The organism is Streptomyces sp. NBC_00344, assembly GCF_036088315.1.
Taxonomy (GTDB): Bacteria; Actinomycetota; Actinomycetes; order Streptomycetales; family Streptomycetaceae; genus Streptomyces.
This window is the reverse complement of sequence record NZ_CP107996.1, coordinates 5489252-5544376: the sequence shown is the minus strand read 5'-3', so window position 1 is coordinate 5544376 and position 55125 is coordinate 5489252. Positions and strand designations below refer to the sequence as shown.

Sequence of the window (55125 nt, the reverse complement as noted above, 5' to 3'; positions counted from 1 at the left end):
AGTGCGCTTCGAATCCGGTGAGCGACTTGACCTCCAGTTCTGCGTACTTGCCCCGGTCGGGCTCCTCCTTGGAGAGCAGCGAGCCGAGCCAGCCGAGCAGGAAGCCCAGCGGAATCGAGATCAGACCCGGGTTCTCCAGCGGGAACCAGTGGAAGTCGACGCCCTTGAACATGGAGGTGGGCTTTCCGGACACGACCGGTGAGAAGAGCACCAGGACCACGGACGAGACGAGTCCGCCGTAGATGGACCACAGGGCTCCACGGGTGGTGAACCGCTTCCAGAAGAGGCTGTACAGAAGCGTCGGCAGGTTGGCGGATGCCGCGACGGCGAAGGCCAGCGCCACCAGACCCGCGACGTTCAGATCGCGGGCGAAGGCACCGAGGACGATGGCGACGGCGCCGATCGCCACGGTCGCCCAGCGGGCCGCCCGCATCTCCTCCTTCTCGGTGGCCTTGCCCTTGCGGATGACGTTGGCGTAGATGTCGTGCGCGAAGGACGAGGACGAGGCCAGGGTCAGCCCCGCGACCACCGCGAGGATGGTGGCGAAGGCGACGGCCGAGATCACCGCGAGCAGGATCGAGCCCCCGGTGGACTCCCCGCCTCCGCCGATCTCCAGGGCGGCCAGCGGAGCCGCCGTGTTGCCCGCCGGGTTGGAAGCGATGATGTCGGCGGGCTTGAGCAGTGCCGCGGCGCCGAAGCCGAGCACGATCGTCATCAGGTAGAAGGCGCCGATGATTCCGATCGCCCAGTTGACCGACTTACGGGCCGCCTTCGCCGTGGGGACCGTGTAGAAGCGGATCAGGATGTGCGGCAGTCCCGCGGTGCCGAGCACCAGCGCGATGCCGAGCGAGATGAAGTCCAGCTTGGTGGTCCCCGACGCGCCGTACTTCAGCCCGGGCTCCAGGAAGGCCTTCCCCTTGCCGCTGTTGGTGGCGGCGGTGCCGAGCAGGTCGGAGATGTTGAAGTGGTACTTCAGCAGGATCAGGAAGGTGATCAGTACGGTGCCCGCGATCAGCAGTACCGCCTTGACCATCTGCACCCAGGTGGTGCCCTTCATCCCGCCGATGGTGACGTACACGATCATCAGCACGCCGACCAGCGCCACGATCGCGATCTTTCCCGTGTCGCTGGTGATGCCGAGCAGCAGGGAGACGAGGACCCCGGCGCCCGCCATCTGGGCCAGCAGATAGAAGATCGAGACGACGATGGTCGATGTGCCCGCCGCGGTACGGACGGGGCGCTGGTGCATCCGGTACGCCAGCACGTCGCCCATCGTGTAGCGCCCGGAGTTGCGCAGCGGCTCCGCGACCAGCAGCAGGGCCACCAGCCACGCGACCAGGAAGCCGATCGAGTAGAGGAAGCCGTCGTACCCGAAGAGGGCGATGGCTCCCGCGATCCCCAGGAAGGAGGCGGCGGACATGTAGTCGCCTGAGACGGCGAGACCGTTCTGGAAGGCGGAGAACTGCCGGCCGCCCGCATAGAAGTCCGACGCGCTGCGGGTCTGGCGTCCTGCCCAGACGGTGATCACCAGTGTCGCCACCACGAACACCGCGAACAGGGTGATGATCAGCGGCCGGTGCTCCGATGTGGCGGACGCGGCGAGCTGGACGGCGGAGCTCATACGTCGGCCTCCATGCGGGACTTGATCGCGGCGCCCTTCGGGTCCAGCGTTGCCGCGGCATGCCGGGCGTAGAGCCAGGCGATGAGGAAGGTGGTGAGGAACTGGGCGAGGCCGAACACCAGGGCCACGTTGATGTGGCCGAAGACCTTGGTACCCATGAGGCCGCCCGCGTAGTTCGAGAGCAGGACGTACAGCAGGTACCAGATGATGAAGCCCGCGGTCAGCGGAAAGGCGAAGGAGCGGTGGGCGCGGCGCAGTTCACCGAACTCCGCACTCTCCTGCACCTCGATGAACTTCTCTGTCGTGGACGGCGCCGGGCTGGTGCCCGTCCCGTCCGGGGGCTGCAGTGCACCGGTGGCCACGGATTCTCCTCACGACGCGGGGACAGGGGATGTGTCGTGGGACCAGGAGGTCCCCGACAACGGCACGGGGCGCACAGCGAATCGGTTCAACATCCCGGCATTCCCGCCGGCCTTTCCACGGTTCCCGTCGGACCGTTCTCGGCGAACCGATTGATGACCCCGAACGTCCGGCGCTACCTTCACTCGTCATGTACCCGCCCAACTGCGACCCCCGGTGGGGCGGTTGACGCGATGATGTGGAGAACCCATGGCGCATCTGGCATCCGGTCGGCGGCGGGCTCTGGCCCTGCCGGCCGGACTGGCACTTCTCGCCTCACTCGGCTTCCTGCCGGGTTCGGCCACCGCGGAGCCGCCCGGCGCCCCGGCACAGGCCGCCGGCCCCGATCTCTCGTACGTCGTCAACACCCGCACGGACCACCGGACGCTCGAATCGGTCCGGCACGCGATATCCCGGGCCGGCGGTTCGGTGGTGATCAGCTACGACAAGGTGGGTGTGATCGTCGCGCATTCGGACGACCCGGACTTCGCGAGAACCGTCCGCAGGGCCAGGGGGGTGGACTCGGCCGGCGCCACCCGCACCGCGCCGCTGCCGGCCCAGTCCACAACGGATGTGGGCACCCCGCTGAAGCTCTCGGCCCAGCAGCAGAAGGCACTGGCCGCACAGGCTTCTCCCGGCGAGGACCCGTACGAGCCGCTCCAGTGGGATCTGAAGGCAATCAAGGCCGACAAGGCGCACCACAAGACCCTCGGCAGCCCGGCCGTCACCGTCGCCGTGATCGACACCGGGGTCGACGACACCCATCCGGACATCGCACCCAACTTCGACCGCCGCGCGTCGGTCAACTGCGTCGCGGGCAAGCCGGACACGACGGACGGCGCCTGGCGTCCGACCGCGGAGGAGAGCCCGCACGGTACGCATGTGGCGGGGGAGATCGCCGGTGCGAAGAACGGCATCGGGATCACCGGCGTCGCTCCCGGGGTGAAGGTGGCCGGCATCAAGGTGGGCACGACGGCCGGCTTCTTCTACACCGAGGCCGTCGTCTGCGGCTTCATGTGGGCCGCCGACCACGGCGTCGACGTGACCAACAACAGCTATTACACCGATCCGTGGTACTTCAACTGCAAGGACGACCCGGACCAGAAGGCCCTGGTCGAAGCGGTCACCCGGGCCTCGCGGTACGCGGAACGCCGGGGGACGGTCAATGTCGCGGCCGCGGGCAACGAGAACTACGACCTCACCTCGCACTCGATCACCGACTCGTCGAGCCCCGACGACGGCGCGCCGGGTACCCGCACGGTCGATCCGTCCAAGTGCCTCGATATCCCCACCCAGTTGCCCGGGGTGGTGACGGTTGCCGCGACGGGTGCCAGGAACCTGAAGTCCTCGTTCTCCAACTACGGTCTCGGCATTGTCGATATCGCGGCCCCGGGCGGCGACTCCACCGCCTACCAGCCACCGGAGGCTCCTGCCACCAGCGGGCTGATCCTCGGACCGGTACCGGGCGGAGGCTGGGCGTACATGGCGGGGACCTCCATGGCATCGCCCCATGTCGCGGGTGTCGCGGCCCTGATCAAGTCCAGGCACCCGCATGCCTCCCCCGGCGTGGTCAAGGCGCTGCTGGCCGCCGAAGCGGACCGGCTCGCCTGCCCGGTGCCGTACGACATCGACGGTGACGGCGTCGTGGACGCGGTCTGCAAGGGCGGCAGGGTCCACAACGGGTTCTACGGGCCGGGCCTGGTCGACGCGCTGCACGCGGTGACCAGGTAGGGAACCGGCGGGGCCGGGGGCGGAACCGTCGTCCGGCCCCACCGGGACATGCGGCACAGTGTCGGCATGACACCCGTATCCCCCACAGGAACACCGGCAGAGCAGCGGGCCTGGGAGGCACTCGGCGGCGATCCTTCGCTGCTCGCGTCCATCACGCACACCGGGCCCTGTGGGCTGCTGCCGGCCCGGCTGCCGGTCATGGACCTGGCCCGGGGCACGGTGGCGGTGTGTTCGCTCGCCGCTGCGGAGCTCGCAGCGGCACGCACCGGAGGGCCGCTCCCCCGGGTCCGGATCGACGCCGGCGCGGTGGCGACCGCCTTCGTCAGTGAACGCCATCTGCTGGTGGACGGGCGCGCACCGGTGTCCTTCGCCCCGCTCTCCGGGTTCTGGCGCGCGGCCGACGGCTGGGTGCGCACCCACGCCAACTACCCGCACCACAGAAAACGGTTGCTCGGCGCACTGGGGCTGCCGGCGGACGCGGGTGCCGCCGCGGTGGCCGGTGCACTGGCGGACCGTGCGGCGCAGGAGACCGAGGAGACGGTGTACACCGCAGGAGGGCTCGCCGTCGCCCTGCGCACCCCCGAGGTCTGGGCGGCCCACCCGCAGGGCGCCGCGGTCGCCGCGCGCCCGTTGCTGACGTTCGAGCGCACCGGCGGCGGGCCCCGGCGGCTTCCGGCTCCGGCCTCCGCAGGTCTGCCCGCCTCGGGGGTGAGGGTCCTCGACCTGACCCGGGTCATCGCCGGGCCCGTCGCCACTCGTACGCTCGCGCTTCTCGGCGCCGACGTGCTGCGCATCGACGCACCTCAGCTGCCGGAAAGTCAGGACGCGCACAGTGACACCGGGTTCGGGAAGCGGTCCGCGGTGCTCGACCTCGCCGGCCGCTCGGGCCGGAGAACGTTCGACCACCTGCTCGCGGACGCCGATGTGGTGGTCACCGGATACCGTCCCGGAGCACTGGAACGGTTCGGTCTCGGTCCGCAGGATCTCGCGGCACGGCGCCCTGGTGTGATCGTCGCCGAGGTGTCGGCCTGGGGCCGGTACGGGCCCTGGGCAGGCCGGCGGGGCTTCGACAGCCTGGTCCAGGTGGCCTCCGGGATCGCCTCCGTCGAGGGCGGCCCGGACGGTCCGGGGGTTCTTCCCGCCCAGGCGCTCGACCACGGGACCGGCTATCTGCTCGCCGCCGCCGTACTGCGCGCCCTCACCGAAGGCGGCGGTCATCTGGCGGGTCTGGCGCTGGCCGGTACGGCCGCCTGGCTGCTGGACTCCCCCCGCTACGACCCGCGGGACTGGCTGACGGAGACCGGGAGCCCGGTGGGGCGGCTGCGCCATGCGCTGCCGCCCGTCGGCTTCGACGGCGGCCCGGCGAACTGGTCACGTCCGCCGGGAACCTGGGGCTCCGACGCCCCGGTCTGGGCCGGCTGACCCGTCGCCTACTTGACGATCACCTTGAGGGCGGTGCGCTCGTCCATCGCCCGGTAGCCCTCGGGCACCCCGTCGAGACCGACGACCCGATCGAAGACGGGCGACGGGTCGACCGATCCGTTCAGGATGTCGGGGAGCAGCTCGGGGATGTAGGCACGGACCGGGGCGACGCCGCCGCGCAAGGCGATGTTGCGGTCGAACATGTCACTGAGGTCGAGACCGGTGCCGCTGCCGTGCGGGACGCCGACATAGCCGACGGCGCCACCGTCGCGGGTGATCGCGACGGCTGTGCGCATCGACTGCTCGGTGCCGACGGCCTCGATCACCGAGTGCGCTCCCTGGCCACCGGTCAGTTCGCGTACCGCCGCTATGGCCTCCTCGCCACGGACCGCGACCACATCGGTGGCTCCGAACGTCTTCGCGATATCCGTGCGGGCCTGATGGCGGCCCAGCGCGATGATGCGCTCGGCGCCGAGCCGCCTGGCGGCCAGTACACCGCAGAGTCCGACGGCGCCGTCCCCGACCACCGCGACCGTGGACCCGGGGCGCACACCCGCGCCGAGAGCGGCGTGGTGGCCGGTACCCAGGACGTCGGAGAGCGCCAGCAGTCCGGTGAGGAGACGGTCGTCGGACGCCGCATCGGCCGGCAGCCCGACGAGTGTGCCGTCGGCGAACGGCACCCGCACCGCCTCGCCCTGACCGCCGTCGGAGCCGACCGAGCCCCAGAAGCCGCCCTGCGGGCAGGAGGTGTGCAGGCCGTCCGCGCAGTACTCGCAGGTTCCGTCGGACCAGACGAAGGGGGCGACGACCAGGTCACCCACCGCGAAGCCGTTCACTTCGGAACCGGCCTCCTCGACGATGCCGAGGAACTCGTGGCCGATGCGCTGACCCGGCACCCGCGCTGCCGTGCCGCGGTAGGCCCACAGGTCGCTGCCGCAGATGCAGGCGCGCAGCACCCGCACCACCGCATCGGTGGGCTGCTGGATCACGGGATCCGGCACCTCTTCGACCCGGATGTCATGAGGGGCGTGGATGACGGTGGCACGCATGGGGTGGATCCTTGCTGATCGGACGAATGAACGAATGTCACCGTACGCCGGATACCGTGCCGTCGCGTAGCGCGGGCGCCGGGGACTGCCCTGCCGCGTACCGCAGGGCCCCGGAAGCGAGCAGATACTGGGCCGCCAGATAGGTCCCCATGACCCAGAGACCGGGACAGGGCAGCTGCGGACGATGGGCGACGCCGGTGGCGATCAGGGTGTCCGAGATCAGGAAGAGCGCACCGCCGACGGCGGCTGTGGTCCCGAGCCTGCTCGCGCGGTACGCCATCGCCGTGAGCAGCAGCGAGTAGCAGACGACCGGGATGCGCAGCCCGGCGGGCAGGCCGGGCCAGAGGGCGGCCACGGTGGCGACGAGCGCGATGCCGTATCCGGCGCCGAGCAGCGGATGGGTGCGTCCGCGGCCGAAGAGCATCAGATAGCAGACATGTCCCGCCGCGAAGGAGGCCATTCCCGCGAGGAAGGCCGCGTCCGTGTCGAGGAGAAGCAAGGTGTCGCCGCCCCAGCCGAAGAGCAGAGCGGCGATGAGCAGCCGGGGACCACCGCGGGCATACACATGGGCTGCCAGGAGGGGCATCAGCAGGGGCTTGGCGACGACATGGACGATGTGCGGGCCGGCCGGAAGGACCGCGAGGTCGGCCAGCGCCACGAGCCCGAAGGCGAGCAGCAGGGACCGCGCGGCCCGCTCCCGGCCGTACGGCAGGGTCACGCGACGTGCTCCGCCACTGTCTCCGGGGCGGCGGCGGGTACACCGGCCGGCCGCGGGCCCGGCTGCCACCCGGGCCCGCGGAAGACCCGTCCCGCACGCTCCCGCCAGCTCCCGGCGGCGCGTACGTCCCGGGCTATCGCGGCGTACTCGTGGGTCGCCACACGCAGCGGGTTGTAGGTGTCGATGTTCTTGGTCAACCCGAAGACCGGTCGCACGGTCTCCACCGTGAAGGATCGGAACAGCCGGTCCCACACGATCAGGATGCCGCCGAAGTTGCGGTCCAGATATCCGCCCTGCGAGGCGTGGTGCACCCGGTGGTGCGAGGGAGTGTTGAGCAGGAACTCGAAAGGCCGCGGCAGCTTGTCGATGCGCTCGGTGTGCACCCAGAACTGGTAGACGAGATTCGCCGACGAGCAGAAGGCCAGCGCCGCGGGGTGGACGCCGAGGGCGATCATCGGCACGTAGAAGGGCCATACGGTCAGTGACGTCCACGGCTGGCGCAGCGCCGTGGAGAGGTTGAACCTGCGGCTGGAGTGGTGCACGACGTGGCAGGCCCACAGGATCCGGATGACGTGGTGGCCCCGGTGGGACCAGTAGTAGAAGAAGTCCTGCCCGAGCAACATGAGCGGCACGGTCCACCACAGGACCGGGATGCGCAGCGGGGTCAGTTCGTAGACCGCGGTGTAGATCGCGACGATCGGGATCTTCCAGGCGAAGTCGAAGACCAGGCTGCCGAGACCCATCCCGATACTGGTCGCGGCGTCCTTCGTCTCGTATCCGGCGGCATCCTCATCGGGATGGAACCGGTAGCTCACCACCTCCACAACGGTGAGCAGGACAAAGGCCGGTATGGACCACAGCACGACATCGGGCAGGTTCGGCATGCAAGCACCGTAGGGGTGTCCCGTCGGCCACCGCTAGATGTTGTTACCCACAAGTATGTGAGACTTTCTGTCAGCGTCCTTTGGTGACTTCTGCCAACGTCCGCTCCGCCGTCAGGCACCCGCGGCGCCGAGGAGTGCCCCCGCCGCGTAGGTGACCGCCATTGCCAGCGCCCCGCCCGCCATGTTCCGCCACACCGCGACGGCGACCGGGGCCGCACCGAGGCGGGCACTCCCCCAGCCGGTCATCGCGAGTGCCACCAGTACGGACAGGACGGTCACATGGAGACGGGCCGGAGCGGGCGGCAGCACGATCGCCAGCAGTGGCAGGAGGGCCCCGACGGTGAAGGCCAGGAAACTGGCGCCCGCCGCATGCCAGGGATCGGTCAGGTCGTCGGGGTCGATACCGAGTTCCACCTCGGCGTGGGCGCGCAGCGCATCGCGCTCGGTGAGCTGCTCGGCGGCCTCTCTCGCCAGGTCGGGCCGGAGGCCCTTTTCCTCCAGCAGACCTGCCAGTTCCTCGAGTTCGGCCTGTGGTTCGTCGCGCAGCTCACGCTTCTCGGTGGCCAGCGCCGCCTTCTGCGAGTCGCGCTGGGTGGACACCGAGACGTACTCGCCCGCCGCCATCGACATCGATCCTGCCAGCAGTCCTGCGAGCCCCGCGGTGAGCAGTGCGGAACGCGAGTCCGTGGCGCCCGCGACACCGACGACCAGACCTGCTGTGGAGACGATGCCGTCATTGGCCCCGAGCACCGCGGCCCGGAGCCAGTTGAGGCGTGCTCCGAGGCCGTTCCGGTGGGGTTCGTCATGGCCCGTCCCGCGCTCTGTCCCCTGTGCCGCGTTCTGCGTCGTGTCCTGCGCCGGCTCTTCATTCACTCGGGAAGGATCCCACCGGCCGGGCCCCGGACGGAGCCCAATTCCACCGTGGTTCGGGTGTTGTCACCACGGGCCCGTATTCTCTGTGACCATGCTCGACGACCCTCAGACAGCAGCGACAGTGTGGCCGGCCGCGTATCCGCAGGGGTACGCGGTCGTCGACGTGGAGACCACCGGGCTCGCCCGTGACGACCGGATAATCTCCGCCGCCGTGTACCGGCTGGACGGCCGGGGGAACGTCGAGGACCACTGGTACACACTGGTCAATCCCGAGCGGGACCCCGGCCCCGTCTGGATCCACGGTCTGACCAGCGATGTACTCGAGGGCGCCCCGCTCTTCCCGGAGGTGGCCGCGGAGTTCGCCACACGGCTCGACGGACGGGTGCTGGTCGCGCACAACGCCATCTTCGACTGGCAGATGATCGCCAGGGAGTACGCCCGTGCCGAACGCGTCGCGCCGGTCCGTCAGCGGCTGTGCACCATCGCACTCTCCAAGGAACTGGCGCTGCCGCTGCCCAACCACAAACTGGAGTCGCTCGCCGCGCACTTCGGCGTCGTACAGCAGCGGGCCCACCACGCCCTGGACGACGCACGGGTGCTCGCCGAGGCGTTCCGGCCGAGCCTGCACGCCGCGGCCCGGGACGGGGTGCGGCTGCCGCTCCTGGAGTGCCGGCCGCTCACCGAGTGGTCGGACGCACCGGCGACGCCTCGGGTCGGCTACCAGGCCTCCTACCGCCAGACCAGCTGGCGCCCGTCCCGGAAACGGCCGGCCTGCCCCTACCCGAACCCGGGACGGTACGAGCCGGGCAAACCGCTCGCCCAGGGCATGCGGGTCGCCTTTTCGGGTGACACATCGGTGGACCGTGAACTGCTGGAGGACCGCGCCGCCGATGCCGGGCTGCATGTGGCGACCAGCCTCTCCCGGCTGACCAGCCTGCTCGTCACCAACGACCCCGACTCGGCGACCTCCAAGACCGTGAAGGCCAAGTCCTTCGGTACCCCGGTCGTCGACGAGGCCGCGTTCACCCAGTTGCTGCGGGACGTCGTACCGGTCCCGCAGACGGGTGATTGAGGGACGACTCGCCCATCACTCCCTCGCCCTCGCCGTCCCCGGGTTCCACCCTGTGGCGCATGGCACGTTGCGAGGTATGCGGAAACGACTACGGCATGTCCTTCGAGGTGCACGCGCAGGGCGCTGTGCATGTCTTCGACTGCTTCTCCTGCGCCATTCACCGGATGGCGCCCATCTGCGAGCACTGCCGTGTCCGGGTGATCGGGCAGGGCGTGGAGGTCGACGGGCAGTGGTTCTGCGGCGGCCACTGCGCCCGCGCGGAGGGGAAGGTGGGCATCGTCGACAAGGTCTGACAGGCCGCAGGGTCCGCGTTCAAGGCCCGCCCCCGGGAGGACCCCCCGTCCGGGGGCCATTTCATGCCAGGTACCGTCAAAGGCGTGTACCGCTTCCTGTTGACCCGGCAGTGGGTGATTCTCACCCTTGTCGCACTCGTCCTGATGCCGACGATGATCAAGCTGGGCTTCTGGCAGCTGCACCGCCACGAGCACAAGGTCGCGCAGAACGCGCTGATCGCCGAGAACCTCAGGGCCAAGCCGGTTCCGGTCGACGAGCTGACCTCCCCCGGGCACACGGTTCCGCACTCCCAGTACTGGCGTCAGGTCACCGCCACCGGCACCTTCGACACCGCCGACCAGGTCGTCGTGCGGCGCAGGACCTCGGCGGACGGCACGGTCGGTTACCACGTCCTGACCCCCTTCGTCCTGGACAACGGCAAGCGGGTGCTGATCAACCGCGGCTGGATCCCGGACAACGGCAGCCAGATCACTCTGCCCAGAATCCCGGCAGCACCGAGGGGCAGGCTGACGGTGACCGGACGGCTGATGGCCGATCAGACGACGGCGGACAGCGGCATCAAGGACGTGAGCGGGCTGCCGCCCCACCAGGTGATGCTGATCAACAGCGCCCAGCAGGCGAAGGCACTGGGCAAGCCGGTGCTCGGCGGCTACATCGAGCAGACCGCGCCCGAGCCGAAGGGCGACACCCCCGAACTCATCCCGACACCGGAGCACAGCGATATCGGCCCGCATATGGCCTACGCCGTGCAGTGGTGGCTCTTCACCGCCGGAGTGCCCGTCGGATGGGTGGTGCTGGTACGCCGCGAGAAGCGCGACCGGACAGCATCGGCATCGGCGGCCGTACCGGAGCACACCCCCGTGGCTGCTTAACACGGCCCGCTCAAGGGAAGACGCCAGAGCGTGACGCAACGCATCGAGGACTACGCCCTCATCGGCGACCTGCAGACAGCGGCCCTGGTGGGCAAGGACGGCTCCATAGACTGGCTGTGCCTGCCCCGCTTCGACTCCGGAGCCTGCTTCGCCGCCCTGCTCGGGGACGACGACAACGGCCACTGGATCCTCGGGCCGGCGGAGGGCGGCGACTGCACCCGGCGCGGCTACGTCGGGGACTCCCTGGTCCTGGAGTCCGTCTGGGAGACCCCGAGCGGCACGGTCAAGGTCACCGACTTCATGCCGCAGCGGGACACGGCTCCGGACATCGTGCGGATCGTGGAGGGCGTCTCGGGCGAGGTGGCCATGGCCGGCACGCTCCGGCTGCGGTTCGACTACGGATCCGTGGTGCCGTGGATGCGCCGCACGAACGGCCATCGTGTCGCAGTGGCGGGCCCCGACTCGGTGTGGCTGCGCAGCGAGCCGCAGGTGAAGACCTGGGGTCAGCATTTCTCCACCTGTTCCACCTTCACGGTCGCCGAGGGCGAGAAGGTGGCGTTCGTGATGACCTGGCACCCCTCGCACGAGCCGCGGCCCGACCTCGTCGATCCGTACGAGGCGCTGGAGAACTCGCTGACCGACTGGCACGAGTGGTCGGCACGCTGCCAGTACGAAGGACCCCACCGCGACGCCGTGATCCGTTCGCTGATCACCCTCAAGGCGCTCACCTACCGGCCGACCGGCGGAATCGTTGCCGCACCGACCACCTCGCTCCCCGAGGAGATCGGCGGCGTGCGCAACTGGGACTACCGGTTCTGCTGGCTGCGCGACTCCACACTGACCCTGGGTGCGCTGCTCGCCTGCGGCTATGTGGACGAAGCGGCGGCCTGGCGGGACTGGCTGCTGCGTGCGGTGGCGGGCAACCCGGGCGATCTGCAGATCATGTACGGACTGGCGGGCGAGCGAAGACTGCCCGAGGCCGAACTGGTCTGGCTGCGCGGCCATGAGGACTCCGCACCGGTACGGATCGGCAACGGCGCTGTCGACCAGCTCCAGCTCGATGTGTACGGCGAGGTCATGGACTCGCTGCACCTCGCCGCGACAGCAGGGCTGGCCGGCGAGGCGCACGCCTGGAACCTCCAGCTCAGTCTCCTCGGCTTCCTCGAGTCGCGCTGGCGCGAGCCGGACGAGGGGCTCTGGGAGGTGCGCGGACCCCGCCGCCACTTCGTGCACTCCAAGGTGATGGCCTGGGTGGCCGCCGACCGGGCCGTGCGCACGCTGGAGAGCGACCCGAAGCTCCGCGGAGACGTGGAGCGGTGGCGCAGGATGCGCGACGAGGTGCACCGCGAGGTGTGCGAGAAGGGATACGACCCGGAGCGCAACACGTTCACCCAGTCCTACGGCTCCACGGAGCTTGACGCCGCGACACTGCTCATCCCCCAGGTCGGCTTTCTCCCTCCGGACGATCCCCGGGTCGCGGGCACGGTCGACGCGGTACGTGCGGAGCTCAGCCGTGACGGTCTGGTACGCCGTTACAGCACCGGGGGCCCCGCGGTCGACGGCCTGCCCGGCGACGAGGGCACCTTCATCGTCTGCTCGTTCTGGCTGGCCGACTCCTTGCGGCTGATCGGCCGTGTCGAGGAGGCGGAGGCCCTCTTCGAGCGGCTGCTGACGCTCCGCAACGACGTGGGGCTGCTGTCGGAGGAGTACGACCCGGTGGCAGGACGGCAACTGGGCAACTTCCCGCAGGCCTTCAGCCACATCGGACTGGTGAACACCGCTCTCGCGCTGGCCCGCGGGACGGGACCGAGGCAGCAGGATGCAGGATAGGACCCATGGATCTTGGACTGAAGGACCGCGTCTACATCGTCACCGGAGCCACCAGGGGGCTGGGCCACGCCTCCGCGCGTGAACTGGCATCCGACGGAGCGAAGATCGTCATCACCGGACGGGACGCGAAGACCGCCGAGGCGGCCGCGGCGGAGCTCGGCTCCGATGTGCTCGGTGTCGCCGCCGACAACGCCGACCCCGGCACGGCCGCCCGGCTCATCGCCACCGCACGCGAACACTTCGGGCGGTTCGACGGCATCCTCATCAGCGTCGGCGGCCCGGCCCCCGGCTCCGCGGCCTCCGCCACCGACGACCAGTGGCAGACGGCTTTCGAATCGGTCTTCCTCGGCGCGGTGCGGCTGGCCCGGGCGGCGGCGGCCGAACTCTCCGACGGCGGTGTCATCGGTTTTGTGCTCTCCGGTTCGGTCCATGAGCCCATCCCCGGCTTGACGATCTCCAACGGCCTCCGCCCCGGCCTGGCCGGCTTCGCGAAGTCGCTCGCCAACGAGGTCGCCCCGCGCGGTATCCGGGTGGTCGGCCTGCTGCCCGGCCGTATCGACACGGATCGGGTGAGGCAACTCGACGCCCTGGGCGGCGACCCCGAGGCCGCACGCTCGAAGAGCGAGGCACGGGTGCCGCTGGGACGGTACGGCACACCCGATGAGTTCGGCCGGGCCGCAGCGTTTCTGATGTCACCCGGCGCGTCCTACGTGACGGGTGTGATGCTGCCGGTGGACGGCGGTTTCCGGCACGGCTTCTGAGCCGAGGAGCGCACGGGCGGAACGCCCCGGGCCCGTCAGGGGGCGGGCTCAGGGGAGCTCCACCGTGGTGACCAGCACCCCAACCGACGACTCCCCCTGGGCCGCCCCGGCCACCGCGGCCCGCACCGCCAGTGCCACGCTCAGCGCCCGGTGGCCCGCCGCCACCGCGATCTCCACCCGCACATGGCCCGCGGCCGTGTGCACGGGTGCCCCCAGCACACCGGTGAGTGAGGCGACCCCGGGCACCGCGGCCGCCGCCTCCGCAGCGGGCCCCCGCACCGCGGTGGTTCCCCTGTCCGGCGCAACCGGCCGGGGCCGATACGGCACCGCTTCGAGCAGCCCTGTCACCCGTACGTCCATCCCAGTGACCAGGAGGCCGATCCGGTCCGCGCAGAACGGCACCAGCACGCCGCGCAGCCGCTCCGCGGCGGCCGGGATGGAATCCGCGCCCGCCAGGCCTGCCGCCTCCGCCTCGATGCGCAGCGGACCCGGCGGCAGCGCGCCCGGTGGTGACGGAACCAGTGGCTCGGCGTGGAATTCGGGGTCGGCAGGGGCCAGCCGCACCTGATGCAGCACCAGTCCCGGAACATTCTCCGCCGCCCGCATCAGCACAGCCGCCGCCGCTTTTTCGGCGATCCATGAACCGTCCGCCGCGCCGCCCAGGGGCAGCAGCCTGCCGAGACCGAGCCGGCTGCGTACCGCGCGTGCCCACCCGTCGTTCGCGTCGCCCGTCATGCACCCACCCTGCCGTATCCCCGGCGCGGAACGGGGCAAGCACACATAACGTGGGCGATGAAATCCGCTTTCGCTCGAAAGGGACATATGGCGATGAGTGACATGACGCAGCAGAACCCGCCCGACGACTCGGGAAGCCGTCCGGCCGGCCAGGAGCCGCGAAGGTCCGATATCAGCAAGCGCGGCGGCGGGAGCCCCGCTTCACGCGGGCGCACCACCATCGCCGACGGAGTGGTGGAGAAGATCGCCGGCCTCGCTGCCCGCGATGTCGTCGGCGTCCACGCGATGGGCAGCGGGATCTCCCGCACCTTCGGCGCGATGCGGGACCGGGTGCCCGGCAGCGGCAAATCCGTCTCGCGCGGGGTGAAGGCCGAGGTCGGCGAGGTCCAGACCGCGCTCGATCTGGAGATCGTCGTGGACTACGGGGTCTCCATCGCGGATGTCGCACGCGATGTGCGCGAGAACGTCATCTCGGCGGTGGAACGTATGACGGGTCTGGAGGTCGTCGAGGTCAACATCGCCGTCAGCGATGTGAAGCTGCCCGACGAGGAGGACGACGAGGAGCCGGAGTCCCGCCTTCAGTAGACCGGTACCTTCCGCTTAGGAGCTCTCAATGAGTATGGCTGTGGTCGGCCTGTTGGCCGGTATGGCGCTTGGCTTCGCCGGCTACTTCGGCGGCTTCGGAGCATTTCTGCTGGTGGCCGCCCTCGGAGCGGTCGGCTTCATCGGAGGCAAGTTCCTCGACGGTGACCTCGAAGCCGGAGACGTGTTCCGCGGCCGCGACCACCGCGGCGGGCGGCGATGACCGCTCACGTGGCGCCTTCGGAGCGCGGGTCGACCCGGATCGCCGACCGGGTGGTGTCCAAGATCGCCGCGCAGGCGGCACGGGAAGCGATCGGTGCAGTGCCCGGTGACGGCTCCGCCCCGCACGCCGCCGTCACGGTGCACGAGTCGCGGGCGCGGGTGCGCATCAGTGTGGAGCTCGGCTATCCGTCCGACATCGGAGCCCAGTGCGCCGCCGTACGCCGACAGGTCAAGCGCCGGGTCCAGACGCTCGCGGGCATGGAGGTGCCCGAGGTGGCGGTTCAGGTCGAACGGCTGCACTCCGCGCACACCGCCCGCGCCGACCGGGGAAGGGCCCGATGAACGAACCCGAGAACACTCAGGGCCCGCCGGTCGCCGAGCGGGCGCCCGATGCGCAGTCCGGCAGGTCCGGGTCCGCGCCGGGCCACCGTCCGGCGGCCCCCGCCGGACGCGCGAAGCGTTTCTGGTCGGCGCGCCGCACCCCGGCCACGCTGCTCGCACTGGTGGTGGTCGGGGCTTCGGGCCTGCTGCTCTACGACGTCGCGTCGGTACGTGCCGGGCGCCCCGCGATGCACTGGCGCCGGGTGCTCGCCGACGAGCTCGCGACCCGTCCGCTGGACAACATCTGGATCGAGGTGGGCGCGGCAGCCGCGATGGCCGTCGGGCTGTGGCTGATCGTTCTCGCCGTCACCCCGGGGCTGCGCTCGGTGCTGCCGATGCGACGGGAGAACCCACAGGTCAGGGCCGGACTCGAAAGGGACGCCGCCGCTCTGGTGCTGCGCGACCGGGCCATGGAGGTACCAGGCGTGCAGTCCGTGCAGGTCCGGATGAAGCGCTCCAGGGTCGCCGCGCGGGCCCGCTCGCATTTCCGTGAACTCGACGACGTACGGACCGATCTGGACACCGCGCTGCGCGCGGGGATCACCGAGCTGGGACTGGCGACGGCGCCCCGGCTCTCGGTGCATGTCCGCCGTCCTGCCAGGAAGGGGTGAAGGGCTCGATGCTGAAGTCGGTCAACCGGGTACTGCTGGGCGCGGCGGGTCTGGTGCTGCTCGCCATCGGCGGTGCCGTGCTGGCGTCGGGGCTCGGTCTCCCGGTCCCCTCGTGGTGGCCCTTCGACGGCCGGCACGACGTCCTGCTGAGCGTGCGGGGCCGGGACAGATGGCGGGACGAGGGGTGGTGGTGGCCCGTGGTCATCGCGGCGCTCGCGATCGTCCTCCTGCTCTCCCTGTGGTGGCTGCTCTCCCAGCTGCACCGCTCGCGTCTCTCCGAGGTGCTGGTGGACAGCGGTGACGGAGAGGGGGCGCTGGTGAGGGGCCGGGCGCTGGAGAACGTGCTGTCGAGCGAGGCGGAGTCCCTGCACGGCGTGGACCGGGCGCGCGCCGCGCTGCGGGGCCGGCGGACCGCGCCCGAGGCCCGGATGAGACTGGTCCTCGAGGCGCACGCCCAGCCGACGGCCACCCTCGCGGAGCTCACCACCGGCGCGCTGGCGCATGCCCGCGATTCGGCGGGCCTGGCCGAGCTTCCCGCCGAGGTCCGGCTGCACGCGGCCAAGCACCGCGCCCAGCGGGTGTCGTAGCCGGGCCGGCGCTCCGTGTGACCAGGGCGGCCGGAGCCGGGCCCTCAGTCGGAGAGGCCCGCGAGGTCCCGCAGCCGGCGGGCCTGTGCCGCCCGCTCGGCCACCCGCTGGTCCTCGTACGTACGCTCCGACGCGCCGCGCAGCAGTGCCTTGGTCTCGATCACCGCGTCCCGCGGGGCTGCGAGGAGAGCGGCAGCCAGGTCCGAGACCGCGCTGTCGAGTTCCGCGGCGGGCACGGCGAGGTTCGCAAGCCCGGTGCGCACCGCCTCGTCGGCGTGGACATAGCGGCCGGTGGCGCAGATCTCCAGCGCACGGGCGTATCCGACGAGGCCCACCAGGGGATGTGTTCCGGTGAGGTCGGGGACGAGCCCGAGACTGGTCTCGCGCATGGCGAACTGCACGTCCTCGGCGACAACCCGCAGGTCACAGGCGAGGGCGAGCTGGAATCCGGCGCCGATCGCATGGCCCTGGACGGCGGCGATCGTGATCAGGTCGGGCCGGCGCCACCAGGTGAACCCCTCCTGGTACTCGGCGATGACCGCATCGAGCTCGGCGTCCTCACCGCGCGCCAGATCGAGGAAGGACGGCTCGCCGTCGAAGCCCTCAGGCGTGAACGCCTGCCTGTCCAGGCCCGCGGAGAAGGACTTGCCTTCGCCGCGCAGCACGACGACGCGGACGGTACCCGGCAGCGACCGTCCTGCTTCCGTCAACGCCCGCCACAGAGCGGGAGACTGGGCGTTGCGCTTGTCAGGGTTGGTCAGGGTCACCGTGGCAACCGCGTCCTCGACGGTGAGCCGTACGCCGTCCTTGTCGAGCACGTAGTCGAGCGAGGTCATGGGAGTCTCCGGTTCGGTGCAGACAGTTAAGTGACTGCACAGTAACCACCCTGCCGGCCCATCGGCCGACCGGGTGGTCACCGTCAGGAACCGGTGATCCCCGGAGCAGGGGCCTGTCAGGCCGATGCGGCCTTCTTGCCCCGTGTCGCTCCGCCGCGTCCTCGCAGCGTCACTCCGGACTCACTGAGCATCCGGTGGACGAATCCGTAGGAGCGACCGGTCTCTTCGGCCAGCGCCCGGATGCTCGCACCGGAGTCGTATTTCTTCTTCAGGTCTGCCGCGAGCTTGTCGCGCGCGGCGCCGGTTACCCGGCTGCCCTTCTTCAGAGTCTCGGCCACCCGTGCCTCCTCAAGGAAGTGCGCTCTGGACTCTCATGATCACCCCTACCCGGCTTCCTGGCCACCCATTCGGCAAGGTCCGTTGGCACGGGGATGTGTGTGTCCAGGGTCACTATCGGGGCCGGATTTCGATGTTCCGGATCCCCTGGCCCGTCAGCCGACCCTGCTCCGGACCGAAAACGCCTGGTCAGCGTGGGTAGGACGGCCTACTGACAACACCGGCTCGTCGGCGACCACGGGGCCGGAGAGCCGGTGCATGACACGCCGGAGTACGAGAGCGACTCACTCAGATGATGGATCACCCGTAGGCCGAATGATCTATCCGAAGTGGATCAGGCGAGCGCGACGAGATCCGCGTAGTCCGGGCCCCAGAGGTCCTCGACACCGTCCGGCAGCAGAATGATCCGCTCCGGCTCCAGCGCGTGGACCGCGCCCTCGTCGTGGGTGACCAGGATGACCGCGCCCTTGTAGGTGCGCAGCGCGCCGAGGATCTCCTCGCGGCTCGCCGGGTCGAGGTTGTTGGTGGGCTCGTCGAGGAGCAGCACGTTCGCCGACGAGACGACCAGTGTCGCCAGCGCCAGGCGGGTCTTCTCGCCACCGGAGAGCACCCCGGCGGGCTTGTCGACATCGTCACCGGAGAAGAGGAACGAACCGAGCGTCTTGCGGACCTGGACCAGATCGAGGTCCGGCGCGGACGAGCGCATGTTCTCCAGCACCGTGCGCTTGGGGTCGAGTGTCTCGTGCTCCTGGGCGTAGTAGCCCATCTTCAGACCGTGTCCCTCGAGCACCGAGCCGGTGTCCGGCTTCTCGGCCCCGGCCAGCAGCCGCAGCAGGGTCGTCTTGCCCGCACCGTTGAGGCCCAGGATGACGACACGTGAACCCTTGTCGATCGCGAGATCCACATCGGTGAAGATCTCGAGAGAGCCGTACGACTTGGACAGCCCCTCCGCCATCAGCGGGGTCTTGCCGCAGGGTGCGGGGTCGGGGAAGCGGAGCTTGGCGACCTTGTCGGAGACGCGTACGGCCTCGAGCCCGGCGAGCAGCCGGTCGGCCCGCTTGGCCATGTTCTGCGCGGCGACGGTCTTGGTGGCCTTGGCCCGCATCTTGTCGGCCTGCGAGTTGAGCGACGCGGCCTTCTTCTCGGCGTTCTGGCGCTCGCGCTTGCGGCGCTTCTCGTCGGCCTCGCGCTGCTGCTGGTAGAGCTTCCAGCCCATGTTGTACACATCGATCTGGGTGCGGTTGGCGTCCAGGTAGAAGACCTTGTTGACGACTGTCTCGACCAGCTCGACATCGTGCGAGATCACGATGAAGCCGCCGCGGTAGGTCTTGAGGTACTCGCGCAGCCAGGCGATCGAGTCGGCGTCGAGGTGGTTCGTGGGCTCGTCGAGGAGCAGGGTGTCGGCGTCCGAGAAGAGGATCCTGGCGAGCTCCACCCGGCGGCGCTGCCCGCCGGAGAGGGTGTGCAGCGGCTGGCCGAGGACACGGTCGGGCAGGCCGAGCGCGGCGGCGATGGTGGCGGCCTCGGCCTCGGCGGCGTAACCGCCCTTGGTGAGGAACTCCGTCTCCAGGCGCTCGTATTTCTTCATCGCCTTCTCGCGGGTGGCGCCCTGTCCGTTCGCCATCCGCTCCTCGTTCTCCCGCATCTTGCGCAGGACGGAGTCGAGGTCGCGGGCGGAGAGGATGCGGTCGCTCGCGAGTACGTCCAGGTCACCGGTGCGGGGGTCCTGCGGGAGGTAGCCGACCTCGCCGGAACGGGTGATGGTGCCCCCGGCGGGGACGCCCTCACCCGCGAGGCACTTGGTGAGCGTGGTCTTGCCGGCACCGTTGCGGCCGACCAGCCCGATGCGGTCGCCCTTGGCGATGCGGAAGGAGGCGGACTCGATGAGGATGCGGGCGCCGGCACGCAGCTCGATGCCGGAAGCGGTGATCACGGAAAAACTCCAGGGCGGTATGGACGGCGGAAGGGCGGGCGGAGGGGACTCTTCGACGCCGGCTAATGCACAAGGAGAAATGCCATGGGACTCAGTCTAACGGTGCCGCGCAAGCGATTTGCCGCCGCGGCCGTCCTCCCGGGTCCTCCCCCGGTGAGCCGTGTCACGGCAGGGCTCACCGGGGCGCCCGGTGCCAGACTGGAACCGGTCGGGCGAACGGCGGGCCGCAACGGCCGCTCCCCGGCAGGACCGGTCCGGCCCAGCAGTCGAGTGGAAGGGTGATCGGCATGGCCGCCACCATCAGTCCGGCGATTCTCTACGACGACGCGAAAGCGGCCATCCGGCTGCTCACTGAGGCGTTCGGCTTCAGTGAGCAGGCCGTCTACGAGGACGAGAACGGTCAGGTGATGCACGCCGAGCTGGCCTACGGCGACGGCATGGTGATGCTGGGTTCCAGGGGCAGGGAGGGCATCTTCGCCAGGGCGATGGCGGGCGGCGGCCCCACCGGCATCTATGTCGTGGTCCAGGACACCGACGCCCATCACCGGCGGGCGGTGGAACACGGGGTGGAGATCCTGATGCCGCCGACCGACCAGGACTACGGGTCACGCGACTACATGGCCCGCGATGCCGAGGGGAACATCTGGACCTTCGGAACCTATGCGCCGGGGGCCTCCGCCTAGGCCGGCCGCCGCTGCCCCCGGGTCAGACTCCCCCGGTGTGCACCTGAAAGGCCGCCCTGCGGACGGCCTTGGCCAGGGCGGGGTCCGGATGCGCCGCGGCGAGGGCGACCAGTACCTGCACGGTGCGCGGGTGCCCCACCGCCTGTACCTCTTCCAGCAGCGCGGGGACCGTGCCCTGTACTGCCGATTCCAGGTGGCGCACCAGCAGCGGGCCATCGCCGTGATCGGCGACGGCGGCCGCTGTGTCCACCCAGAGCCAGGTCGCCTCCGCACGGGTGAGAGCGTCGTGGGCGTCGTCGGGGTCCGCACCCTCGTACTCCGCCAGCCAGAGCACCACATAGGGGCGCAGCGGCACCTCATGGGCGGCGGCCCGCAGAGCCGCCTCGGCCGGTGCTCCGACCACCCGGAGGGCCTCGAACGCGAGGCCGCGCAACAGCGCGTCCTCACCCCGTGCGACACCGAGGAGTTCGGTGACCGCGCTGCCGACGGTGCGAGCGGCCAGCCAGGCGCGGTACTCGGCGCGCGCCGGCCCAGGAGTCAGCCCGGCGCAGCCGCGGAGCATGGCGCCGGCCGACTGCTCGATGTTGCCCGCCGGACTCTGGGCCGCGACGCAGATCTGTTCCAGCTTGACCCAGACCGCCCAGTTGCCCAGCGGGGTGAGAGTCGCCTGGCCCCGCCCCAGCGTCAGCGCGCCGACCGCCGCCAGGCCCCGCAGGGCCCAGTCCAGCAGGGCCGGGAGCGGGGCCGGGGACGCCGGCTGCTGTTGCGGGCCGTACGGCACCTCGCAGCGTTCCTCGTGCAACTCGGCCACCCGCTGCTCCAGCAGATCGAGCAGGGCGGGCACAGTGACCGGCCCGGCGGAGAGCTGGAGCAGGGACAGCACCTGCGGTACGGCCTCGACGACCTCGGCCACCGCGGAGGCGGCGACGTCGTCGGCGGCCGGATGAATGATCGGCCAGGCATCGAAGAGCGCGACCCAGCCGCGCAGCACCGCGGTGTCGTCCCGGTCCCAGGCACGCAGCCGCCAGCCGGGGCGTGCGGTGTCGCCGTGCAGCTCGACGAGCCCGGCGAGCCGGGCACGGTCCCAGCCCGCGCGTACCTGCTCCGGCGTCAACGCCAGTGCGCGCACGGCCTGTTCGGCCGCCTGCGGGACCAGGGCCCCTGCCTGTACCGGCCGGGCCTCCGCGGCCCAGCGTGCGATCCGTACGGCGTCGGCGAGGACCGCCCTGGCCTGACGGGCCAGTTCCGCGGCGGGCGGGGTGCCCTCCGGCGGGCGCGGGGTGGGTCGGATCGGCCCGCCGGTCACGACACGGCGGGCCGTGACGAGAGGTCGGGGGCGGACGAGTCGGAGCCTGGAGTCGCGCGGAGTACGGGACGTCACGGGGAGCAGTCTTGCCTCTGACGGGCCGAAAGCCCAAACGGAACCCCCCGTCGCACATCGCGGGACCGGCCCCGGCGTCCCCGGCGCGGCCCCGGAGCACCCGCGCGACACCCCCGCCGGCTCACCGGTGCCGCGGGGCGTGTCACATCAAGGGCGTCAGGAAACGTCGGAGGGCTTCCTCGTAGTCGGTCGGATTCGCGTTCCACATGGCTGCGTGCGGAGCATCGCCGACCTCGTGCAGAATGACCAACTCCGGTCGCGCTGACGCCAGTTCACGCGAGCGCTGCCAGGACGCCAGCCGGTCGCCGGGACCGTGGAAGATCAGCGTGGGAACACGCAGCGCCGAGGGCGCCGACGCGGCGTGCAGCCGGTCGCCGTTCAGCCCCGTCCGCCCCTGGACGGCCCGGACCGCGAGCGGCAGCAGAGCGGCGGGGGTCCGGCGGGCCGATGCCAGGGCACGCAGGGTGGCCTCCCAGTCGAGGACGGGCGAGTCGAGCACCAGGCCGCTGATACGGTCGCGCAGCGCCGATGCCGCCGCCGCGTGCAGCGCCATGGACGCTCCGGTGGACCAGCCGTGCAGGATGACGCGCTCGGCCCCGTGGCGTACGGCGTAGCGGATGGCCGCGTCCAGATCGCGCCACTCCGATTCGCCGAGGTGCCCGAGACCGTCGGGGGCCGCCGGGGCGCCGGCGTCCCCGCGGTAGGTGATGTCGAGCACCGGGAACTGCTGCTGATGCAGCAGTTCCAGCACATTCATCGGATGTTCCCGGGTGGTACCCAGGCCGTGCACCGTGATGATCCAGGTGGGGCGGGGCCCCGGCACGAACCAGGCAGGGCACGAACCGAGTTCACCGGCGATGTCCACATCGGTGAAGTCGATCCCGAGCGCCGAGCGGGGGTCGCCGGGATACACCTGCGGGGTCAGCCGCACCTTGTCGCCGGGCTCGGGCGAACCGTGGGTGATCCGTTCGAGGCGGCGTACGACCGTGTCCGCGGTGTGCGGTTCCTGGTCGAGCACGGGGCCGACGACGGCATGCACCCCGAAACCCTCGAGGCCGTAGGTACCGGGGCGCAGTGATGCCAGGCAGCGGGTCAGAGTGATGCGGCCGGGTGCCGTGGCGTGGACCGAGAGGCGGGGCTCGGTGGGCAGCGGCCGGCCGTGCGACGTCTTGAGAGCGACGTCGCCGGCGTACCGGCCGGCGGCGACCGCAGCCGCGCCGACACCGATCAGGGAGGTGACGGCCGTTGCCGTCGCTATAGCCGGGCGCACTGTCCCAGTGTCGGCTCACCCGGGCGCGAGGGCCAGTGGGCGGCAGCAAAAGGGCCGGCCCCGGGTACCCCGGGCCTCCGGGAGGGGGTCGTCGGCGGCCGCCCCGCTACCCCTGTCCGTAACCCCGGAGCTTCTCGCCCACCTCGGCCAGTTCGGCGGCGGAGAGCAGCGAGGGGGTCCGGCCGGGAACCGAGCTCGCGGTGAGCCAGAGCCTGCACATCCACTCCAGCTGGGCCGTGCGGTCGTAGGCCTGGTCGAGGGAACCGCCGACGGTCACCGTGCCGTGGTTGCGCAGGAGACAGCCGGTGCGGCCCTCCAGCGCCGCGAGCATGTTCCGGGCCAGCTCGTCCGTTCCGTACAGCGCGTAGGGAGCGACCCGTACCGGGCCGCCGAGCGCCGCGGTCATGTAGTGGATGACCGGCAGCTCAGGGACCAGAGTGGAGACAGCCGTCGCGTGCACGGCGTGGGTGTGGACCACGGCGGACGCCCCGGTGTGCCGGTAGACCGCCAGGTGCAGCGGCAGTTCACTGGTCGGTTTCAGCTCGCCGGCCACCTGGCGGCCCTCCAGGTCCACCGCGACGGTGTCCTCGGGGCCGAGCCTGTCGTAGGGGACCCCGCTGGGGGTGACGAGCACCAGATCACCGGTGCGTACCGACACGTTCCCCGATGTGCCGACGACCAGGCCCTCCGCCGCCGATCTGCGGGCGGTGGCGACCAGGTCGTGCCAGGCCCGGGCGATTGCGGTCGGTGTGCTGTCGCGGTCGGTCATCCGGCGATGATGCCAGGCCCGCCCACAGCGCCACACGGCACGCGGCAGACTCCGCTGCGCACCGGGTGCCGGTGACCGGAACCGGAACCGCGCCGACCGGACAGAGTCACCACAGCGCCCGCCTCAGTTCATCTTCCGTTCACTCAGGTTGCCTACGTTCGGTGCGTCAATGACCTCGAGCGATTGCCCAGGTAAATGGAACACTTGACCCTGCTCCTTGGGATCGTGATCATTACCGCTCTCGTGTTCGACTTCACGAACGGTTTCCACGACACGGCCAACGCGATGGCGACGACCATCTCGACCGGTGCTCTCAAACCAAAGACCGCGGTGGCGATGTCCGCCGTGCTCAACCTCGTCGGGGCGTTCCTGTCGGTCGAGGTCGCAAAGACGATCTCCGGCGGGATCATCAACGAACAGGGCATCACCACTGAAGTGATCTTCGCGGCGCTCGTCGGCGCCATCCTGTGGAATCTGCTGACCTGGCTTCTCGGCCTGCCGTCGAGTTCCTCCCATGCGCTCTTCGGCGGCCTCATCGGCGCCACACTGATGTCGGTCGGATCCTCCGGGGTCAACGGGGACGTGATCATCACCAAGGTGCTGCTTCCCGCGGTGGCCGCGCCGGTCGTCGCCGGTCTCGCTGCCCTGCTCGCCACCAGGCTGACGTACCGCGTCGGCCGCCGTGCGGACGAGAAGGCCACGGCCAAGGGCTACCGCGCCGGACAGATCGCGTCCGCCGGACTTGTCTCCCTCGCGCACGGAACCAACGACGCGCAGAAGACCATGGGTGTCATCACCCTGGCGCTGGTCACCGGCAATGTGATCGCCCCCGGCTCGAACCCTCCGCTCTGGGTCATCGTCTCCGCCGGAACGGCCATTGCTCTCGGCACCTACCTGGGCGGCTGGCGCATCATCCGCACCATGGGCAAGGGCCTCACCGAGCTCAGGCCGCAGCAGGGCTTCGCCGCCCAGACCGGTGCCGCGACCGTGATCCTGGCCTCCTCCCACCTCGGCTTCTCGCTCTCCACCACCCAGGTCTGCTCCGGCGCCGTGATGGGCGCGGGTGTCGGCCGCAAGGGCGGCGTCGTGCGCTGGTCCACCGCGACCAGGATGTTCATCGCCTGGGGCCTGACCCTGCCGGCCGCCGCACTGGTCGGCGCGGGCGCCGAGTATCTGACCGGCCGTGGCCCCTGGGGGGTCGGCGCCGTCGCGGTGCTGCTCGTCGCCGGATCCGGCGTCATCTGGTCGCTCTCCCGCCGTAAGCCCGTCGGCGTCCACAGCGTCACCCCCGACGAGCCGGCCGGTGTGGTGACCACCGCTGTCGCCGCCGTCACCCCGCCTCCGGCCGGATCGGCCGCCGAAGGTCTCTGGACCACCATCCCCGCACCGGGAGGCGCCGCACCGGAGCCGACCCGACCGGCCACGGTCTGAAGCAGAAGGACACCCGCAGCATGAACATCGACTGGGCAGCTCTCGGCACCGTCTTCGGCGTCAGCCTCGTGTCCACCGTGGGGCTGGTGGGCCTGTTCACCCTCGGGGTGGTGGCTCTCGCCGGCAGATCCGCGCCGGAGGGGGCGGCTCACACCGCTTCCCGACCGGCCGTCGCGGCCCGCTCCGGCGCCTACCTCTGTTTCGCGCTCTGCGCGGCGGCCGTCGCCTACGGGATCTATCTGATCGTGGCCTGATCCCCGTACCCCACAGCGGTCCGCCCCGCGTCCGGCTCTCCACGGCCGGACGCGGGGCGGACCGCTGTGGGCCTCAGCACAGTCCCTCGCCGCAGGTCAAGGGTGAGTTGACGGCTGTTCGCGGCGCGTGGTGGACTGCCGAGGCCAATACGGCGGCAGGAGAGGAAGCCCGGTGCGAATCCGGCGCGGTCCCGCCACTGTCATCGGGGGGCACCCCCCGGGAGCCAGGAACTCTCACCGCCGGACACGTCGAACCAGGGCGCGGACACCCTGAGTGAGGACCTATCGCCATGCGCGGCTGCCTGCTGCCCGATCCTCCGAGTACCACCGTCGCGAAGGTCCGCCGAGGCGTATCGGCCTGCTGACGCCATGCGTGCCGAGCGTGTATTCGTGTACGGCGCCACCGCCGGCCTTGTCGGGGACCTGATCCTCGCGGACCCGCGCCGCGGACACCCCGTCGCCGCTTTCGGGCGGGCCGCGGCCGCTGTGGAGCGGCGGCTGTGGCGCGACCACCGGGGCTGGGGGGCACTGCACACCCTGGTCTGCGCCGGAGCCGCGGTGAGCGCCGCGGTGCTTGCCGGGCGGGCCGTACGCGGGAACCCGGGTGCGGGCATCGCGCTGACCGCCGCCACCACCTGGGCGGTCATCGGCGGGACCTCACTGGGGCGGGAAGCGCGCGCGATCGGCGAGGCGCTGGCCGCGGGGGACATCGAAGCGGCCAGGGAGCGGCTACCGCATCTGTGCGGGCGGGACCCGCAGGCTCTCGACGAACAGCAACTGGCGCGCGCGGTGGTGGAGTCCGTCGCCGAGAACACATCGGACGCCGTGGTGGGCGCACTCGTCTGGGGTGCCCTGTGCGGGGTGCCCGGGCTGGCCGGTTTCCGTGCGGTGAACACCCTCGACGCCATGGTCGGACACAAGTCGCCCCGGTACCTGCGGTACGGCTGGGCCTCGGCGCGGCTCGACGATCTGGCCGGCTGGCCGGGGGCCCGGCTGACCGCCGTGCTCGCGGTGCTCGCCGGAGGCGACCCGCGGGCGGCGGCACGCGCCTGGCGCGAGGACGCGGGCGGGCATCCGAGCCCCAACGCGGGCCCGGTGGAGGCCTCGTTCGCGGGGGCGCTGGGCGTCCGGCTCGGCGGCACACTCGCGTACAGCGGCCGGATCGAGCACCGGGCGGTGCTCAACGGCGGCGGCAGGCCCGTCGCAGTGGGCGACATCGACCGAGCGGTGCGGCTGTCGCGCCGGGTGGGACTGCTCGCACTCGCGGCGGCCCTTGTGGTGAGAAAGGTGCGCGGATGAGTGGCGGACTGCTGGTCGCCGGAACCACTTCGGATGCCGGGAAGAGTGTGGTGACCGCGGGCATCTGCCGGTGGCTGGTGCGCCGCGGGGTGAAGGTCGCACCGTTCAAGGCACAGAACATGTCGCTGAATTCCTTCGTGACACGCGAGGGCGCGGAGATCGGGCGGGCGCAGGCGATGCAGGCGCAGGCCGCCAGGGTGGAACCTTCGGCGCTGATGAACCCGGTTCTGCTCAAACCGGGCAGTGACAAGTCGAGCCAAGTGGTGCTGCTGGGCAGGCCGGTGGGCGAGATGAGTGCGCGCGGATTCTTCGGCGTGCCGCAGGGGCCGTCCGGTGGGCCGGCGCGGTACCAGGGGCGTCAGGAAGCACTGCTGGGGACTGTCACGGACTGTCTGGCTCAGCTCCGGGGCACATATGACGCCGTGATCTGTGAGGGAGCCGGCAGTCCTGCCGAGATCAATCTGCGCCGTACGGACATCGTCAACATGGGCATAGCGCGGGCGGCGCGGTTCCCCGTGGTGGTGGTGGGCGACATCGACCGCGGTGGTGTGTTCGCCTCGTTCTTCGGCACCACGGCGCTGCTCAGCGCCGAGGACCAGGCACTGGTCGCCGGGTACATCGTCAACAAGTTCCGCGGCGACGCGTCACTGCTCGAACCGGGACTCGACATGCTGCACGGGCTCACCGGGCGGCGCACCTACGGCGTACTGCCGTTCACGCACGGTCTCGGCATCGACGAGGAGGACGGGCTGCACGTGTCGATGCGGGGCGCCGTGCGCGAGTCCGCGGTCGCCCCTCCGTACGGGGAGGACGTGCTGCGGGTCGCGGTCTGCGCCGTACCGCTGATGTCGAACTTCACCGATGTGGACGCCCTGGCGGCCGAGCCCGGTGTCGTGGTGCGTTTCGTGGACCGGGCCGAAGAACTGGTCGACGCGGACCTGGTGATCGTGCCGGGGACCCGTGGCACCGTGCGCGCACTGGAGTGGCTGCGCCGGCGCGGACTTGCCGACGCGCTGGCCCGGCGTGCCGCCGAGGGTCGCCCGGTCCTGGGGATCTGCGGTGGCTTCCAGCTCCTCGGTGAGCACATCGAGGACGAGATCGAGTCGCGGGCCGGAGCCGTGGACGCCCTCGGGCTGCTTCCGGTACGCGTCAGGTTCGCCGCGGAGAAGACGCTCGCCAGGCCCGTCGGCGAGGCCCTGGGCGAGCGCGTCGAGGGCTACGAGATCCATCACGGTGTCGCCGAAGTGCTGGGCGGCCAAACCTTCCTGGACGGCTGCCGCACCGGTTCTGTCTGGGGCACGCACTGGCACGGCTCACTGGAGAGCGACGGCTTCCGGCGCGCCTTCCTGCGGGAAGTGGCCCGGGCTGCGGGGCGTCGCTTCGTACCGGCCCCGGACACCAGCTTCGGGATGCTCCGCGAGAACCAGCTGGACCGTCTGGGCGACCTCATCGAGGAGCACGCCGACACCGAAGGGCTGCTCGCCCTCATCGAGTCGGGCGCCCCGGCAGGACTTCCCTTCATCGCACCCGGAGCGCCATGAGCGCCCCGCTGAATGGCACCCCGCCGCTGCCGCGCACCGGCCGGCAGTCTGCCGCCGTCCGCCCGTCCGTCCGTCCCCCAGAAGGAGTGATCCCCTCATGACCACCCCCTATCCGTTCACCGCGATAGTCGGGATGGACGACCTGCGGCTCGGGCTGCTGCTCAACGCGGTGTCCCCCGCCGTGGGCGGTGTACTGGTCCGAGGAGAGAAGGGCACCGCCAAGTCGACAGCCGTCCGGGCCCTTTCGGCCCTGCTGCCCGATGTCGCCGTCGTCGCGGGCTGTCGCTTCTCCTGCGATCCGGTGGCCCCCGACCCGGCGTGTCCCGACGGGCCGCACAGTGCTGCGGACGAGGCTGCGGGCGTGTCGCGGGACGCGCGCATGGTCGAACTGCCCGTCGGGGCCTCCGAGGACCGGCTGGTCGGAGCCCTGGACATCGAACGGGCGCTCGCCGAGGGGGTGAAGGCCTTCGAGCCGGGGCTGCTCGCGGACGCACACCGCGGGATCCTCTACGTCGACGAGGTCAATCTGCTGCACGACCACCTGGTGGACCTGCTGCTCGACGCGGCCGCCATGGGGGCTTCGTACGTCGAGCGCGAGGGTGTGTCGGTACGCCACGCCGCCCGCTTCCTGCTGGTCGGAACCATGAACCCGGAAGAGGGTGAGCTGCGGCCGCAGTTGCTGGACCGCTTCGGACTGACCGTGGAGGTCGCCGCATCGCGGGAGCCCGAACAGCGGGTCGAGGTGGTCAGGCGGCGTCTGGCGTACGACGACGACCCCGCGGCCTTCGCCGCCAAGTGGGCCGAGGAGGAAGGCGCGTTGCGCGAGCGCATCGAGGCGGCACGGGCGCTGCTGCCGGCCGTCCGTCTCGGCGACCCCGCGCTGCTGCAGATCGCGGCGACCTGCGCGGCCTTCGAGGTGGACGGTATGCGGGCCGACATCGTGATGGCCCGTACCGCGAGCGCACTGGCCGCCTGGGCGGGGCGCAGCGACGTCACAGCGGACGACGTACGGCAGGCCGCGCTGCTCGCGCTGCCGCACCGGCGCAGGCGGAACCCGTTCGACGCGCCGGGACTCGACGAGGACAAGCTCGACGACACGCTCAGGGAGTTCGGAGGGGACAGCGACGACGATCCCGACCCCGGCGGGCCCGATGGGGGCGGAAGTCCTCCGCAGGACGGGCCCGGCACGCCGCCGGAGAGCGACGGCGGTGCCGGCGACACGCCCGAGTCCGGCGACCCGGGCCGGCACTCGGACAACTCCGAAGGCTCCGGCGGCTCCGAAAGCCCCGCCGGTTCCGGGGAGACGGCAGATCCGCCGGGCAGCCGGGGCGGAGAGCAGCCGGCCGCCAGGGCGGCCGAGCCGTTCAGGACGAAGATGATGAGCGTGCCCGGGCTCGGGGAGGGCGCGGCCGGACGCCGCTCCCGGGCGCGTACCGAGCACGGCAGGACCACCGGGGCCACCAGGCCCCGAGGGGCGCTCACCAAGCTGCATCTGGCGGCGACGGTGCAGGCCGCCGCGCCGCATCAGCGGGCCCGCGGCAGGTCCGGTACCGGTCTGGTGGTCCGCAGGGACGATCTGCGGCAGGCCTCCAGGGAGGGGCGCGAGGGCAATCTGGTGCTGTTCGTGGTCGACGCGTCCGGATCGATGGCCGCGCGTCAGCGGATGAGCGCGGTGAAGGGTGCGGTGCTCTCGCTGCTGCTCGACGCGTACCAGCGGCGCGACAAGGTGGGTCTGGTGACCTTCCGCGGCAAGGACGCGGAGGTCGCCCTGCCGCCCACCTCATCCGTCGACGCGGCGGCGGCCCGGCTCGAGCAACTGCCCACCGGAGGGCGGACCCCGGTGGGCGCCGGGTTGTTGAAGGCCCATGACGTTCTGCGGATCGAGCGGATGCGGGATCCCTCCCGCCGCCCGCTGCTGGTCGTCGTCACGGACGGGCGCGCCACCGGCGGGCCGGAGCCGGTCGCGCTGGCCGCCCGGGCTGCCAGGCTGCACGAGGCCGAAGGCATCGCGTCCATCGTCGTGGACTGCGAGTCGGGGCCGGTACGGCTGGGGCTCGCCGGTGACCTGGCGCGCCATCTCGGCGGCACCGCGGTCACGTTGGACGACTTGCGCGCCGAGAGCATCGCAGGGCTTGTGAAGGACGTGTCGACCGGATCCGGGACCGGTGCCCGGACCACTTCGAGGAGGGCGGCCTGATGCCGCAGGGACAGCCGACCACCGTGCCCGACGACGGGCTCACCACACGCCAGCGCCGCAACCGGCCGCTGACCCTGGTGCACACCGGCCCCGGGAAGGGCAAGTCGACGGCCGCCTTCGGGCTCGCGCTGCGCGGATGGAACCAGGGATGGCCCATCGGGGTGTTCCAGTTCGTCAAGTCGGCGAAGTGGAAGGTCGGTGAGGAGCGGGCCCTGCGGGTGCTCGGCGAGAGCGGCGAGGGCGGGACCGTCGCCTGGCACAAGATGGGCGAGGGCTGGTCCTGGGTGCAGCGGGACATCGAGTCCAGCGAGGAGGCGGCCAGGGAAGGCTGGGAGCAGGTCAAGCGCGACCTCGCCGCGGAGACGTACCGGCTGTACGTGCTGGACGAGTTCGCCTACCCCATGCACTGGGGGTGGGTGGACACCGACGAGGTGATCGCCGTGCTGCGGGACCGCCCCGGCACCCAGCATGTGGTCATCACCGGCCGCAACGCCCCGGAGGAACTGCTCGGCTTCGCGGATCTGGTGACCGAGATGACCAAGGTCAAGCATCCGATGGACGCCGGTCAGAAGGGCCAGAGGGGCATCGAGTGGTAGCTCGGCTCGTCGTCGCGGCGCCGGCTTCGGGGAGCGGCAAGACCACCGTGGTCACGGGTCTGATGGCCGCCTTCGCCGAACGGGGGCTCGCGGTGTCCCCGCACAAGGTGGGACCCGACTACATAGACCCCGGCTACCACGCACTGGCCACCGGCAGGCCGGGGCGCAATCTCGACGCGTACATGTGCGGTACGGAGCTCATCGCACCGCTCTTCGCGCACGGTGCGGCCGGCTGCGATCTGGCGGTGATCGAGGGCGTCATGGGGCTGTTCGACGGGGCGGCCGGCCAGGGCGAGCTGGCTTCCACGGCGCAGGTCGCCAAACTGCTGCGGGCACCCGTGGTGCTGGTGGTCGACGCCTCGTCCCAGTCACGTTCGGTGGCCGCGCTCGTGCACGGGTTCGCCTCCTGGGATCCGGCGGTGCGGATCGGCGGGGTGATCCTCAACAAGGTGGCGTCCGATCGCCACGAGACGATGCTGCGGGAGGCGCTGGACGAGTCCGGGGTGCCGGTGCTCGGCGTTCTGCGGCGGGCGCCGCAGGTGCGGACACCGGCCCGGCATCTCGGTCTGGTGCCGGTCGCCGAGCGCCGGCCGGAGGCGGTCGATTCGGTACGCGCGCTGGCCGCACAGGTGCGGGCCGGGTGTGATCTGGAGGCCCTGCTGGCTCTGGCGCGCAGTGCTCCGGCCCTGGACGGGGATGCCTGGGATCCGCACGTCGCCGTGGCGGAGCTGCCCGTCCGGACGGGCGTTTCGCCGCCCGGACGGCTGAGCGGCACCGGCACGGAAGGCGCGCCCCGCGGTGCTCGCCCCGTCGTCGCCGTCGCCGGCGGGCCCGCCTTCACCTTCTCGTACGCCGAGCACACCGAGCTCCTGACCGCGGCCGGCGCCGAAGTCGTCACCTTCGACCCGCTGCACGACGAGCAACTGCCCGAGGGCACCGGCGGTCTGGTCATCGGCGGGGGCTTCCCCGAGGTGTACGCCCCCGGGCTGTCCGCCAACGAGCCCCTGCGCAAGGCCGTTGCCGAGCTCGCGTACTCCGGAGCGCCCATCGCAGCCGAGTGCGCCGGCCTGCTCTACCTCTCGCGCTCGCTCGACGGGCAGCCGATGTGCGGCGTACTGGACGCCGAGGCACGGATGTCGGAGCGGCTGACCCTCGGCTACCGGGACGCGGTCGCCGTGTCCGACAGCTCGCTCGCCCTGGCCGGTACCCGGCTGCGGGGGCACGAGTTCCACCGGACGGTACTGGAGCCCGGCGCCGGGGAGACCGCTGCCTGGGGCATGCACCGGCCGGAGCGCCGTCTCGAGGGGTTCGTCTCGCAGGGTGTGCACGCGAGCTACCTGCACACGCACTGGGCGGGGCATCCGGCGCTCGCCCGGCGGTTCGTGGACGGGTGCGCGGGGTGAAGAGGCCCGGGTCAGCCCGCCACGCCGACAACGAGCCAGATGAAGGCCACTCCCGCGACGGTGAACAGCAGCGTGGAGCGCGCCGGGTGGTCGTGGTGCGCCTCGGGCAGGATCTCCGCGGCGGCCAGATAGAGCAGGACGCCGCCGAAGAAGCCGAGATAGCAGCCGAGGGGTTGCTCCGGGAGGGTGAACAACAGCGTCGACGCGGCGCCCACCACGGGCGCCAGCGCGTCGGCGACCAGCATGGCGATCGCGTTGCGGCGCGCATTGCCGTAGAGGCTGGTCAGTGTGTAGGTGTTGAATCCGTCCGCGAAATCATGGGTGATCACCGCGATCGCCACGGCGGCTCCCATGCCGCCGCCCACCTGGAAGGCGGCGCCGATCGCGACACCGTCCATCAGGCTGTGCCCGACCATCGCGGCGGCCGCGGTCAGTCCTACCTGGGGGACCCGCTCGTCCGACGCACCGTGCGCCGCCTGGCGCACCGCCAGCAACCGTTCCACCAGATGGGCCACCAGGAACCCGGCGACGAAGAGCAGCAGTGCGGCGGGCACTCCGAAGACCTCGGTGCCGGCCGCGGCCAGTGCCTCGGGCAGCAGGTCGAGTCCGACCACTCCGAGCATCAGGCCGCCGGCCAGACCGAGCACCAGATGGCGCCGGTCGGTGACGCGCTGCGCCGTCCAGCCGCCGACCAGCGTCATCAGGAACGCTCCGAGCGCAACGAGGACCGCCATGCGCCCCTGCTTAGTCCATGGCACCCCGGTCGCGCACGTCCACGCATGATTCTCACGCCGGTCCCGCACACCGGCTCCCCCACCGTGCCGGGAGGGGCCCGCCCCGTGTCCGATGCTGTCACCGCGCGTCCTGCGCCCCTCGTCGTCGGTGTCGGGGCTTCCGGGGGCGTCGCCACCGGCGAAGTACTCGGGCTGATCGAGGAAACGCTGCGCGGAGCCGGGCTCTCGCCCTCCGGCGTGACCGCGCTCGCGACCGTCGACACCCGGGCCGCGGAGCCGGGCATCGTGGGCGCGGCCGCGGCACTGGGGGTGGCTCTGCTGACGTACACCGCGGCCGAACTCGCCGCGGTCCGTGTGCCGAACCCGTCGGACGCGGCCCTCGCCGCTGTCGGCACCCCGTCCGTCGCCGAGGCCTCCGCGCTGGCGGGCGGGGGCGAACTGATCGTGCCCAAGCGGAAGTCGTCGCCCGCGGGGAGGCCCCCCATGGCCACCTGCGCGGTGGCGCGCGGACGACAGGACGGCCGGCCGCTGCCGGGGCACAAAGTGGAACTTCCTCGGCAGCCCCACTTCCCTGGTGAGGACGAGGGGTACCACCATCACCACCATGGCAGCCATGCGCACACACTCTGACGCACACGATCTGCGCCACCACGGGGACTCCGAGGTACGGGATCACGGCCCGGGCCACCTCACCGATCTCGCGGTCAATGTCCGGGCCGGCACCCCGCCCGACTGGCTCAAGGCGCATATCGCCGATTCGCTCTCCTCGCTGGCCGCGTACCCCGACGGCAGGTCGGCACGGGCCGCGGTCGCCGAGCGGCACGGGCTGCCCGAGGACCGGGTACTGCTCACGGCCGGCGCCGCCGAGGCGTTCGTGCTGATCGCGCGTGCCCTGCCGGTCCGCAGACCGGTGGTCGTCCATCCGCAGTTCACCGAACCCGAGGCGGCGCTGCGCGACGCCGGGCACACGGTGGAACGTGTGCTCCTGGAGGAGAGCAACGGCTTCCGGCTCGACCCCGCGGCGGTCCCCGAGGCCGCCGACCTGGTGATGGTGGGCAATCCGACCAACCCCACGTCGATACTGCATCCGGCCGGGAGTCTCGAGGCGCTCGCCGCCCCCGGACGGACACTGGTGGTCGACGAGGCCTTCATGGACGCGGTGCCCGATGAGCGTGAGGCGCTGGCGGGCCGTACGGACATCCCCGGTCTGATAGTGCTGCGCAGCCTCACCAAGACCTGGGGGCTCGCCGGACTGCGGATCGGCTATGTGCTCGCCGAGCCCGGAACAGTCGAGCTGCTGGAACAGGCGCAGCCGCTCTGGCCGGTCTCCACCCCGGCGCTCGCTGCCGCCGAGGTGTGCTCGGCGGCCCCGGCCCTCGCCGAGGCCGGCCGGGCGGCGCAGCGCATAGCGGCCGACCGCGCCCATCTCCTGGCCGGTCTCGCGGAGTTCGAGGAGATACGGACGGTGGAGGCGGCCGAGGGGCCCTTCGTACTGATACGGATGAAAGGCGCCGACGAGGTCCGTGCTCGGCTGCGCGGTCTCGGGTTCGCAGCCCGGCGCGGGGACACTTTCCCCGGGCTGGGAACAGAGTGGCTGCGGCTCGCCGTCCGCGACCGGCCGACCACCAACCGTTTTCTGCAGGCACTGGACCAGGCGCTGACCGCCGTCGGCCGCTGACCGGCAGGTCCGCTCGGGCAGGACCGGGACCGCACCCCCCGTGCGGCCCGGCCTCCCCCCGTGTCAGGCCCTGTCGCGACCGCGACCGCGCGCGACCACGAGTGCACCTCCGCCGGCCAGTACCAGGGCCAGGGCGCCGCCCGCGATGTAGGGCGTCATGGAGCTGCCGCCGGTCTCCGCGAGGTTTTCCTTCGCCTTGGGCTCGGCAGCGGGTTTCGCGGGGGCCGCCGGCTCCGCCTTCACCGGGTCGGCCGCGTCCTGGGCCTGCACGGCGGGTGCCGGGGTGGCCCGGTCGCCGCCGTGGTGGCGCGCCGGGGGCTGGGGCGACTGACAGGTGGCCTGCGCGAGGGTGACCTCGCCCTGTACGTCGGCGACGTTCAGTTCGAGCGGATTGACCGACACCCGCAGTCGCAGGGCGGTGGCCGCCGCGGTGCGGGACGTGGTGCTCGTGTTCGAGAGATCGAGCCTCACCTCACCGACTCCGGGCACTTCGACCCGGGTCGTGCCACCGGCGGAGAGGGTGACCCGCTTGCCGAGCACGGTGACCCGCCCGAGCACGTTCGACTCGGCGTGCGGGTGCCTGCCCACCACGCACTCCGCCTTCGATGTGACCTTCTCGGCCTCGATCAGGGAGAGCAGGGGCAGCCCGGGCACATGAACCCGGGCATGGGCGAGATTGGCGTACCCCTCGGCCCGGTGCGCGTCGACGGTGGCCTTCGCGGTGGCGACATCGGCGCGCAGGAGGCTGAAGGGATGACCGTGGTCCACTCCGTCCAGCTTCGCGGTCAGCGCGGTCCTGTCGGCGCTCGCCGGGGCCTGTACCTCGTTGAGCGCGACCTCCAGCGGTACATCGACGGTCCTGTTGAGCAGCGAGACATCGAGCCCGGTACGGAGCACGACGGCACTCGCCTTTCCGTCACCGCCGGTGGCTGCCTGCGCCGGGGCCGCGGCGAGAAGGGCCGCGGGACCTGCGGCCAGCGCGGCAACCACCAGGGCGGCGGCGCTGCGGCGTGCGGGCATACGGAAGGTGTTGCTGTTCAAGGCGGTGGAACCCCCACAAGAGACATGACGTCGCCGGGGGCGCGCTCACGGGGACTTCGTGGGCACCCGGGCGATCGGGACACCGAAATCTTTACGCACCGAGAGTGAACGGGCGGCAACCCGACGTGAGTTCACTCCAAAGTGGCGTTTCCGCGCTTCTTTTCGAATAAAAAGGAACATGTGTGCCTCTGCGGTGCCGCTGTGGCGGCCCGAGGTGGTGCGCCGGTGACCCCAGGCGGAGCGGAACCCACACCAACGAGCGGTGAGGGCATCCCGTAACGCCCGGTCAACCCGGTGCAGGGGCGGCAGCCGCGGGACCGGGCGGGATGTCGGACCCGGGGCGCCCGGAACCCGACGGGCGGACGGGCTACCGGGCTGCGGGGCCCACGGGCTGTCGGAACCAGCGCTGCGGGGTCAGTCGACCACCCGCCCGTTGAGCACCACCCGGTGCGGCCGCGCCAGTACCGTCACGTCCAGCCGGGGATCCGCCGCGTACACCACGAAGTCCGCGGCCGCCCCCTCCGCGAGCGAGGACCGCCCCAACCACTCCCGCGCCCCCCAGCAGGCCGCCGAGAGGGCGTCCACGGCCGGGATCCCCGCCTTCACCAGCTCGGCCACCTCGGCCGCGACCAGACCGTGCGGCAGCGAGCCGCCGGCATCGGTGCCGGCGAAGACCGGGATGCCCGCGTCGTACGCCGAGCGCACGGTGTCGTAACGGCTGTCGTACAGCCGCCGCATATGCGCCGACCAGCGGGGGAACCGGGACTCGCCGCCCGCGGCGAGCTTCGGGAAGGTCGCGATGTTGACCAGCGTGGGGACGATCGCGACGCCTCGCTCGGCGAAGAGCGGGATGGTCTCCTCGGTCAGGCCCGTGGCGTGTTCGATGCAGTCGATGCCGGCTTCCACGAGATCGCGCAGCGAGTCCTCGGCGAAGCAGTGGGCGGTGACCCGGGCCCCGAGCCGGTGCGCCTCCGCGATGGCTGCCTCCACCTCGCCGCGCGGCCAGCAGGCCGCCAGATCGCCGGCGTCCCGGTCGATCCAGTCGCCGACGAGTTTGACCCAGCCGTCCCCGCGGCGGGCCTCCTGGGCGACATAGGCGACCAGATCCCCCGGCTCGATCTCATGGGCGAAGTTACGGATGTAGCGGCGGGTGCGGGCAATGTGCCGGCCGGCTCGGATGATCTTCGGGAGGTCGGCGCGGTCGTCGATCCAGCGGGTGTCGGACGGCGACCCGGCGTCCCGGAGCAGCAGCGCTCCGATCGCCCGCTCGGTGAGCGCCTGCTTCTCCGTGGTGCCGGCGTCGACAGCGCCCTCCGCGCCGAGCCCCACATGGCAGTGGGCGTCCACCAGGCCCGGCAGGACCCAGCCCCGCACCGTGAGCGTTTCGCCCGCCGGGCGCTCGTAGGTGATCCGCCCGCCGACCACCCACAGCTCGTCCCTGACGTCCTCGGGTCCGGTCAGCACCCGCCCCTTCACATGCAGCACCGTGTGATCGCTCATGAGTCCGACCCTAAGGGCTGTCCTGGCAGTGTCTGCCCGTGGCGGAGCAGAGTCCGGTGCGTGCTCCGTGCGGGCCGGCCGGAGGCCCTCGGGCCGGCCGTACCGGGGCCAGGGGCCGGTACGGCCGGCCGGAGGCCCTCGGGCCGGCCGTACCGGGGCCAGGGGCCGGTGCGGCAAAAGTGAGCGCCGGGCGTCGCGATGTGGCGAATGGCGCCTGCCACGGCGCCGGATCGCCCTCAGTACCATCGGACCGGCAGCCCGAACGAACTCGCGAAGAGAGCACCGCCGTGACGCACCCCTTCCTGGACCTCTCCCCGCTCACCCCGGCGCACTTCGCCGCCATCGAACGCCAGGTCGCCGCACTGCTCTCCACGGAGCAGGACATCGTGATCATGCAGGGTGAGGCCCTGCTGCCCCTGGAGGGCTGCATCAGGTCCGCCGCCAGGCCGGGATCGACCGCACTCAACGTGATCACCGGCCCCTACGGCCAGACCTTCGGCAACTGGCTGCGCGACTGCGGGGTCACCGTGGTCGATCTGAGCGTGCCCTTCCACACCGCGGTCACCGCCGAGCAGGTACGTGAGGCCCTCGCCGCTCACCCGGAGACCGCGTTCGTCTCCCTGGTCCACGCCGAGGCCGCGACCGGCAACACCAACCCGGTCGCGGAGATCGGAGAGGCCGTACGCGCACATGGCGCCCTCTTCATGGTCGACGCGGTCGCGTCGGTGGGCGCCGAGCCGCTGCTGCCGGACGCCTGGGGGGTGGACCTGTGCGTGATCGGAGCCCAGAAGGCGATGGGCGGGCCCGCGGGGGTGTCGGCCGTCGCGGTGAGCGCGCGGGCCTGGCAGCGGTTCGCGGAGAACCCGCAGGCCCCGCGGCGCTCGTACCTCTCGCTGCTGGATTGGAAGGAACGCTGGATCGACGGCGGCCGCAAGGCGCTGCCGCACGCGCCGGCGCAGCTGGAGATGCTGGCCCTGGAGGCATGTCTGGAGCGGATCGGGTCGGAGGGCCAGGACGCGGTCATGGAGCGGCACGCGCGGGCGGCGGCAGCCACCAGGGCGGGCGTGCTGGCGCTGGGCGGCGGTTTCGAGCCGTACGTCCACGCGGCTGCGGACGCGGCCCCCGTCGCCACCACGCTGCGCGTTCCGGAACGCGCCGACGCATCGGAGCTGGTCGCGAAGGCCTTGGCCACCGATCCGGGACTGCCGCTCATCGCGGGTGGCGGGGCGCTGGCCAAGGAGATGATCCGGATCAATCACTACGGCCCGGACGCGAATCAGGACGCGGTGAGCTCCTCGCTGGCGGCACTGGGTGCCGCGCTCGGGGGGCCGGGTGCGGAAGTCCACCTCGATGCGGCCCGCGGCGCGGTCTCCGCGGTGTGGCAGAACGGCTGAGGTTCATTTCCGGAGCGGGCCGCAGCCGAGCACGAGCAGGGCAATAAAAAACGGCGGCCCGCACCAGGATTTCCGAAGAGAATTAGGGAATGCAGAATACCGGCCTTTTCCAGAACGGCTACCCGGATTCTTCTGCCCGCTTTTTCGGACCTCAAACGCTCAATTTTCAACGGGTCCGACTAGCGCGTTTCGGACACACTTCCGATCGGTTCCAGACATGTGACCGACTCCACAAGGTGATCATTTTGCCCGTAAATTCCGGGACAAATCAGCCATATTTGCGACCCTAGCACGCTCAGCCCGCGCACGCGCGATAGCACGATCCAATCGTGGAGCCAACCCCCTCCCCGAATGCATTTTTTGAATTTGCTGGGTAAATTTTCTCGACATGACCGCCGCGCAAGAAGACCTTGTACGTGCCCGAAGCGAATTCCCGGAGATAGACACCCCACGAGTGGAGGATGGGGCCGCGATCTGGCGTATCGCCCGCGACTCCGAGGTGCTCGACCTGAACTCCTCGTACAGCTATCTGCTGTGGTGTCGCGACTTCGCAGAGACCTCTGTGGTGGCGCGCGGATCGGACGGCGAGCCCATCGGCTTCGTCACCGGATACCTCCGCCCGAGCCGCCCCGAGGCGCTGGTCGTCTGGCAGGTCGCCGTCGACGGCGCTCACCGGGGCCGCGGCCTGGCAGGTGTTCTGCTGGACGCGCTGACCGCGAAGGTCACCGCAGGCGGAGTGGTCCGCGAGATCGAGACCACTGTCGCGCCGGACAACACCGCGTCCGACCGGCTGTTCAGCTCGTACGCCGAGCGCCACGGAGCGTCACTGAAGCGTGAGGTGCTCTTCGACGGCGGGCTGTTCCCCGAGGGGACGCACCAGCCGGAAGTGCTGTACCGCATCAGCCCCGTCTCGGCCTGACTGACTTCCCCCCACCCCAGGAGACCTGCTGTGACTATCACCCCGCCCGCCCTGAGCGTCTTCGAGACCCTGGAGTCCGAGGTACGCAGCTACTGCCGCAGCTGGCCCGCAGTGTTCGACACCGCGCAGGGCAGCTACCTCCGCGATGAGGACGGCCACACCTACCTCGACTTCTTCGCCGGTGCCGGTTCGCTCAACTACGGCCACAACAACCCGGTGCTGAAACGCGCGCTCATCGACTACATAGAGCGCGACGGCATCACCCACGGCCTGGACATGGCCACCACCGCGAAACGCGCGTTCCTGGAGTCCTTCCAGAACACGATCCTGCGCCCGCGTGACCTGCCGTACAAGGTGATGTTCCCCGGCCCGACAGGGACCAACGCCGTCGAGTCGGCACTGAAGCTGGCCCGCAAGGTGAAGGGCCGCGAGTCCGTGGTCTCGTTCACCAACGCTTTCCACGGCATGTCGCTGGGCTCGCTGGCCGTCACCGGCAACGCCTTCAAGCGGGCCGGCGCCGGCATACCGCTGGTGCACGGCACCCCGATGCCGTTCGACAACTACTTCGACGGCACCGTCGAGGACTTCATCTGGTTCGAGCGGCTCCTCGAGGACCAGGGCTCGGGCCTCAACAAGCCCGCCGCGGTCATCGTCGAGACGGTGCAGGGCGAGGGCGGTATCAACGTCGCCCGCGCCGAGTGGCTGCGCGCGCTGCAGGACCTGTGCCACCGCCAGGACATGCTGCTGATCGTCGACGACATCCAGATGGGCTGCGGCCGTACCGGCGGCTTCTTCTCCTTCGAGGAGGCCGGCATCAAGCCCGACATCGTCACGCTGTCGAAGTCCATCAGCGGCTACGGCATGCCCATGGCGCTGGTGCTGTTCAACGCCGAGCTCGACATCTGGGAGCCGGGCGAGCACAACGGCACCTTCCGCGGCAACAACCCGGCGTTCGTCACCGCTGCCGCCGCCCTCGACACCTACTGGGCCGACGGCCAGATGGAGAAGCAGACGCTGGCCCGCGGTGAGCAGGTCGAGCGCGCGCTGCTCGCCATCGTCGACGAGAACGAAGGGGCCGGCGTGAGCTTCCGCGGCCGCGGCCTGGTCTGGGGCATCGAGTTCGATGACAAGACCCGCGCCACGGCTGTCTGCCGGCGCGCCTTCGAGCTCGGCATGCTCCTGGAGACGTCCGGGCCGCAGAGCGAGGTCGTGAAGCTGCTGCCCGCACTGACCATCTCCCCCGGAGAACTGGACGAGGGGCTGCGCATCCTGGCCCGCTCCGTCCGCGAGACCGCCTGACCCGTAACACCCGTAACACAGAAAGGCTCAAGTCACCGTGATTGTCCGATCATTCAAGGACGTCGAGGGAACCGACCGGCACATCAAGTCCAAGTCGGGTACCTGGGAGAGCAAGCGCATCGTGCTTGCCAAGGAGAAGGTCGGCTTCTCACTGCACGAGACCATCCTGTACGCGGGAACCGAGACGTCGATGTGGTACGCCAATCACATCGAGGCCGTGCTCTGCACCCAGGGTGAGGCGGAGCTCACCAACGACGACACCGGTGAGGTCCACTGGATCGAGCCGGGAACCATGTACCTGCTCAACGGGCACGAGAAGCACACCCTGCGCCCGAAGACCGATTTCCACTGCGTATGCGTCTTCAACCCTCCGGTCACCGGACGGGAGGACCACGATGAGAACGGCGTATACCCGCTGCTGACAGAGGAGGCCTGACGCCATGACCGAAGTACTGTCCAACATACGGGCGGATCTCTATCCCACCCGTGGCGCGAGTGAAGTGACCACCCCCCGCCAGGACCCGGTGGTCTGGTCGCAGCCCGGTGCCCAGGGACCGATCACGCAGCCCGACCTCCAGGGCTTCGAGCGCGACGGATTCCTCAGCGTCGACCAGCTGCTCTCGGACGACGAGGTGCCGCTCTACCGTGCGGAACTGGACCGGCTCACCACCGATCCGCTCGTCCGCGCGGACGAGCGGTCCATCATCGAGCCGCAGTCGCAGGACGTACGGTCGGTCTTCGAGGTGCACAAGCTCAGCGAGGTCTTCGCCCAACTGGTGCGGGACGAGCGGCTGGTGGGCCGGGCGCGGCAGATCCTGGGCTCGGACGTCTACGTCCACCAGTCCCGCATCAACGTCAAGCCGGGGTTCGGTGCCAGCGGTTTCTACTGGCACTCGGACTTCGAGACCTGGCACGCCGAGGACGGTCTGACGAACATGCGGACCGTGTCGGTCTCGATCGCCCTGACCGAGAACCTCGACACCAACGGCGGCTTGATGATCATGCCGGGGTCGCACCAGCACTTCCTGGGGTGTGCGGGCTCGACGCCGAAGGACAATTACAAGCAGTCTCTGCAGATGCAGGACGCGGGGACCCCGTCCGACGAGGCGCTGACCCGGATGGCTGACGCCCACGGCATCAAGCTCTTCACGGGCAGGGCGGGTTCGGCGACCTGGTTCGACTGCAACTGCATGCACGGCTCGGGCGACAACATCACGCCGTACGCGCGCAGCAATGTCTTCATCGTGTTCAACAGCGTGGAGAACGCCGCGGTCGAGCCCTACGCGGCTCCGATCAGGCGACCCGACTTCATCGGGGCACGGGACTTCACACCGGTGAGGTGATCCAGCCCGGGGTGGGCCGGACATGCGGCAGGGGGACGGCACCAGGTGCCGTCCCCCTCCTGCGTGTCCCTCTCGGCCGGTCTCCGGGCCCGCTGCCGTTCAGCCGGAGAGCACATCCAGCAGTGCGTCGACGTCTGCGGCCGAGTTGTACATATGGAAGGCGGCCCGCAGATTTCCCGCGCGGTCCGACAGTTCGATACCGGCCAGGCTGAGCTCCTGCTGCCGGCGCCCGAGTCCCGGTGCGGAGACGATCGCCGAGCCGGGGGCATGGACCGACCGCTGCCCGATACGGTCGAGACCCGCGCGGAAGCGGTCGGCGAGCGCGAGGTTGTGCCGCTGAATGGACGCGGGACCGACCTCCTCGATGAGATCCAGCGAGTGCCGTGCGCCCGCGTACGAGAAGAGACTCGGGCTCTCGTCGAACCGCCGCGCGGAGACGGCGAGTTCGGCCACCGGCCCGTAGCAGCTGTCCCAGGGCTTCTCACCCGCGACCCACCCGGCGAAGACCGGCGTCAGCGCGCCCAGATCCTCGGGCACCACCAGGAAGGCGATGCCACGAGGGCAGGTGAGCCATTTGAAGGCGACCGCCACCGTGTAGTCGTCCTCGGCCGCGGTGAGCGGCAGCCAGCCCGCCGACTGGGAGGCGTCCACCAGCGTACGGGCGCCATGGGCGCGGGCCGCCGCCCGGATCGCGGCGAGATCGGCGACCCTGCCGTCCGCCGACTGCACCGCACTGACCGCGACCAGAGAGGTGCCGGGCCGCACGGCGTCCGCCAGCGACTCCAGCGGGGCCGTCCGCACCTTGATGCCGGTCCGCACCACGAAGGGGTTCACCAGCGAGCTGAAGTCGCCTTCGGCGACCAGGACTTCGGCCCCCGCCGGGAGCGACGTGGCGATCAGCCCGGTGTACACCGCCACCGAAGCGCCAGCCGCAACCCTGGAGGCCGGCACCCCGGCCAGCCGGGCGAACGAAGCGCGGGTGGCCTCCACGTCGCCGAACATATCGGTCGGCCTGCCCACCGAAGCGGCGGTGACTGCGGTGTGCATCGCCGCCACCGAGCGGGCCGGGAGCAGGCCGGTGCTCGCACTGTTCAGATAGGTCGTGCGGGGTGCGAATTCGGCACCCGCCAGGTTCTCCGTCAGGTTCTCCATGGCACTACTGTGCAACGCCGGGGCCTCCCCGTCCATTGCGGAAAATTACCGCGTACCACAAAGAAATCCTTATGGATGGGAGCGTTTCAGCCCGTCAGGTCTCCTTCGCGCTCGTTGACGCCGGCGAAGTGGAGCAGCTTCTCCTCGTCCACGCTCACCCCGAGCCCCGGCCCCGTGGGGACCCGCAGCCGGCCCGCCTCCAGCCGCAGAGGCTCGATGATGTCGTCCGCATGCAGGTAGTACATGCTGTCGATCGCCCGGGAGAGCACCGGCGTGCTGGAGACGACAGCCAGATGAGCCGCGGTCGCGATGCCCAGTTCACCGCCGCTGTGCAGATTCATGCCGAGCCCGAAGGTCTCGCAGTGGGCCGCCAGCGCCTTGGTGGCGGCGATCCCGCCCCACTTGTAGACATCTCCGTGGATCACGTCGACCGCGTTCAGCCGCATCGCGGGGGCGAACTCCTCGAAGCGGACCACACACATATTGGTGCACAGGGGTATCCGGACCTTGGAATGTACCTGGCTCATGCCCTCGATGCCGACGCACGGATCCTCCAGATACTCCAGATCGAGTTCCTCCAGGGCGATGCCGGCCCGCACCGAATCGGGCACCGACCAGGCGGCGTTCGGATCGACCCGCAGATTCACCTCAGGCAGCGCCTCGCGCAGCGCCCGCAGAATCGCGACATCGCCCCTGACGTCCTTGGTGCCCTTGAGCTTCACCGCTTCGAAGCCTCCTTCGGCCACCACCCGTGAGGTGTGTTCGGCGAGCACCTGCGGCAGCGCCCGGTCGCCCGCTCCGGGCGCGTCAGCCCGGGTCACCAGCGCGGTGATCGGCACCTCGTCGCGTACCGGACCGCCCAGCAGATCGGTGAGGGACTGACCGGTGGCCTTGCCCATCACGTCCCAGCAGGCCACGTCCAGAGCGGCGATCGCGGCGTAGCCGAGGTAGCCGTGGAAGAAGGGCACCATGTGCTGCTTGCGGTGGAAGCTCTCCAGGGCGAACGGGCTGGTGCCGATCAGGTCCTCGGCCAGTGACTCCACGATCGCGGCGACCGGCCGGCCCCACATCGTCTCGCCCCAGCCGTCGACACCGGCGTCGGTGCGGATCCGCACCACCGTGCGGGTCTCCCCCGTCTTGGTCTCGAAGGAGCTGGTGAACGGGTTGACGAGCGGGAGGTTGACCACCCACACATCGACATCAGTGATCTTCATGTTTCTCCTCAGCGAGGTGCTCGGATGGTGGCCGCGTCGAAGGCGCGGATGGCCCGGGCCAGTCCGCTTGCCCGGTCGGCGAGCAGCCGGTGCCCTCGTGCTGCATCGGCTCCGGACGCGTCATCGGTCGAACCGCCGACCCGTTCCCATTCGCCGTGGCGCTCCACGGTCAGTCCCGGGTACGGCGGGTGGTCGAAGAGCGGTGGTGGCGACACGGGGGTACGGACGGGGACCGGCTCACGGACAAGGCCCGGACGGGCCGCCAGCATCAGCGAGGTCTCGAACCAGCCGGCGTGCCCCGGGGTGACTTCGGGGCGGCCGCCGTCCTCCTCGCCCGAGATGACGTTCCAGTACGAGCAGGCGGCAACGGTGACATCGGCGCGGAGCGCGAACCGCTTCACCGCCAGCCGCATGATCTCGTCGTTGCCGCCGTGTCCGTTGACGACCATGATCCGGCGGAAGCCGCTGGTGACCAGCGAATCCAGCACATCGTCCAGTACCGCGCCGAGCGTCTGCGCGGAGAGCGAGAGGGCCGCGGCGAACAAGTGGTGGGGGCTGTGCCCGTACGGAAGGGCGGGCAGTCGCACGATGCCTGCCACCGGCGGCTCCTCCGCGAGCAGCGCGCCGGCCCGTTCGATCACCGCTTCGACGAGCAGTGTGTCGGTGCCCATCGGAAGGTGGTCCGCGTGCTGCTCCTGCGAGCCGATGGGCAGCAGGGCGATGCCGTGCTCTCCGGCCGCCCGTACCTCACGCCAGGTCATTGCTGTCAGCGCTGCGGGATGATTCGGTTGACTCACGACGCTATCTCCCTGAAACCCTGCCGTGGCAGAGTCGACGCATGATCGATGGACGTTCTTCGCTGCGGTTGGTGCCCGATCCCGCGCCGGGCCCCGTCGTGCCGGCCCCGGCACGGACGCTCGGTGCGGTCGAGCTGGTGCCCGGTCGGATCACGGCGGCCGTGGTGACGATGTCCGGCGCCGTCATCGCGCGGGCCGAGGTGCCGTACGACGCGGCCACCGCGGCGCCCGGGGACATCGACGCGGCCTGTGCCGTGGTCAGCCGGGTCTTCGGGGGTCACGCACCGGACGGCATCGGGGTCGCGGCAGCCGGTCTCATCGACACGGCCGCCGGGCAGGTCATCGAGGTGAACGACGTTCCCGCGCTGCGCGGATACCCGGTGGCCGACCGGCTGCGGGCGCTCACCGGGCGGCCCGTGCGGGTGGAGCACCGGGCGAGACTCCAGGTGCTCGGCGACCGCTGGTTCGGCGCCGGGCGGGGACGGCGCACCTTCGCCTCGGTCTCCACCGGTGAGGTGCTGGGTGTGGGCATCCTCTACGACGGCGAGGTACTGGCCCCGCCCGGAGGCCGCAGCGGCGCCCATATGACCGTCTCCGCCACCGGTGACACCTGCACCTGCGGCAGACGGGGCTGCTGGAAGACCGTGGCCACCACGCGATGGCTCCGCGAGCGCTCGCGGGCGGCCGGCGACGGGTCCCCGGTGTCGCTGGGCGCACTCGTGGAGCGGGACGACACGTCCGCCCGCCGGGTGGTGGAGGAGTACGCGCAGAATCTTGCCCTCGGGCTCGTGAACGTGCAGCAGCTCTTCGCGCCGGGGCTCTTCGTTCTGCACGGTGAGGCACGGGAGGGCGGTGAGCGTTTCCGTACGCTCATCGAGGAGCGGCTCAGAGCCGACAGCGCCGACGGCGCATCGGCAGCCGCCGAGCAGCCCAGGGTGCTGGTGAGCGGGGCGGCCGTGGACGATGTGGCCCTGCTCGGCGGTGCCGGGCTCGTCCTGTCGCACCTCTAGGCCGAGTGTGAGGAGCGCCGGCTGTCCCGCGGCGCCCGACACGCACACGCGCTGCGTTGCCGGAGCCGCCCGAGTACGCCCCCTACGCGGGACGGCGGGTGGCACAGCCGCTTCGCGGGCTGCTTTTCCGGCGCTCACCGCGCTCCGTCTCCGGCGGTGGTGCGGCCTGCCGGCCGGCGGGCTCTGCGGGGATCGGGGACGGGCACCGCGTCGAGGAGCTGCCGGGTGTACGGATGCCGGGGGCTGCTGAAAACCTCGGCTGCCGCGCCCACCTCCACCAGCTGCCCGCCGCGCATCACCGCGACGCGGTCCGCCACCCGGCGCACCACGGCCAGGTTGTGCGAGACGAAGACATAGGTCAGACCGAGACGTTGCTGCAGGTCCGCCAGCAGGTCGAGGATTCTGGCCTGCACCGAGACGTCCAGCGCGCTGGTGGGTTCGTCGAGCACCACCAGGCGGGGCTCGAGGGCGAGCGCACGGGCGATGGAGATCCGCTGACGCTGGCCGCCGGAGAACTCGTGCGGGTAGCGGTCCTGGATGGCGGGGTCCAGGCCCACGGCGTCGAGCAGTTCACCGACCCGCTCCCTGGTGCGCGCCCGTCCGCGCCTGCCGCGTGCGGACGGATCGTGGGTGACCAGCGGCTCGGCCACGATGTCGGTGATGCGCAGCCGCGGGTTCATGCTGGAGTACGGGTCCTGCAGCACGATCTGCATCTCGCGCCGTACGCCGCGCAGTTCGGCCGCCGAGAGCGCCGCGAGGTCCTGTCCGGCGAAGCTCACCCGGCCCGCCGTCGGTTCGAGCAGCCGCAGCAGCAGCCGGGTGAGGGTGGTCTTGCCGCAGCCCGATTCGCCGACCAGCGCGAGGGTTTCACCCTCGTACACAGTCAGCGACACGCCGTCGACCGCCACCTTCACCGGTCGGCTGCCGAACTCCATGCGCAGAGCGTCCAGTTCGAGCAGGGGGGTACGCGTTCCGGGTGTGCCGGCCACGGGTTCCCTGCCGGTCCGGGGTGTCATACCGGCTCCAATCGGGGGGTGGCTTCGAGCAGCCGCCGGGTGTATTCGTCCTTCGGCTGCTCGAATATGTCCATGACGTCACCGGTCTCGACGACCTCGCCGCGGTTCATCACGGCGACCCTGTCGGCGGTCTCGGCCACCACACCGAGGTCGTGGGTGATGAGCACCACGGCCATGCCGTGGCGCTGCCGCAGCTCGACGAGGAGATCGAGGATCTGCCGTTGCACGGTGACGTCCAGTGCGGTGGTGGGTTCGTCGGCGATGAGCACCCGCGGGCGGCTCACCAGCGCCGTCGCGATCATCACGCGTTGGCGCAGGCCGCCGGAGAGTTCGTGAGGGTACTGCCGGTAGCTGCGTTCGGGGTCGGGGATGCCGACCTCGTTCAGTGCCGCGACGGCGCTCTCCCTGGCTCGGGCTCGGGAGAGGCCCTGATGGTGGCGGACCACCTCGGCGACCTGGCTGCCGACCCGTTGCAGCGGGTCGAGGCTGGTCATCGGGTCCTGGAAGACCATGGCGATGTCATGGCCCCTGATCCGTCCCAGCTGCTTCTCCGGCAGTGCCAGCAGGTCCTGGCCGTCGAAGAGGATCTCGCCCGCGGTGTAGCGGCATGGAGGCGCCGGGTTGAGACGCAGCACGGACAGCGCGGTGGCCGTCTTGCCACTGCCCGACTCGCCGACGACGGCGAGCGTCTCCCCGGCTCCGACCTGGAGCGAGACCCCCCGGACGGCATGCACCGTGGAGGTGTCCAGCTCGAAGTCGACACGCAGGTCATTGATGCGCAGGACCGGTTCCGCCGGTGGGCCGGGCGGTACGGGCGAGGTGGGTCGGGTGGGCTTCATCGGCGGTACGCCTTCGGGTCCGCGACGTCGCGCAGGGCGTCGCCGGTGATGTTGACAGCGAGTGAGGTGATCATCAGGGCCGTTCCGGGGAAGACCGCGAGCCACCAGGACGTGCCCAGATAGAGCTGGCCGTCGGCGAGCATCGAGCCCCAGGTGACGGTCTCCCTGGGCACGCCGAGGCCGAGGTAGCTCAGCGACGCCTCGGCGACGATCGCGGCGGCGACGTGCAGGGTGCCGATGGTGGCGAGGGGCGCCATCACGTTGGGCAGCAGATGCCGGCGCATGATGGCGCCGTCGGTGACACCGATCGCCCGTGCCTCGGTGATGAAGTCCCGCGAGCGCAGGGACATGACCTCCGAGCGGACCACCCGGGCGTACGAGACCCAGCCGGTGAAGCCGAGCACCAGGATCACGTACCAGAGCCCGGAGCCGAGGAAGCCGACGATGGCCAGCGCCAACAGGATGGCCGGAAAAGCGAGTTGGACGTCGGCAAGCCGCATCAGGATCCGGTCGGGCCAGCCGCCGAAGAATCCGGACACCAGGCCGACCGCGGTACCGATCACACCGGCCAGCAGCGCCGCGCCCGCGCCGACCAGCAGTGAGACCCGGGTTCCGTAGATGACGCGGGAGAGCATGTCGCGGCCGAGCTGGTCGGTGCCGAGCGGATGGGCACTGCTGCCGCCGTGCTCCCAGACGGGCGGGTGCAGTCTCAGCAGCAGGTTCTGCGCCGCCGGATCGCAGGGGGCGAGCAGCGGCGCGAAGACCGCGGCGATCAGCATGACGGCCAGTACGGCCAGGGCGGCCACGGCGAGCCGGTTGCGCAGCAGGGCGCGCAGCGCGGCGGAGCCGGGACTGCGGCCCGCGGTGGCCTCGACCGGAACGGAGGAGGCGGGCTTCGAGGTGACGGTGGCGTTCATCGGGTGGTCCTCACCCTCGGGTCGAGGAAGCTGTAGGAGAGGTCCACCAGCAGGTTCACCACGACGAAGGTGGCGGCGAAGAACAGCACGGTGGCCTGCACCAGGGGGAAGTCGCGTTTGGAGATGGCCTCGATGGTGAGCTGCCCTACACCGGGCCAGGAGAAGACCTGCTCGGTGAGGATTGCGCCGCCGAGCAGACTGCCGATCTCGAGGCCGACCACCGTCACCACCGGCAGCGAGGCATTGCGCAGCCCGTGGCCGAGCACCACTTTCAGCGGCCCGAAGCCCTTGGCCCTGGCCGTTCTGATGTGATCCGACGAGAGCACGTCGATCAGCGAGGAGCGCAGCAGCCGGGCGACGACCGCGACCGAGTAGACGGCGAGGGTGACAGCGGGCAGCACGAGGTTGGCGAACGTGCCGTATCCGGACGCCGGAAGGACGTGCAGTCCGACGGCGAAGATCAGGATCAGCAGGATGCCGACCCAGAAGGGCGGTGTGGACTGCCCCAGCAGAACCCCGGTCATCACCGTGCGGTCCGACGCCCGGCCTCGGCGCATCGCCGCGAAGACCCCGGCGGGCAGGGCGATGACCAGCGTCACCACCAGTGCGGCACCCGCGAGTTCGATGGTGGCCGGGAGCCGGTCCGCCAGCACGGTCCTGACCGGCTCGTTGTAGAAGAGTGAGTTGCCGAAGTCGAGGCGGGGCAGGCCCGCGATGAAGTCGATGTACTGGCTGAACAGCGGCCTGTTCAGACCGAGGCTCGCCCGAAGAACGCTTTCCTGGTGCGCCGTGGCATCCGGCGGAAGCAGTTGTTTGACCGGATCGCCGGAGAGGCGGACCAGGAAGAACGAGGCGGTCGCCGCGCACAGCAGCACCAGCAGCGCGGTGCCCAGCCGCACCAGGACGGCGCGCAGCAGCCGTGACCGTTCGCGGGCCCGTGAGTCGTTGCCGGCCCGCGCGGCCGGCTCCGGAAGGGACAGATCGGTCATACCGCGACCTCCGCGCTCTGCATGTCCAGCGAGCCGGCGGATCCCGGCTTCCACCGGGGCCGCTGGTTGCGGGCCAGGATGTTGTCGAGCTGGTAGAGGAAGACGAAGGGGGCTTCCCGCCGCATCAGCCGCTGCAGGTCGGAGAAGGCCCGCTTCCGTTCGGCGGGATGCACCGACAGCTCCTCGATGTCGATGAGCCGGTCCGCCTCCTTGGAGTGCCAACGGCTCTGGCGCCGGTCGCTGCGGACCACCGACTGGAGCATGCTCTCCCCGTCGAGGGTCCAGACCGTGCTGGCCGCCAGGTACATCGGGCCGAGCGCGCCGTGGTTGTCGGAGGTGAGCCGGCTCGAGTACGTGCCGGGGTCGAGGAGGTTGACGCGGGCGTGCACACCCGCGTCGGCCAGCAGCCCCGCGAGCGCTTCGGCGACATTGGAGTCGATGTTGGACGCGGTGAGGGCGGTGGAGAAACCGTGCGGATATCCGGCTTCGGCCAGCAGGGCGCGGGCGGTCGCGGCAGAGCGGGTGAACGGCTTCACGCCGGGGTCGAACCCGAAGGCTCCGCGCGGAATCATCGCGGGAACCTCACGGGCCCTTCCGTTCAGTACCGCCTTGATCAGCAGGGGCACGTCGATGGCGTGGTTGAGCGCCTGACGCACCCGCCGGTCGCCCATCGGGCCGCCGTCGAGCGTGTCCAGGGAGAGATAGGAGGTGCGGATGCCGGGGTAACTGTCCAGCGTCACGCCGGTGTAGCCGTCGAGCTGCTGCGCAGCGTCGGGGGTCAGTCCCGCGACGAGATCGACTCCGCCGCTCTGCAGTGCCGCCAGTGAGGAGGAAGCGTTGGGCGCCGGGCTGAAGACCAGTTCGTCCACGCTCGGACGGCCCTGCCAGTGCCGGGGGTTGGCCCGCATCCGCAGTTCGTGGTCGCGCTGCCAGCTGACGAAGGCGAAGGGCCCCGTCCCGACCGGGTGCTCGGCGAAACCCTTGTCACCGACGTCGGCCAGGTAGCGCGGTGGCACGACCACTCCACCGAACAGCGAGAGCTTGTCGGGCAGGATCGGGTCGTGCAGTGTCGTGTGCAGGTCCACGGTGAGCCTGTCGACCACACTGACGTTCTTCACATAGCGGAGCTCGACGATGGGCGACCTGGTCGCGGGATCGAGCAGCCGCTCGATGCTGAACTTCACGGCTGCCGCGTCACAGACCTCGCCGTTGTGGAAGGTCACGCCGGGGCGCAGCCTGAAGCGCCAGGTGTGCTCGTCACGGGCCGTCCAGGAGAGGGCGAGTCGTGGCTGCAGCGTGTTGTCGCGTCCCCGCGTGGTCAGCGTGTCGAACATGTTGATCAGGGCGTTCATCGACACCATGTCGCCCTGCTTCTGCGGGTCCATGGTCAGCGCGTCCCCGGGCTGCGAGACCCGTAGGACATTGCCCGCACGCCCGGCGGGATTCGCTCCGCACCCCGTCAGGAGGGCCGGGGCAGCGACCGCGGGTATGAGGAGCCCGGCGAGCCGCACCATGTCGCGGCGGGACGGATGGCTGCGGTCCACAGCACGCCCCTGACGTATTCGTTCCATTGAACAACACTTCCGTTCCGGAAGATGGAATGCGATTGGGCTAAGCTAGGCGCCATGCCGAACACGGTCAACACCCGATCGAGCGAGCAGGACCCCGGGAAGGGCCCCGTCGACAAAGCCATGGAGGTGCTCGAGGTCCTTGTCCAGGGGGGCGCGCCGCACCGCCTGGCCGAGATCGCCCGACGCACCGGCCTGTCCAAACCGACCGTCCACCGCCATCTCAGGGCGATGGCCCAGCACGGCTTCGCCGAGCCCGCGGAAGGCGGCAGCTATCGCGCGGGGCCCCGGCTCCTGGGGCTGGCAGCAGCAGCGCTGGACGCGGGTCCCGATCTCCGGCTGGTCCGCCCGGTCCTCGCCGACCTGCGCAGCCGCACGGGGCAGGTCGCCCACTACGCGGCGCGGCACGGCACCGAAGCGGTGCAGCTGGAACAGTCGGAAGCGGCCGGCGGCTATCGGATGAGCGTCCGGCCCGGCGGGCGGACGCCGCTGTACTGCAGTGCGGTGGGTCTGGCCATGCTCTCCGCGCTGCCGTCACCGGAAGTGGACGCAACTCTCGGCGACACGCCGCTCGCCACACACACCCCGCACACGCTCACCGACCCGGCAGCGCTCCGGGCGACGCTGGCCCGGGCGGCCCAGCTCGGTTACGCGGTCGACGACGAGTACCACGAACGGGATGTCCGCGCGGTGGCCGCACCGGTCCTCGACGGGGACGGGCGGCTGGTCGGCGCGGTCGGCATCTCCGGGCTGACGTTCACCCTGGATCCGGAGAGCGCCGAGCTGTTCGGTCCCATGGTGCGGGCGGCTGCCCGCACGGTATCCGCGGGCCTCGGCAGCACCGGGCCGGCGCTCGGGGTGGTCGGAAGCACCGCCGCACAGGGCGGAGAGCACACATGAGCGCCCTGGCACAGCTGCTCGTCACCGGCCGCGAGCACCGGGTGTTCTCGGGGGCCGCCTGGTCCGTCGGCACCGCCGACGGTCCGCTGGACCGGGGCTGGACGGGTACCAGGAGCTGGGACGGGCCGCCACTGGACGGCGGCGAACTGTGGGATCTCGCCTCCGTGACGAAGCCGGTGGCCGGTCTCGCGGTGATGGCCCTGGTCGAGAGCGGCGCACTCGCGCTCACCGACACCGCGGGCGACCATCTGCCCGCCTACCGGGGCGGCGACAAGGCCTCCCTGACGGTCAGTCAGCTACTGAGCCACACCTCCGGACTGCCCGGGCAGGTGGCGCTCTACCGGGACCACCCGACCCGGGCGTCGCTGCTGGAGGCAATACGTCTGCTGCCGCTGACAGCCGAGCCCGGCACCCGGGTCCAGTACTCCTCGCAGGGGTTCATCCTGCTCGGGCTGATCGCCGAGGCCGCCGCCGGCCGGCCCCTCGACGAGCTGGTGGACCGGCTGGTCTGCGCCCCTCTCGGGATGACCGGCACCGGCTTCAATCCGGATGCCGCGGGTCGCGCCCGCGCGGTGTCCACCGAGGACTGTCCGTGGCGTGGGTGCGTGGTGACCGGCGAGGTGCACGACGAGAACGCGGCCGTGATCGGCGGGGTCGGCGCCCACGCGGGCCTGTTCGCCCCGCTCGCCGACATGGAGCGGCTGGGACGCTCACTCGCGGGCGGCGGCAGCGGACTGCTGCGGCCCGCCACCTTCGCCCTGATGACAGCACCGCACACCGACGGCCTCGGGCTGCGCCGTGCTCTTGCCTGGCAGGGCCAGGACCCGGTCGGCTCGCCTGTCGGCCGGTCCTTCGGCCCCGATGCGTTCGGGCACACCGGCTTCACCGGGACCAGTATCTGGGTCGACCCGGCGCACGGCCGCTACGCCGTGCTGCTGACCAACCGGGTGCACCCGGCCAGGGACGGCGAGGGCATCGCGGCCGTGCGGCGGGCCTTCCATGACACGGCGAGCGCGCTGCCCCCGGCTATGCCCGGTGGCCGGCCTGCGGAACCTCACACCCTTCCGGGCCGCAGACCTCGCCCTCCCCACTGATCGTCGCCAACCGGGGCTTGGCGTCCCACGCCTGGCCGAGCGCCTGCGCGAAGACCTCGACGGGCTGCGCTCCCGAGACGCCGAACGCCCTGTCCAGCACGTAGAACGGCACCCCGTTGGCCCCCAGCTCGGCCGCCTCCCGCTCGTCCGCCCGTACGTCGTCGGCATAGGCGGCCGGGTCGGCGAGCACCTCGCGGGCCGCCGCCGCGTCGAGCCCCGCTTCGGCGGCCAGCTCCACCAGCCGCTCGTCGCCCTCGAAGACGGACTGCTCGTCGGCGAAGTTGGCGCGGTAGAGGAGGCCGATCAGCTCGTCCTGACGCCCCTGCTCCCTGGCGAAGTGCAGCAGTCGGTGCATGTCGAAGGTGTTCCCGTGGTCCCGCCCCTCGGTGCGGTAGGCCAGCCCCTCGGCCCCGGCGTTGGCCCCGATGTTGTTCTCCGCGTCCTGGGCCTGCTGCGGGGTGAGACCGTACTTCTTGCCGAGCATGTCGAGAACCGGTGCGGAGTCGCCCTTCGCCCGTCCCGGGTCGAGTTCGAAGGACCGGTGCACCACCTCGACCCGGTCACGGTGCGGAAAGCCGGCGAGCGCCTTCTCGAAGCGGGCCTTCCCCACGTAGCACCACGGGCAGGCGATGTCGCTCCAGATCTCGACGCGCATGTTCTTCACTCCAGGGTCGTACGGCACGGTTGCACGGCGCAGACAACCACCTGCGCATCCGGTCAACAGGGCAGCGCTCCCGGTCATTCCCCGGGCGGGGGGACCTCAAGCCGCATCCGCAGATGGGCGCTGCCCGGTGCGCGCACCGTGCCGTGGTCCTGCTGCCAGCCGCGCCGGGAGTAGAACCTCTGCGCGCGCGGATTGTGCTCGTACACCTCCAGGTGTGCGGCGCGGACGCCCGACCGCTGCCAGGCCGCGACCACAGCCGAGTGCAGTGCGCCGCCCGTCCCCCGGTTCCACCGGGCGGGCTCGACATGGAACTGCGTGAGGGTCATCCCGCCGTCGATGATCCGGAACGCCGCCACCCCGGTCACCACCCCCTCGTCCTCGGCGCAGAGCACTCCGCCGTCGTCCCTGGCGATCGCCCGTATCCAGCCTTGCCGCACGCTGTCGAGTACTTCCGCTCCCGCGTACTCCGCCACCGGAATCCGAC

55 protein-coding genes, 1 pseudogene and 1 riboswitch (2 of these 57 only partly in view) are annotated in these 55125 nt (G+C 70.9%); of the genes and pseudogenes, 30 read left to right on the top strand and 26 right to left on the bottom strand.

The features are described from left to right. Both OHS16_RS25035 and OHS16_RS25030 read right to left on the bottom strand, forming a co-directional pair. Positions 1-1621 carry the 5' portion of a solute symporter family protein gene (locus OHS16_RS25035; RefSeq protein WP_328539499.1) on the bottom strand. The gene continues 2 nt to the left of window position 1, outside the view, so 1621 of the gene's 1623 nt are visible here — the first part of the coding sequence; it begins with the start codon at positions 1619-1621; the stop codon is cut by the window's left edge — 1 of its three bases falls inside, at position 1. Beyond that, positions 1618-1983: a DUF485 domain-containing protein gene (locus OHS16_RS25030; RefSeq protein ID WP_328539498.1), complete on the bottom strand. Its 366-nt coding sequence runs from the start codon at positions 1981-1983 to the stop codon at positions 1618-1620. Before OHS16_RS25030 ends, OHS16_RS25035 begins: the two co-directional genes overlap by 4 nt. A 247-nt stretch (positions 1984-2230) precedes the next feature. On the opposite strand from OHS16_RS25030, the gene OHS16_RS25025 reads away from it, so the two are divergent. Both OHS16_RS25025 and OHS16_RS25020 read left to right on the top strand, forming a co-directional pair. Further along, a complete protein-coding gene (locus tag OHS16_RS25025) occupies positions 2231-3751 on the top strand; it encodes a S8 family peptidase (RefSeq protein ID WP_328539497.1) in 1521 nt (506 codons plus the stop codon). Between the two features lie 66 nt (positions 3752-3817). Continuing rightward, positions 3818-5173, top strand: a complete 1356-nt coding sequence (locus OHS16_RS25020; RefSeq protein WP_328539496.1) for a CoA transferase — start codon at positions 3818-3820, stop codon at positions 5171-5173. An 8-nt stretch (positions 5174-5181) separates the two neighbouring features. On the opposite strand, the gene OHS16_RS25015 is transcribed toward OHS16_RS25020, so the two are convergent. The 4 genes from OHS16_RS25015 to OHS16_RS25000 all read right to left on the bottom strand — a co-directional run bounded on the left by OHS16_RS25015 (position 5182) and on the right by OHS16_RS25000 (position 8697). Next, positions 5182-6222 (bottom strand): zinc-dependent alcohol dehydrogenase family protein, encoded by a 1041-nt coding sequence (locus tag OHS16_RS25015; RefSeq protein ID WP_328539495.1) that lies wholly within the window; start codon positions 6220-6222, stop codon positions 5182-5184. Positions 6223-6259: 37 nt separating this feature from the next. Next, a complete protein-coding gene (locus OHS16_RS25010; protein ID WP_443042694.1) occupies positions 6260-6940 on the bottom strand; it encodes a lysoplasmalogenase in 681 nt (226 codons plus the stop codon). Then, positions 6937-7824 carry a sterol desaturase family protein gene (locus tag OHS16_RS25005; protein WP_328539494.1) on the bottom strand — a complete coding sequence of 296 codons (888 nt, stop codon included), beginning with the start codon at positions 7822-7824 and terminating at the stop codon, positions 6937-6939. Before OHS16_RS25005 ends, OHS16_RS25010 begins: the two co-directional genes overlap by 4 nt. Positions 7825-7935: 111 nt before the next feature. Next, on the bottom strand, positions 7936-8697 hold the full coding sequence (locus OHS16_RS25000; RefSeq protein WP_443042693.1) for a VIT1/CCC1 transporter family protein: 762 nt from the start codon (positions 8695-8697) through the stop codon (positions 7936-7938). Between the two features lie 85 nt (positions 8698-8782). Here OHS16_RS25000 and OHS16_RS24995 point away from each other — a divergent pair, with 85 nt between their 5' ends. From OHS16_RS24995 to OHS16_RS24975, 5 genes are all read left to right on the top strand, one after another. Beyond that, positions 8783-9769 (top strand): DEDDh family exonuclease, encoded by a 987-nt coding sequence (locus OHS16_RS24995; RefSeq protein WP_328539493.1) that lies wholly within the window; start codon positions 8783-8785, stop codon positions 9767-9769. A gap of 59 nt (positions 9770-9828) precedes the next feature. Next, on the top strand, positions 9829-10062 hold the full coding sequence (locus OHS16_RS24990) for a hypothetical protein (RefSeq protein WP_328539492.1): 234 nt from the start codon (positions 9829-9831) through the stop codon (positions 10060-10062). Between the two features lie 84 nt (positions 10063-10146). Then, on the top strand, positions 10147-10935 hold the full coding sequence (locus tag OHS16_RS24985; RefSeq protein ID WP_328539491.1) for an SURF1 family cytochrome oxidase biogenesis protein: 789 nt from the start codon (positions 10147-10149) through the stop codon (positions 10933-10935). 30 nt (positions 10936-10965) lie between these two features. Beyond that, on the top strand, positions 10966-12765 hold the full coding sequence (locus tag OHS16_RS24980) for a glycoside hydrolase family 15 protein (RefSeq protein WP_328539490.1): 1800 nt from the start codon (positions 10966-10968) through the stop codon (positions 12763-12765). A 5-nt stretch (positions 12766-12770) separates the two neighbouring features. Then, positions 12771-13526 (top strand): SDR family oxidoreductase, encoded by a 756-nt coding sequence (locus OHS16_RS24975; RefSeq protein ID WP_328539489.1) that lies wholly within the window; start codon positions 12771-12773, stop codon positions 13524-13526. 48 nt (positions 13527-13574) lie between these two features. On the opposite strand, the gene OHS16_RS24970 is transcribed toward OHS16_RS24975, so the two are convergent. Continuing rightward, positions 13575-14261 (bottom strand): hypothetical protein, encoded by a 687-nt coding sequence (locus tag OHS16_RS24970; protein ID WP_328539488.1) that lies wholly within the window; start codon positions 14259-14261, stop codon positions 13575-13577. A 93-nt stretch (positions 14262-14354) separates the two neighbouring features. Between OHS16_RS24970 and OHS16_RS24965 the strand changes: the two genes are divergently transcribed. The 5 genes from OHS16_RS24965 to amaP are packed head-to-tail and all read left to right on the top strand — an operon-like array spanning position 14355 to position 16644. Then, entirely contained in the window at positions 14355-14846 is a 492-nt protein-coding gene (locus OHS16_RS24965; RefSeq protein WP_328539487.1) for an Asp23/Gls24 family envelope stress response protein, read from the top strand. Between the two features lie 28 nt (positions 14847-14874). Further along, on the top strand, positions 14875-15066 hold the full coding sequence (locus tag OHS16_RS24960; protein ID WP_328539486.1) for a hypothetical protein: 192 nt from the start codon (positions 14875-14877) through the stop codon (positions 15064-15066). Beyond that, positions 15063-15407, top strand: coding sequence for an Asp23/Gls24 family envelope stress response protein (locus tag OHS16_RS24955; protein ID WP_328539485.1), 345 nt, complete (start codon positions 15063-15065; stop codon positions 15405-15407). The genes OHS16_RS24960 and OHS16_RS24955 overlap by 4 nt, the downstream gene beginning before the upstream one ends. Next, on the top strand, positions 15404-16057 hold the full coding sequence (locus tag OHS16_RS24950) for a DUF6286 domain-containing protein (RefSeq protein WP_328539484.1): 654 nt from the start codon (positions 15404-15406) through the stop codon (positions 16055-16057). The genes OHS16_RS24955 and OHS16_RS24950 overlap by 4 nt, the downstream gene beginning before the upstream one ends. Before the next feature lie 8 nt (positions 16058-16065). Next, complete coding sequence (gene amaP / locus OHS16_RS24945; protein ID WP_328539483.1) at positions 16066-16644, top strand: alkaline shock response membrane anchor protein AmaP; 579 nt, start codon at positions 16066-16068, stop codon at positions 16642-16644. A 44-nt stretch (positions 16645-16688) separates the two neighbouring features. Here amaP and OHS16_RS24940 read toward each other — a convergent pair whose 3' ends face one another. From OHS16_RS24940 to OHS16_RS24930, 3 genes are all read right to left on the bottom strand, one after another. Beyond that, positions 16689-17480: an enoyl-CoA hydratase/isomerase family protein gene (locus OHS16_RS24940; protein WP_328539482.1), complete on the bottom strand. Its 792-nt coding sequence runs from the start codon at positions 17478-17480 to the stop codon at positions 16689-16691. 116 nt (positions 17481-17596) lie between these two features. Then, the gene (locus OHS16_RS24935) at positions 17597-17818 is read right to left on the bottom strand and encodes a helix-turn-helix domain-containing protein (RefSeq protein ID WP_006123601.1); all 222 of its coding nucleotides are present in this window, start codon (positions 17816-17818) and stop codon (positions 17597-17599) included. A 332-nt stretch (positions 17819-18150) separates the two neighbouring features. Beyond that, positions 18151-19749, bottom strand: a complete 1599-nt coding sequence (locus OHS16_RS24930; protein ID WP_328539481.1) for an ABC-F family ATP-binding cassette domain-containing protein — start codon at positions 19747-19749, stop codon at positions 18151-18153. A 287-nt stretch (positions 19750-20036) separates the two neighbouring features. Here OHS16_RS24930 and OHS16_RS24925 point away from each other — a divergent pair, with 287 nt between their 5' ends. Then, positions 20037-20432, top strand: coding sequence for a VOC family protein (locus OHS16_RS24925; RefSeq protein WP_328539480.1), 396 nt, complete (start codon positions 20037-20039; stop codon positions 20430-20432). A gap of 22 nt (positions 20433-20454) precedes the next feature. On the opposite strand, the gene OHS16_RS24920 is transcribed toward OHS16_RS24925, so the two are convergent. From OHS16_RS24920 to OHS16_RS24910, 3 genes are all read right to left on the bottom strand, one after another. Then, positions 20455-21813 (bottom strand): hypothetical protein, encoded by a 1359-nt coding sequence (locus OHS16_RS24920; RefSeq protein WP_328539479.1) that lies wholly within the window; start codon positions 21811-21813, stop codon positions 20455-20457. 142 nt (positions 21814-21955) lie between these two features. Further along, positions 21956-23083, bottom strand: coding sequence for an alpha/beta hydrolase family protein (locus OHS16_RS24915; RefSeq protein WP_328539478.1), 1128 nt, complete (start codon positions 23081-23083; stop codon positions 21956-21958). 106 nt (positions 23084-23189) lie between these two features. After that, positions 23190-23852: a class II aldolase/adducin family protein gene (locus OHS16_RS24910; RefSeq protein WP_328539477.1), complete on the bottom strand. Its 663-nt coding sequence runs from the start codon at positions 23850-23852 to the stop codon at positions 23190-23192. A 195-nt stretch (positions 23853-24047) separates the two neighbouring features. On the opposite strand from OHS16_RS24910, the gene OHS16_RS24905 reads away from it, so the two are divergent. From OHS16_RS24905 to OHS16_RS24875, 7 genes are all read left to right on the top strand, one after another. Continuing rightward, positions 24048-25283 carry an inorganic phosphate transporter gene (locus OHS16_RS24905; protein WP_328539476.1) on the top strand — a complete coding sequence of 412 codons (1236 nt, stop codon included), beginning with the start codon at positions 24048-24050 and terminating at the stop codon, positions 25281-25283. Between the two features lie 20 nt (positions 25284-25303). Further along, positions 25304-25537 (top strand): hypothetical protein, encoded by a 234-nt coding sequence (locus OHS16_RS24900; protein ID WP_328539475.1) that lies wholly within the window; start codon positions 25304-25306, stop codon positions 25535-25537. Positions 25538-25650: 113 nt separating this feature from the next. Beyond that, positions 25651-25791, top strand: a riboswitch (cobalamin riboswitch). Between the two features lie 115 nt (positions 25792-25906). After that, positions 25907-26836: a cobalamin biosynthesis protein gene (locus OHS16_RS24895; protein ID WP_328539474.1), complete on the top strand. Its 930-nt coding sequence runs from the start codon at positions 25907-25909 to the stop codon at positions 26834-26836. Beyond that, complete coding sequence (locus tag OHS16_RS24890) at positions 26833-28377, top strand: cobyric acid synthase (RefSeq protein ID WP_443042692.1); 1545 nt, start codon at positions 26833-26835, stop codon at positions 28375-28377. The genes OHS16_RS24895 and OHS16_RS24890 overlap by 4 nt, the downstream gene beginning before the upstream one ends. 97 nt (positions 28378-28474) lie before the next feature. After that, on the top strand, positions 28475-30574 hold the full coding sequence (locus tag OHS16_RS24885) for a putative cobaltochelatase (protein WP_328539473.1): 2100 nt from the start codon (positions 28475-28477) through the stop codon (positions 30572-30574). Next, on the top strand, positions 30574-31170 hold the full coding sequence (cobO, locus tag OHS16_RS24880; protein ID WP_328539472.1) for a cob(I)yrinic acid a,c-diamide adenosyltransferase: 597 nt from the start codon (positions 30574-30576) through the stop codon (positions 31168-31170). Before OHS16_RS24885 ends, cobO begins: the two co-directional genes overlap by 1 nt. After that, positions 31164-32573, top strand: a complete 1410-nt coding sequence (locus OHS16_RS24875; protein WP_328539471.1) for a cobyrinate a,c-diamide synthase — start codon at positions 31164-31166, stop codon at positions 32571-32573. Before cobO ends, OHS16_RS24875 begins: the two co-directional genes overlap by 7 nt. 11 nt (positions 32574-32584) lie before the next feature. Here OHS16_RS24875 and OHS16_RS24870 read toward each other — a convergent pair whose 3' ends face one another. After that, a complete protein-coding gene (locus OHS16_RS24870) occupies positions 32585-33307 on the bottom strand; it encodes a ZIP family metal transporter (RefSeq protein WP_328539470.1) in 723 nt (240 codons plus the stop codon). 102 nt (positions 33308-33409) lie between these two features. On the opposite strand from OHS16_RS24870, the pseudogene OHS16_RS24865 reads away from it, so the two are divergent. After that, a pseudogene (locus tag OHS16_RS24865) lies at positions 33410-33832 on the top strand (cobalamin biosynthesis protein); the annotation flags it as partial. A gap of 88 nt (positions 33833-33920) precedes the next feature. Further along, entirely contained in the window at positions 33921-34985 is a 1065-nt protein-coding gene (gene cobC / locus OHS16_RS24860; protein ID WP_328539469.1) for an Rv2231c family pyridoxal phosphate-dependent protein CobC, read from the top strand. Positions 34986-35048: 63 nt separating this feature from the next. On the opposite strand, the gene OHS16_RS24855 is transcribed toward cobC, so the two are convergent. Both OHS16_RS24855 and OHS16_RS24850 read right to left on the bottom strand, forming a co-directional pair. Next, positions 35049-36026, bottom strand: coding sequence for an SCO1860 family LAETG-anchored protein (locus OHS16_RS24855; RefSeq protein ID WP_328539468.1), 978 nt, complete (start codon positions 36024-36026; stop codon positions 35049-35051). Between the two features lie 414 nt (positions 36027-36440). Continuing rightward, positions 36441-37526 carry an amidohydrolase family protein gene (locus OHS16_RS24850; RefSeq protein WP_328539467.1) on the bottom strand — a complete coding sequence of 362 codons (1086 nt, stop codon included), beginning with the start codon at positions 37524-37526 and terminating at the stop codon, positions 36441-36443. Positions 37527-37813: 287 nt separating this feature from the next. Between OHS16_RS24850 and OHS16_RS24845 the strand changes: the two genes are divergently transcribed. The 5 genes from OHS16_RS24845 to thpD all read left to right on the top strand — a co-directional run bounded on the left by OHS16_RS24845 (position 37814) and on the right by thpD (position 42481). Further along, a complete protein-coding gene (locus tag OHS16_RS24845; protein ID WP_328539466.1) occupies positions 37814-38920 on the top strand; it encodes a pyridoxal-phosphate-dependent aminotransferase family protein in 1107 nt (368 codons plus the stop codon). A 388-nt stretch (positions 38921-39308) separates the two neighbouring features. After that, positions 39309-39839 carry a diaminobutyrate acetyltransferase gene (gene ectA / locus OHS16_RS24840; protein WP_328539465.1) on the top strand — a complete coding sequence of 177 codons (531 nt, stop codon included), beginning with the start codon at positions 39309-39311 and terminating at the stop codon, positions 39837-39839. Between the two features lie 30 nt (positions 39840-39869). Next, on the top strand, positions 39870-41138 hold the full coding sequence (ectB, locus tag OHS16_RS24835) for a diaminobutyrate--2-oxoglutarate transaminase (RefSeq protein ID WP_328539464.1): 1269 nt from the start codon (positions 39870-39872) through the stop codon (positions 41136-41138). Positions 41139-41175: 37 nt separating this feature from the next. Then, the gene (locus tag OHS16_RS24830) at positions 41176-41574 is read left to right on the top strand and encodes an ectoine synthase (RefSeq protein WP_328539463.1); all 399 of its coding nucleotides are present in this window, start codon (positions 41176-41178) and stop codon (positions 41572-41574) included. A gap of 4 nt (positions 41575-41578) precedes the next feature. Next, positions 41579-42481: an ectoine hydroxylase gene (gene thpD, locus OHS16_RS24825; RefSeq protein ID WP_328539462.1), complete on the top strand. Its 903-nt coding sequence runs from the start codon at positions 41579-41581 to the stop codon at positions 42479-42481. Positions 42482-42580: 99 nt separating this feature from the next. On the opposite strand, the gene OHS16_RS24820 is transcribed toward thpD, so the two are convergent. From OHS16_RS24820 to OHS16_RS24810, 3 genes are read right to left on the bottom strand one after another with little or no spacing between them, the layout of a single operon-like run. Next, a complete protein-coding gene (locus tag OHS16_RS24820) occupies positions 42581-43669 on the bottom strand; it encodes an aminotransferase class V-fold PLP-dependent enzyme (protein ID WP_443042691.1) in 1089 nt (362 codons plus the stop codon). Positions 43670-43719: 50 nt separating this feature from the next. Then, positions 43720-44847 carry a mandelate racemase/muconate lactonizing enzyme family protein gene (locus OHS16_RS24815; protein WP_328539460.1) on the bottom strand — a complete coding sequence of 376 codons (1128 nt, stop codon included), beginning with the start codon at positions 44845-44847 and terminating at the stop codon, positions 43720-43722. 8 nt (positions 44848-44855) lie between these two features. Next, positions 44856-45608 carry a creatininase family protein gene (locus OHS16_RS24810; RefSeq protein WP_328540972.1) on the bottom strand — a complete coding sequence of 251 codons (753 nt, stop codon included), beginning with the start codon at positions 45606-45608 and terminating at the stop codon, positions 44856-44858. 77 nt (positions 45609-45685) lie between these two features. On the opposite strand from OHS16_RS24810, the gene OHS16_RS24805 reads away from it, so the two are divergent. After that, positions 45686-46654 (top strand): ROK family protein, encoded by a 969-nt coding sequence (locus tag OHS16_RS24805; RefSeq protein ID WP_328539459.1) that lies wholly within the window; start codon positions 45686-45688, stop codon positions 46652-46654. Between the two features lie 134 nt (positions 46655-46788). Here OHS16_RS24805 and OHS16_RS24800 read toward each other — a convergent pair whose 3' ends face one another. The 5 genes from OHS16_RS24800 to OHS16_RS24780 are packed head-to-tail and all read right to left on the bottom strand — an operon-like array spanning position 46789 to position 51986. Then, positions 46789-47670, bottom strand: coding sequence for an ATP-binding cassette domain-containing protein (locus OHS16_RS24800; protein WP_328539458.1), 882 nt, complete (start codon positions 47668-47670; stop codon positions 46789-46791). Beyond that, on the bottom strand, positions 47667-48509 hold the full coding sequence (locus OHS16_RS24795; RefSeq protein WP_328539457.1) for an ABC transporter ATP-binding protein: 843 nt from the start codon (positions 48507-48509) through the stop codon (positions 47667-47669). Before OHS16_RS24795 ends, OHS16_RS24800 begins: the two co-directional genes overlap by 4 nt. Beyond that, the gene (locus tag OHS16_RS24790; RefSeq protein ID WP_328539456.1) at positions 48506-49426 is read right to left on the bottom strand and encodes an ABC transporter permease; all 921 of its coding nucleotides are present in this window, start codon (positions 49424-49426) and stop codon (positions 48506-48508) included. The genes OHS16_RS24795 and OHS16_RS24790 overlap by 4 nt, the downstream gene beginning before the upstream one ends. Further along, on the bottom strand, positions 49423-50415 hold the full coding sequence (locus OHS16_RS24785) for an ABC transporter permease (RefSeq protein WP_328539455.1): 993 nt from the start codon (positions 50413-50415) through the stop codon (positions 49423-49425). The genes OHS16_RS24790 and OHS16_RS24785 overlap by 4 nt, the downstream gene beginning before the upstream one ends. Continuing rightward, a complete protein-coding gene (locus OHS16_RS24780) occupies positions 50412-51986 on the bottom strand; it encodes an ABC transporter substrate-binding protein (protein ID WP_328539454.1) in 1575 nt (524 codons plus the stop codon). Before OHS16_RS24780 ends, OHS16_RS24785 begins: the two co-directional genes overlap by 4 nt. A gap of 54 nt (positions 51987-52040) precedes the next feature. Between OHS16_RS24780 and OHS16_RS24775 the strand changes: the two genes are divergently transcribed. Together OHS16_RS24775 and OHS16_RS24770 are read left to right on the top strand one after the other, a co-directional pair. After that, positions 52041-52883 (top strand): IclR family transcriptional regulator, encoded by an 843-nt coding sequence (locus OHS16_RS24775; RefSeq protein WP_328539453.1) that lies wholly within the window; start codon positions 52041-52043, stop codon positions 52881-52883. Then, on the top strand, positions 52880-53977 hold the full coding sequence (locus tag OHS16_RS24770) for a serine hydrolase domain-containing protein (protein WP_328539452.1): 1098 nt from the start codon (positions 52880-52882) through the stop codon (positions 53975-53977). The genes OHS16_RS24775 and OHS16_RS24770 overlap by 4 nt, the downstream gene beginning before the upstream one ends. Here OHS16_RS24770 and OHS16_RS24765 read toward each other — a convergent pair. Further along, positions 53910-54632 (bottom strand): DsbA family oxidoreductase, encoded by a 723-nt coding sequence (locus OHS16_RS24765; RefSeq protein WP_328539451.1) that lies wholly within the window; start codon positions 54630-54632, stop codon positions 53910-53912. The two genes, OHS16_RS24770 and OHS16_RS24765, sit on opposite strands and share 68 nt — an antisense overlap. A gap of 83 nt (positions 54633-54715) precedes the next feature. Continuing rightward, positions 54716-55125, bottom strand: the 3' portion of a protein-coding gene (locus OHS16_RS24760; protein WP_328539450.1) for a GNAT family N-acetyltransferase. The gene runs 64 nt beyond the window's last position; only the last 410 of its 474 coding nucleotides appear in the window; the start codon falls outside the window, past its right edge — the gene reads right to left on this strand; its stop codon occupies positions 54716-54718.

What these genes read in the sequence shown, in the direction of transcription:
- OHS16_RS25025 (WP_328539497.1), top strand. Translation starts at nt 2,231, where the DNA reads ATGGCGCATCTGGCATCCGGTCGGCGGCGGGCTCTGGCCCTGCCGGCC.
- OHS16_RS25020 (WP_328539496.1), top strand. Translation starts at nt 3,818, where the DNA reads ATGACACCCGTATCCCCCACAGGAACACCGGCAGAGCAGCGGGCCTGG.
- OHS16_RS25015 (WP_328539495.1), bottom strand. Translation starts at nt 6,222, where the DNA reads ATGCGTGCCACCGTCATCCACGCCCCTCATGACATCCGGGTCGAAGAG.
- OHS16_RS25005 (WP_328539494.1), bottom strand. Translation starts at nt 7,824, where the DNA reads ATGCCGAACCTGCCCGATGTCGTGCTGTGGTCCATACCGGCCTTTGTC.
- OHS16_RS24990 (WP_328539492.1), top strand. Translation starts at nt 9,829, where the DNA reads ATGGCACGTTGCGAGGTATGCGGAAACGACTACGGCATGTCCTTCGAG.
- OHS16_RS24975 (WP_328539489.1), top strand. Translation starts at nt 12,771, where the DNA reads ATGGATCTTGGACTGAAGGACCGCGTCTACATCGTCACCGGAGCCACC.
- OHS16_RS24970 (WP_328539488.1), bottom strand. Translation starts at nt 14,261, where the DNA reads ATGACGGGCGACGCGAACGACGGGTGGGCACGCGCGGTACGCAGCCGG.
- OHS16_RS24965 (WP_328539487.1), top strand. Translation starts at nt 14,355, where the DNA reads ATGAGTGACATGACGCAGCAGAACCCGCCCGACGACTCGGGAAGCCGT.
- OHS16_RS24960 (WP_328539486.1), top strand. Translation starts at nt 14,875, where the DNA reads ATGAGTATGGCTGTGGTCGGCCTGTTGGCCGGTATGGCGCTTGGCTTC.
- OHS16_RS24955 (WP_328539485.1), top strand. Translation starts at nt 15,063, where the DNA reads ATGACCGCTCACGTGGCGCCTTCGGAGCGCGGGTCGACCCGGATCGCC.
- OHS16_RS24950 (WP_328539484.1), top strand. Translation starts at nt 15,404, where the DNA reads ATGAACGAACCCGAGAACACTCAGGGCCCGCCGGTCGCCGAGCGGGCG.
- amaP (WP_328539483.1), top strand. Translation starts at nt 16,066, where the DNA reads ATGCTGAAGTCGGTCAACCGGGTACTGCTGGGCGCGGCGGGTCTGGTG.
- OHS16_RS24940 (WP_328539482.1), bottom strand. Translation starts at nt 17,480, where the DNA reads ATGACCTCGCTCGACTACGTGCTCGACAAGGACGGCGTACGGCTCACC.
- OHS16_RS24925 (WP_328539480.1), top strand. Translation starts at nt 20,037, where the DNA reads ATGGCCGCCACCATCAGTCCGGCGATTCTCTACGACGACGCGAAAGCG.
- OHS16_RS24910 (WP_328539477.1), bottom strand. Translation starts at nt 23,852, where the DNA reads ATGACCGACCGCGACAGCACACCGACCGCAATCGCCCGGGCCTGGCAC.
- OHS16_RS24905 (WP_328539476.1), top strand. Translation starts at nt 24,048, where the DNA reads ATGGAACACTTGACCCTGCTCCTTGGGATCGTGATCATTACCGCTCTC.
- OHS16_RS24900 (WP_328539475.1), top strand. Translation starts at nt 25,304, where the DNA reads ATGAACATCGACTGGGCAGCTCTCGGCACCGTCTTCGGCGTCAGCCTC.
- OHS16_RS24895 (WP_328539474.1), top strand. Translation starts at nt 25,907, where the DNA reads ATGCGTGCCGAGCGTGTATTCGTGTACGGCGCCACCGCCGGCCTTGTC.
- OHS16_RS24890 (WP_443042692.1), top strand. Translation starts at nt 26,833, where the DNA reads ATGAGTGGCGGACTGCTGGTCGCCGGAACCACTTCGGATGCCGGGAAG.
- OHS16_RS24885 (WP_328539473.1), top strand. Translation starts at nt 28,475, where the DNA reads ATGACCACCCCCTATCCGTTCACCGCGATAGTCGGGATGGACGACCTG.
- cobO (WP_328539472.1), top strand. Translation starts at nt 30,574, where the DNA reads ATGCCGCAGGGACAGCCGACCACCGTGCCCGACGACGGGCTCACCACA.
- OHS16_RS24870 (WP_328539470.1), bottom strand. Translation starts at nt 33,307, where the DNA reads ATGGCGGTCCTCGTTGCGCTCGGAGCGTTCCTGATGACGCTGGTCGGC.
- cobC (WP_328539469.1), top strand. Translation starts at nt 33,921, where the DNA reads ATGCGCACACACTCTGACGCACACGATCTGCGCCACCACGGGGACTCC.
- OHS16_RS24850 (WP_328539467.1), bottom strand. Translation starts at nt 37,526, where the DNA reads ATGAGCGATCACACGGTGCTGCATGTGAAGGGGCGGGTGCTGACCGGA.
- ectA (WP_328539465.1), top strand. Translation starts at nt 39,309, where the DNA reads ATGACCGCCGCGCAAGAAGACCTTGTACGTGCCCGAAGCGAATTCCCG.
- thpD (WP_328539462.1), top strand. Translation starts at nt 41,579, where the DNA reads ATGACCGAAGTACTGTCCAACATACGGGCGGATCTCTATCCCACCCGT.
- OHS16_RS24820 (WP_443042691.1), bottom strand. Translation starts at nt 43,669, where the DNA reads ATGGACGGGGAGGCCCCGGCGTTGCACAGTAGTGCCATGGAGAACCTG.
- OHS16_RS24815 (WP_328539460.1), bottom strand. Translation starts at nt 44,847, where the DNA reads ATGAAGATCACTGATGTCGATGTGTGGGTGGTCAACCTCCCGCTCGTC.
- OHS16_RS24810 (WP_328540972.1), bottom strand. Translation starts at nt 45,608, where the DNA reads ATGACCTGGCGTGAGGTACGGGCGGCCGGAGAGCACGGCATCGCCCTG.
- OHS16_RS24805 (WP_328539459.1), top strand. Translation starts at nt 45,686, where the DNA reads ATGATCGATGGACGTTCTTCGCTGCGGTTGGTGCCCGATCCCGCGCCG.
- OHS16_RS24800 (WP_328539458.1), bottom strand. Translation starts at nt 47,670, where the DNA reads ATGACACCCCGGACCGGCAGGGAACCCGTGGCCGGCACACCCGGAACG.
- OHS16_RS24795 (WP_328539457.1), bottom strand. Translation starts at nt 48,509, where the DNA reads ATGAAGCCCACCCGACCCACCTCGCCCGTACCGCCCGGCCCACCGGCG.
- OHS16_RS24790 (WP_328539456.1), bottom strand. Translation starts at nt 49,426, where the DNA reads ATGAACGCCACCGTCACCTCGAAGCCCGCCTCCTCCGTTCCGGTCGAG.
- OHS16_RS24785 (WP_328539455.1), bottom strand. Translation starts at nt 50,415, where the DNA reads ATGACCGATCTGTCCCTTCCGGAGCCGGCCGCGCGGGCCGGCAACGAC.
- OHS16_RS24780 (WP_328539454.1), bottom strand. Translation starts at nt 51,986, where the DNA reads ATGGAACGAATACGTCAGGGGCGTGCTGTGGACCGCAGCCATCCGTCC.
- OHS16_RS24775 (WP_328539453.1), top strand. Translation starts at nt 52,041, where the DNA reads ATGCCGAACACGGTCAACACCCGATCGAGCGAGCAGGACCCCGGGAAG.
- OHS16_RS24770 (WP_328539452.1), top strand. Translation starts at nt 52,880, where the DNA reads ATGAGCGCCCTGGCACAGCTGCTCGTCACCGGCCGCGAGCACCGGGTG.
- OHS16_RS24765 (WP_328539451.1), bottom strand. Translation starts at nt 54,632, where the DNA reads ATGCGCGTCGAGATCTGGAGCGACATCGCCTGCCCGTGGTGCTACGTG.